General features: G+C 72.2%; 51 protein-coding genes and 2 tRNA genes (1 of these 53 running past the window's edge). 29 read left to right on the forward strand and 24 right to left on the reverse strand.

The window, feature by feature from the left end; translation table 11 throughout:
- Nucleotides 1-157 precede the first annotated feature (157 nt).
- The gene (locus ACFXDJ_RS01880; protein WP_384663673.1) at nt 158-1,567 is read right to left on the reverse strand and encodes a DUF1996 domain-containing protein; all 1,410 of its coding nucleotides are present in this window, start codon (nt 1,565-1,567) and stop codon (nt 158-160) included.
- A gap of 45 nt (nt 1,568-1,612) precedes the next feature.
- Nucleotides 1,613-2,350: a DUF4142 domain-containing protein gene (locus ACFXDJ_RS01885; RefSeq protein ID WP_384663675.1), complete on the reverse strand. Its 738-nt coding sequence runs from the start codon at nt 2,348-2,350 to the stop codon at nt 1,613-1,615.
- A gap of 296 nt (nt 2,351-2,646) precedes the next feature.
- On the opposite strand from ACFXDJ_RS01885, the gene ACFXDJ_RS01890 reads away from it, so the two are divergent.
- On the forward strand, nt 2,647-4,338 hold the full coding sequence (locus ACFXDJ_RS01890; RefSeq protein WP_384663677.1) for an alpha/beta hydrolase: 1,692 nt from the start codon (nt 2,647-2,649) through the stop codon (nt 4,336-4,338).
- Between the two features lie 64 nt (nt 4,339-4,402).
- On the opposite strand, the gene ACFXDJ_RS01895 is transcribed toward ACFXDJ_RS01890, so the two are convergent.
- From ACFXDJ_RS01895 to ACFXDJ_RS01925, 7 genes are all read right to left on the reverse strand, one after another.
- Complete coding sequence (locus ACFXDJ_RS01895; RefSeq protein ID WP_384847494.1) at nt 4,403-5,692, reverse strand: MFS transporter; 1,290 nt, start codon at nt 5,690-5,692, stop codon at nt 4,403-4,405.
- A 14-nt stretch (nt 5,693-5,706) separates the two neighbouring features.
- Nucleotides 5,707-6,120, reverse strand: a complete 414-nt coding sequence (locus ACFXDJ_RS01900) for a PaaI family thioesterase (protein WP_384654192.1) — start codon at nt 6,118-6,120, stop codon at nt 5,707-5,709.
- A gap of 75 nt (nt 6,121-6,195) precedes the next feature.
- The gene (locus ACFXDJ_RS01905; RefSeq protein ID WP_384654194.1) at nt 6,196-8,220 is read right to left on the reverse strand and encodes an FAD-dependent oxidoreductase; all 2,025 of its coding nucleotides are present in this window, start codon (nt 8,218-8,220) and stop codon (nt 6,196-6,198) included.
- 234 nt (nt 8,221-8,454) lie between these two features.
- Complete coding sequence (locus ACFXDJ_RS01910) at nt 8,455-11,508, reverse strand: alpha-mannosidase (RefSeq protein ID WP_384654196.1); 3,054 nt, start codon at nt 11,506-11,508, stop codon at nt 8,455-8,457.
- Nucleotides 11,509-11,555: 47 nt separating this feature from the next.
- On the reverse strand, nt 11,556-12,431 hold the full coding sequence (locus ACFXDJ_RS01915; protein WP_384654198.1) for a carbohydrate ABC transporter permease: 876 nt from the start codon (nt 12,429-12,431) through the stop codon (nt 11,556-11,558).
- On the reverse strand, nt 12,428-13,321 hold the full coding sequence (locus ACFXDJ_RS01920) for a carbohydrate ABC transporter permease (RefSeq protein WP_384654228.1): 894 nt from the start codon (nt 13,319-13,321) through the stop codon (nt 12,428-12,430). The genes ACFXDJ_RS01915 and ACFXDJ_RS01920 overlap by 4 nt, the downstream gene beginning before the upstream one ends.
- Nucleotides 13,322-13,353: 32 nt before the next feature.
- The gene (locus ACFXDJ_RS01925) at nt 13,354-14,691 is read right to left on the reverse strand and encodes an ABC transporter substrate-binding protein (RefSeq protein WP_384654200.1); all 1,338 of its coding nucleotides are present in this window, start codon (nt 14,689-14,691) and stop codon (nt 13,354-13,356) included.
- A 388-nt stretch (nt 14,692-15,079) separates the two neighbouring features.
- On the opposite strand from ACFXDJ_RS01925, the gene ACFXDJ_RS01930 reads away from it, so the two are divergent.
- The 3 genes from ACFXDJ_RS01930 (at nt 15,080) to ACFXDJ_RS01940 (ending at nt 17,249) form a co-directional block, all read left to right on the forward strand.
- Nucleotides 15,080-15,153, forward strand: a tRNA-Trp gene (locus ACFXDJ_RS01930).
- 86 nt (nt 15,154-15,239) lie between these two features.
- A tRNA-Cys gene (locus ACFXDJ_RS01935) sits at nt 15,240-15,312 on the forward strand.
- 2 nt (nt 15,313-15,314) lie between these two features.
- Nucleotides 15,315-17,249 (forward strand): hypothetical protein, encoded by a 1,935-nt coding sequence (locus ACFXDJ_RS01940; RefSeq protein ID WP_384654202.1) that lies wholly within the window; start codon nt 15,315-15,317, stop codon nt 17,247-17,249.
- Nucleotides 17,250-17,258: 9 nt separating this feature from the next.
- Here ACFXDJ_RS01940 and ACFXDJ_RS01945 read toward each other — a convergent pair whose 3' ends face one another.
- Both ACFXDJ_RS01945 and ACFXDJ_RS01950 read right to left on the reverse strand, forming a co-directional pair.
- On the reverse strand, nt 17,259-17,561 hold the full coding sequence (locus ACFXDJ_RS01945) for a putative quinol monooxygenase (protein WP_384654204.1): 303 nt from the start codon (nt 17,559-17,561) through the stop codon (nt 17,259-17,261).
- Between the two features lie 66 nt (nt 17,562-17,627).
- Complete coding sequence (locus ACFXDJ_RS01950; protein WP_384654206.1) at nt 17,628-17,984, reverse strand: hypothetical protein; 357 nt, start codon at nt 17,982-17,984, stop codon at nt 17,628-17,630.
- A 201-nt stretch (nt 17,985-18,185) separates the two neighbouring features.
- Here ACFXDJ_RS01950 and ACFXDJ_RS01955 point away from each other — a divergent pair, with 201 nt between their 5' ends.
- A complete protein-coding gene (locus tag ACFXDJ_RS01955; RefSeq protein ID WP_384654208.1) occupies nt 18,186-18,635 on the forward strand; it encodes a universal stress protein in 450 nt (149 codons plus the stop codon).
- Nucleotides 18,636-18,746: 111 nt separating this feature from the next.
- Here ACFXDJ_RS01955 and ACFXDJ_RS01960 read toward each other — a convergent pair whose 3' ends face one another.
- Both ACFXDJ_RS01960 and ACFXDJ_RS01965 read right to left on the reverse strand, forming a co-directional pair.
- Nucleotides 18,747-19,697, reverse strand: a complete 951-nt coding sequence (locus tag ACFXDJ_RS01960; RefSeq protein WP_384847497.1) for a serine/threonine dehydratase — start codon at nt 19,695-19,697, stop codon at nt 18,747-18,749.
- Nucleotides 19,698-19,759: 62 nt separating this feature from the next.
- Nucleotides 19,760-20,404 (reverse strand): TetR/AcrR family transcriptional regulator C-terminal domain-containing protein, encoded by a 645-nt coding sequence (locus ACFXDJ_RS01965; protein WP_384654212.1) that lies wholly within the window; start codon nt 20,402-20,404, stop codon nt 19,760-19,762.
- Between the two features lie 237 nt (nt 20,405-20,641).
- On the opposite strand from ACFXDJ_RS01965, the gene ACFXDJ_RS01970 reads away from it, so the two are divergent.
- From ACFXDJ_RS01970 to ACFXDJ_RS02005, 8 genes are all read left to right on the forward strand, one after another.
- Nucleotides 20,642-22,357 carry a ricin-type beta-trefoil lectin domain protein gene (locus tag ACFXDJ_RS01970; protein ID WP_384654214.1) on the forward strand — a complete coding sequence of 572 codons (1,716 nt, stop codon included), beginning with the start codon at nt 20,642-20,644 and terminating at the stop codon, nt 22,355-22,357.
- Between the two features lie 74 nt (nt 22,358-22,431).
- A complete protein-coding gene (locus ACFXDJ_RS01975) occupies nt 22,432-24,771 on the forward strand; it encodes an alpha-N-acetylglucosaminidase (RefSeq protein ID WP_384654216.1) in 2,340 nt (779 codons plus the stop codon).
- Between the two features lie 272 nt (nt 24,772-25,043).
- Nucleotides 25,044-25,328 carry a hypothetical protein gene (locus ACFXDJ_RS01980; protein ID WP_384654218.1) on the forward strand — a complete coding sequence of 95 codons (285 nt, stop codon included), beginning with the start codon at nt 25,044-25,046 and terminating at the stop codon, nt 25,326-25,328.
- The gene (locus ACFXDJ_RS01985; protein ID WP_384654220.1) at nt 25,321-26,385 is read left to right on the forward strand and encodes a polyprenyl synthetase family protein; all 1,065 of its coding nucleotides are present in this window, start codon (nt 25,321-25,323) and stop codon (nt 26,383-26,385) included. Before ACFXDJ_RS01980 ends, ACFXDJ_RS01985 begins: the two co-directional genes overlap by 8 nt.
- Nucleotides 26,386-26,462: 77 nt before the next feature.
- Nucleotides 26,463-27,644, forward strand: a complete 1,182-nt coding sequence (locus ACFXDJ_RS01990; protein ID WP_384654222.1) for an oxygenase MpaB family protein — start codon at nt 26,463-26,465, stop codon at nt 27,642-27,644.
- Nucleotides 27,645-27,748: 104 nt separating this feature from the next.
- Complete coding sequence (sigK, locus tag ACFXDJ_RS01995) at nt 27,749-28,324, forward strand: ECF RNA polymerase sigma factor SigK (protein WP_384654224.1); 576 nt, start codon at nt 27,749-27,751, stop codon at nt 28,322-28,324.
- A gap of 82 nt (nt 28,325-28,406) precedes the next feature.
- The gene (locus tag ACFXDJ_RS02000) at nt 28,407-29,171 is read left to right on the forward strand and encodes an anti-sigma factor domain-containing protein (protein ID WP_384654226.1); all 765 of its coding nucleotides are present in this window, start codon (nt 28,407-28,409) and stop codon (nt 29,169-29,171) included.
- An 82-nt stretch (nt 29,172-29,253) separates the two neighbouring features.
- Nucleotides 29,254-30,831, forward strand: a complete 1,578-nt coding sequence (locus ACFXDJ_RS02005) for a molybdopterin-dependent oxidoreductase (RefSeq protein WP_384847501.1) — start codon at nt 29,254-29,256, stop codon at nt 30,829-30,831.
- 26 nt (nt 30,832-30,857) lie between these two features.
- Here ACFXDJ_RS02005 and ACFXDJ_RS02010 read toward each other — a convergent pair whose 3' ends face one another.
- Together ACFXDJ_RS02010 and ACFXDJ_RS02015 are read right to left on the reverse strand one after the other, a co-directional pair.
- Entirely contained in the window at nt 30,858-31,919 is a 1,062-nt protein-coding gene (locus tag ACFXDJ_RS02010; RefSeq protein WP_384847504.1) for an exonuclease SbcCD subunit D, read from the reverse strand.
- A complete protein-coding gene (locus ACFXDJ_RS02015) occupies nt 31,916-32,707 on the reverse strand; it encodes a hypothetical protein (RefSeq protein ID WP_384649742.1) in 792 nt (263 codons plus the stop codon). The genes ACFXDJ_RS02010 and ACFXDJ_RS02015 overlap by 4 nt, the downstream gene beginning before the upstream one ends.
- Before the next feature lie 273 nt (nt 32,708-32,980).
- Here ACFXDJ_RS02015 and ACFXDJ_RS02020 point away from each other — a divergent pair, with 273 nt between their 5' ends.
- Nucleotides 32,981-34,054 carry an alpha/beta hydrolase gene (locus ACFXDJ_RS02020; RefSeq protein WP_384847507.1) on the forward strand — a complete coding sequence of 358 codons (1,074 nt, stop codon included), beginning with the start codon at nt 32,981-32,983 and terminating at the stop codon, nt 34,052-34,054.
- A 92-nt stretch (nt 34,055-34,146) separates the two neighbouring features.
- On the opposite strand, the gene ACFXDJ_RS02025 is transcribed toward ACFXDJ_RS02020, so the two are convergent.
- On the reverse strand, nt 34,147-35,391 hold the full coding sequence (locus tag ACFXDJ_RS02025) for a cytochrome P450 (protein ID WP_384649746.1): 1,245 nt from the start codon (nt 35,389-35,391) through the stop codon (nt 34,147-34,149).
- 182 nt (nt 35,392-35,573) lie between these two features.
- On the opposite strand from ACFXDJ_RS02025, the gene ACFXDJ_RS02030 reads away from it, so the two are divergent.
- Nucleotides 35,574-36,497, forward strand: coding sequence for an SDR family oxidoreductase (locus tag ACFXDJ_RS02030; RefSeq protein ID WP_384649748.1), 924 nt, complete (start codon nt 35,574-35,576; stop codon nt 36,495-36,497).
- A gap of 19 nt (nt 36,498-36,516) precedes the next feature.
- Here the strand turns inward: ACFXDJ_RS02030 and ACFXDJ_RS02035 are convergent, their stop codons facing one another.
- The 3 genes from ACFXDJ_RS02035 to ACFXDJ_RS02045 are packed head-to-tail and all read right to left on the reverse strand — an operon-like array spanning nt 36,517 to nt 40,156.
- Entirely contained in the window at nt 36,517-37,587 is a 1,071-nt protein-coding gene (locus tag ACFXDJ_RS02035) for an enoyl-CoA hydratase/isomerase family protein (protein WP_384649750.1), read from the reverse strand.
- A 48-nt stretch (nt 37,588-37,635) separates the two neighbouring features.
- Nucleotides 37,636-39,312 carry an FAD-dependent monooxygenase gene (locus tag ACFXDJ_RS02040; RefSeq protein ID WP_384649752.1) on the reverse strand — a complete coding sequence of 559 codons (1,677 nt, stop codon included), beginning with the start codon at nt 39,310-39,312 and terminating at the stop codon, nt 37,636-37,638.
- Nucleotides 39,313-39,358: 46 nt separating this feature from the next.
- Complete coding sequence (locus ACFXDJ_RS02045) at nt 39,359-40,156, reverse strand: AraC family transcriptional regulator (protein WP_384649754.1); 798 nt, start codon at nt 40,154-40,156, stop codon at nt 39,359-39,361.
- Nucleotides 40,157-40,309: 153 nt separating this feature from the next.
- Between ACFXDJ_RS02045 and ACFXDJ_RS02050 the strand changes: the two genes are divergently transcribed.
- From ACFXDJ_RS02050 to ACFXDJ_RS02065, 4 genes are all read left to right on the forward strand, one after another.
- Complete coding sequence (locus tag ACFXDJ_RS02050) at nt 40,310-41,449, forward strand: MFS transporter (protein WP_384649839.1); 1,140 nt, start codon at nt 40,310-40,312, stop codon at nt 41,447-41,449.
- A gap of 169 nt (nt 41,450-41,618) precedes the next feature.
- Nucleotides 41,619-44,423 (forward strand): exo-beta-D-glucosaminidase, encoded by a 2,805-nt coding sequence (locus ACFXDJ_RS02055; protein WP_384649756.1) that lies wholly within the window; start codon nt 41,619-41,621, stop codon nt 44,421-44,423.
- Nucleotides 44,424-44,466: 43 nt separating this feature from the next.
- Nucleotides 44,467-44,886: a MarR family winged helix-turn-helix transcriptional regulator gene (locus ACFXDJ_RS02060; protein WP_384649758.1), complete on the forward strand. Its 420-nt coding sequence runs from the start codon at nt 44,467-44,469 to the stop codon at nt 44,884-44,886.
- 22 nt (nt 44,887-44,908) lie between these two features.
- Nucleotides 44,909-45,481, forward strand: a complete 573-nt coding sequence (locus ACFXDJ_RS02065) for a hydrolase (protein ID WP_384649760.1) — start codon at nt 44,909-44,911, stop codon at nt 45,479-45,481.
- A 49-nt stretch (nt 45,482-45,530) separates the two neighbouring features.
- Here ACFXDJ_RS02065 and ACFXDJ_RS02070 read toward each other — a convergent pair whose 3' ends face one another.
- Nucleotides 45,531-46,514, reverse strand: a complete 984-nt coding sequence (locus ACFXDJ_RS02070; RefSeq protein WP_384649762.1) for a LuxR C-terminal-related transcriptional regulator — start codon at nt 46,512-46,514, stop codon at nt 45,531-45,533.
- Nucleotides 46,515-46,656: 142 nt separating this feature from the next.
- Complete coding sequence (locus ACFXDJ_RS02075) at nt 46,657-47,199, reverse strand: hypothetical protein (RefSeq protein ID WP_384649764.1); 543 nt, start codon at nt 47,197-47,199, stop codon at nt 46,657-46,659.
- Nucleotides 47,200-47,309: 110 nt separating this feature from the next.
- Between ACFXDJ_RS02075 and ACFXDJ_RS02080 the strand changes: the two genes are divergently transcribed.
- From ACFXDJ_RS02080 to ACFXDJ_RS02115, 8 genes are all read left to right on the forward strand, one after another.
- Nucleotides 47,310-47,498: a hypothetical protein gene (locus ACFXDJ_RS02080; RefSeq protein WP_384649766.1), complete on the forward strand. Its 189-nt coding sequence runs from the start codon at nt 47,310-47,312 to the stop codon at nt 47,496-47,498.
- A gap of 26 nt (nt 47,499-47,524) precedes the next feature.
- The gene (locus tag ACFXDJ_RS02085; RefSeq protein WP_384649768.1) at nt 47,525-48,313 is read left to right on the forward strand and encodes a YqcI/YcgG family protein; all 789 of its coding nucleotides are present in this window, start codon (nt 47,525-47,527) and stop codon (nt 48,311-48,313) included.
- A gap of 13 nt (nt 48,314-48,326) precedes the next feature.
- Nucleotides 48,327-49,175 (forward strand): arginase family protein, encoded by an 849-nt coding sequence (locus tag ACFXDJ_RS02090; RefSeq protein ID WP_384847510.1) that lies wholly within the window; start codon nt 48,327-48,329, stop codon nt 49,173-49,175.
- 56 nt (nt 49,176-49,231) lie between these two features.
- The gene (cysK, locus tag ACFXDJ_RS02095) at nt 49,232-50,197 is read left to right on the forward strand and encodes a cysteine synthase A (RefSeq protein ID WP_384649772.1); all 966 of its coding nucleotides are present in this window, start codon (nt 49,232-49,234) and stop codon (nt 50,195-50,197) included.
- Nucleotides 50,194-51,312, forward strand: a complete 1,119-nt coding sequence (locus ACFXDJ_RS02100; protein ID WP_384649774.1) for a homoserine O-acetyltransferase — start codon at nt 50,194-50,196, stop codon at nt 51,310-51,312. The genes cysK and ACFXDJ_RS02100 overlap by 4 nt, the downstream gene beginning before the upstream one ends.
- Nucleotides 51,313-51,405: 93 nt before the next feature.
- Entirely contained in the window at nt 51,406-52,152 is a 747-nt protein-coding gene (locus ACFXDJ_RS02105; RefSeq protein WP_384847513.1) for an SDR family oxidoreductase, read from the forward strand.
- A gap of 101 nt (nt 52,153-52,253) precedes the next feature.
- Nucleotides 52,254-53,150: a RimK family alpha-L-glutamate ligase gene (locus ACFXDJ_RS02110; protein WP_384649778.1), complete on the forward strand. Its 897-nt coding sequence runs from the start codon at nt 52,254-52,256 to the stop codon at nt 53,148-53,150.
- Between the two features lie 57 nt (nt 53,151-53,207).
- On the forward strand, nt 53,208-54,128 hold the full coding sequence (locus ACFXDJ_RS02115; protein ID WP_384649780.1) for a DMT family transporter: 921 nt from the start codon (nt 53,208-53,210) through the stop codon (nt 54,126-54,128).
- A gap of 27 nt (nt 54,129-54,155) precedes the next feature.
- On the opposite strand, the gene ACFXDJ_RS02120 is transcribed toward ACFXDJ_RS02115, so the two are convergent.
- Nucleotides 54,156-54,887, reverse strand: coding sequence for an SDR family oxidoreductase (locus ACFXDJ_RS02120; RefSeq protein WP_384649782.1), 732 nt, complete (start codon nt 54,885-54,887; stop codon nt 54,156-54,158).
- A 95-nt stretch (nt 54,888-54,982) separates the two neighbouring features.
- On the opposite strand from ACFXDJ_RS02120, the gene ACFXDJ_RS02125 reads away from it, so the two are divergent.
- Nucleotides 54,983-55,834 (forward strand): LysR family transcriptional regulator, encoded by an 852-nt coding sequence (locus ACFXDJ_RS02125; RefSeq protein WP_384649784.1) that lies wholly within the window; start codon nt 54,983-54,985, stop codon nt 55,832-55,834.
- Nucleotides 55,835-55,917: 83 nt separating this feature from the next.
- On the forward strand, nt 55,918-56,076 hold the full coding sequence (locus ACFXDJ_RS02130; protein WP_384649786.1) for a DUF6126 family protein: 159 nt from the start codon (nt 55,918-55,920) through the stop codon (nt 56,074-56,076).
- A 152-nt stretch (nt 56,077-56,228) separates the two neighbouring features.
- Here the strand turns inward: ACFXDJ_RS02130 and ACFXDJ_RS02135 are convergent, their stop codons facing one another.
- Together ACFXDJ_RS02135 and ACFXDJ_RS02140 are read right to left on the reverse strand one after the other, a co-directional pair.
- Nucleotides 56,229-56,564 (reverse strand): ArsR/SmtB family transcription factor, encoded by a 336-nt coding sequence (locus ACFXDJ_RS02135; RefSeq protein WP_384649788.1) that lies wholly within the window; start codon nt 56,562-56,564, stop codon nt 56,229-56,231.
- A 115-nt stretch (nt 56,565-56,679) separates the two neighbouring features.
- Nucleotides 56,680-56,945: the 3' portion of an ATP-binding protein gene (locus ACFXDJ_RS02140; RefSeq protein ID WP_384649790.1), read on the reverse strand. Its footprint extends 160 nt past the window's final position; only the last 266 of its 426 coding nucleotides appear in the window; the start codon falls outside the window, past its right edge; its stop codon occupies nt 56,680-56,682.

Below are 56,945 nucleotides of genomic sequence, written 5' to 3' on the forward strand. Positions count from 1 at the left end.
TACCGCCCTGGTGCTCGCCCGCGGCGTCGGCGGGTTCAACTCCGCCGTCGTCGTCCCCGCGGTCGACTGACCGCCTTGCCGGCCGGCGGGGGGGGCGCCCCCGCCACCTTTCCCGGGGCGGCCGGGGGCCTGGGGGAAGGCCGCCGCCCCGGGAGCTTCAGCGGCAGGCGCTCCCGCCGTTGATGCAGCGCACCGCGTTCGCCATCAGTGCGTCCGGCATCACGTTGATGAAGTCCCCGTGGTCGGTCACCGGCTTGTGCAGCTGCTCGGGGAAGCTGTCCACCGCGAAGCGCGTGCCCGGGGGCACCGCGTAGACGATGCGCTGCACCAGCTGCGGGACCGCCTTGAAGCCGGATCCACAGGAGCCGTCACGGCCCGCGAAGGCCACGTGGGTGCGGTGGTTGGCGCTGTCGGTGTTCTTGCCGTCCCAGCAGCTCTGGAAGGCGAACGTGCGCACCACGTCGGTGCCCTTGGGGCAGATCGGGTACTTGTCCTTCAGCTGCCGGTCCTCGAAGCCGGTGCAGCTCCACGAGGCGTTGGCGTTGGCCGGGCCGTTGGTGAACGCCTTCGCGTCACCCGTGATGATCCGCAGGAACCGGGGCATGGCGGTGACGCGGGAGACGGGACTCCCCTTGAACTCGATCGTCACCTGCTTCGGCTGCAGGATCGTGCCCACATTGGCGTCCTGACCGCCGCCGGGGGCACCCGCGTCCTGTTCCGCCTTGCCGTCGCGCAGCCGTAGCACGGGCCAGTAGTACGTGGACTGGTCGCCGTTGGTGCACGTGGTCCCTGAAGCGGCCAGGCTGTTGTTCGTGGAGAAGGCGTCGGTGGTCTTGTTGCCGACGTAATCGTGCATGTGGTGGGCGCCGTTGCTCACCCCGGGGGCGACGATCACGTTGTCCGGGTTGAGGTGCCGGTTCTCGTTGCGGCCGCACTGGACCGCGAACGACCCCGTGGAAGCCGTGGACTTGGGCTTCGGGGCGCGCACGTTCGGCTTCACCGACCCGATGGCGACGAAGTCGCCGCGCGCCGGACCGCCCTTCGCGGCGGCGCCCGCGCCCGAGCGGGCGGCCGGACCCGCGAGCGTGCTCGTACCGTCCAGAGCCTCGCCGTCGGTCCCGGTCGGCGCCTCCCGCATCGCGCAGGCGCTCAGTTCCGCCAGCCCGTCGGGGCGGGCGGTGGTCCGTCCGATGGCGTCGGACATCCGGCCGATCGTCGCGTCCCGCTTGCCCTTCAACTCCCCCAGCAGCGCGTCGCCCTGCGCCTTGCCGGTGGCGAGCCGCTGGTAGGCGTCGGCGATCTGGGTGTCGAGCCCCGCGAGCTCCCGGTCCACCTCGGACCGGGCCTGATCGGGCACCTCGCTCAGCTTCTCGCCCACGTCGGGGCAGTCGATGGTGGCCGTGACCGGCGCCGTGCGCGCCGAGTCCTGGCCGGCGGAGGCGCCTTGGGCGGCGATCACCACCCCGCCGCCGCCCAGGGCGAGGGCGGAGACCAGGGCGAGCGCCTTGTACGACGGCCGCAGGCGGCGTTTGTGCCCGGTGCGGCCCGCTCCGTTCATTCGGTTCATGCGGTTCATTCGGCTCATCCTGTTCATTGGACTCATGCGATCACTTCACTTCCTCGAACGGGAGTCGGCGGAGGAGGCCGGAGCGGGGGCGGAGGTGGGGCTGGGGGCGGCGGGCACGGCGTCGGCGAGGCCGTCGAAGTCGACCAGCCCACTGGCCTCCAGGACCGAGATGTGGTCCAGGACCGTGGTGTTGGCGTCCGTGGCCAGCTCACGGACCATGGAGTTCCGCGTCTGTGCCCGCACTTGGGCGACGAGCGTGAACACCTTGCCGTGGGCCCGGCGCAGCAGCTGGACGAACAGCCGCTCGTACGCGGACCCCTGCGCGCGGTTCAACTGGTCGAGCCAGGCCTGCTGCTGGTCGGACGGACGGTCGGGCAGATCGAGGCCGAGCGCCTGGCCGACCTCCCGGACCCGCCGGTCCAGCTCGGTGTGCCCCTCCACGAGGTGTTCCCCGGCCATGCGCACCCCTGGGCTCGTGCCGCGCTGTTGGGCCTGGCGCCCCGCGGGTAGCTCCCACAGCCCGGCGAGCCGGACCTTGCGGACGAAGTCTCGGTCCTGGGGGGTGAGCGGACCGAAGGCCGTGCTCGTGATTCCGGCGCCGTCGTCGTCGGGGGCGGCGACGGGAGCCGCCGCGGCCTCGGCGGTCCTGCCGCCGAAGCTCCGCACCGGGATCAACAGCGCGATCAGGGTGAGGGCCAGGGCGCCGATGACGATGCCCGTGCCCATCACGTGTCGCGAAGCGACGGACATGCTGCCGACGGCCGACCGGCGGATAGACGGCACTGTGCCTCCTTGCTGCGCGGACCGGGAGCGGTCTCGGCCCCCTGGTTCCCGGGACGCTAGCGCCCCTTGAGGCACCCCTTTCGAAGCCCCATCACGAATGGACAAACATCCGGGCAACGCCCCGAAGGGCTGCTATGGGGCCGACCGGTCCAGCGGAGCCCGCGTGTCGGCCAGTTGTCCGGATATCAGCTCGTTCGTGAGGCCCATGGAGTGTGGCACCTCGGGATGATTCGGACGGGCGACGGGTGCAGGAGGGTGGGCCGTGGGACCAACCTCCTTGAAGGGAAAGGCTCTTCGTGCGAAAGAAACGACTGGCATCCTTACTGGCCGCCGCCGGACTCCTCGCGGGTTCCGTGCCCCTGATGGCCGCCGCCCGGGCATCCGCCGCTCCCCTTGCCGACGAGACTTCCGTTGTCGGCGAATACCTCCGGCAGAAGCCCGCGTGGCACCAGTGCAGCCCCGATCAGCCGGCCTCGTACGAGTGCGCCACCATCAAGGTGCCGCTCGACTACCAGCGGCCCCGGGGGAAGATGCTCGACCTGGCCATATCCCGGGTCAGGAGCGAGACCCCCGCGAAGCGGCACGGGGTCATGCTGCTCAACCCGGGCGGGCCGGGCGGCAGCGGGCTCGATCTCCCCCTGCAAATCGGGGAGTCGATGCCCAAGGAGGTCCGCGAGCAGTACGACATGATCGGTTTCGATCCGCGCGGGGTCGGCGCCAGCAGTCCGGTGAGCTGCGGACTGACCGACGCCGAGCAGAACTTCGACCGGGCCTACCGGCCCGAGACCTTCCCCTCCGATGTCGCGTGGGCCCGTACGGTCGCCGACAAGTGCCGGGAGAAGGCCGGGTCCGTGCTCCCGTACATCACCACCCGCAACACCGCGCGCGACATGGACACGATCCGTACGGTGCTGGGCGAGCGGAAGATCTCCTACCTGGGGTACTCGTACGGGACGTACCTCGGCGCGGTGTACACGCAGATGTTCCCGAACCGCACCGACCGCTTCGTGCTCGACAGCGGGGTCGACCCGGACCGGGTCTGGCGGGGCATGATCCAGGTCTGGGCGTCGGAGGCCGAGCCCGCCTTCGCGCGCTGGACGCGGTGGGCGGCGGAGCGCGGGGGCGAGTACCACCTCGGCGACAGCCCGGCCGCGGTGTCCGGGACCTTCTGGCAGCTGGTGGCGAGGGCCGACCGGGATCCGATCGTCTTCCAGGGGCAGAAGATCAGCGGCGACGACATCCGTCGCGCGCGCGGGCTGTTCTTCTACCCGGCGCAGGTCACTCCGCTGGTGGTGGCGCTGAAGGACGCCGCCGACGGGAAGCCGGGCGGGCCCGCGGCGTTCGACATGAAGAAGGCCCTCGCGGGCGGATCCGGGAACGGCACGGGGATCAAGGCCGGGACCGGGATCAAGGCCGGGACCGGGGCCACGGCTTGGACCGGGGCCACGGCCGGGAGGTCCGCCGCCGAGCCGGCCCCGGACAACGGGGCCGCCGTCTTCTTCGGCGTGCTGTGCGGGGACACGGCCGACTGGCCGCGCGATCCCGAGCGGTACCGGCGCGACGCGGTCAGGGACAAGGCCGCGTACCCGCTCTACGGGGACTTCGCCTCGAACATCAAGCCGTGCGCCTTCTGGCAGCGGCCCCTTGAGGCTGCGACCCCGATGAAGACGCGGGCCGCGGTGTTGACCGTGCAGAACGAGTGGGATTCGCAGACCCCGCTGGCCAGCGGCCGGGGCATGCACCAGGCGCTGAAGGGCTCGCGGATGATCCTGGCCCTGGGTGGCGAGGGCCACGGCGTCTACCTGGCCGATCCGGCCTCGTGCGTCAACGCCCCGGTCGGCGAGTACCTCCTGACGGGCCGGCTCCCGGCCAAGGACCTGACCTGCCGGGCCACTTCGGGCCGGGCGGAACTCGGGGCCGGATCGGGTTCCGGGTCGGCGCCCGCGAAGCCGCTGCCGTTCCCGTCCGGTGGGCCGGGTCGCTTCTGAGCCCGGGCGGCCGCTGACGGCGCCCTCGTGCCGCCGGCGGTCGCCGTGCCGGATCCGCGCGGCTTCAGGACGCGCGCGGGGACGCCTCCGCCGCCGACCCCGATCCCGAACCCGAACCCGATCCGGCCACCGACCCCCGCGTCCGCCCCGGTCCGCTCCCCCGCAGCGGGGTCAGCAGCCCGGAGCCGGCGATCAGCAGGCACAGCGTCCCGGCGGCCAGGCTCACCGCCGGGACCCCGTGCCGGCCGACCAGCCACATGAGCAGCGCGGCCCCCACCGGCCCCGAGGCGTTGTGCACCGTCCAGAACGCGGAGGTGACCCGGCCGAGCAGGTGGTCGGGGGTCACCTCCTGGCGCAGGGTCATGGAGCAGACGCCGCCCACGGTCAGCCCGAACATGAAGAGGACGGCCGCCACCGCGATCACCGGCACGCTGCGGCTGGCCCCCATCACCACGACGGCCACGCCGATCAGCGCGGTCGAGCCCAGCCAGCACGTGCCGAAGCCGAGCGCCCGGCGCAGCGGCCCGGCGGCGGAGGCGGCCGCGACGACGCCGATCCCGCTCACGGCGATCACGTAGCCGACTGTCTCCGTGCTGCCCCCGAGTTCCACCGTGATCCGGAAGATCAGCAGGTCGGTGGCGCCGAGGGTGACGAAGGTGAGCAGGGTGAGCAGGACGGTCAGCGGTCGCAGCAGGGCGTGCGCCCACAGGAAGCGGAACCCGACGACGAACACCTCGCGCAGCTTCGTGCTCTTCGGCTCCTCCACGGGCACCGCCCCGCGCACGGCGAACCGGACCCGCACCAGGCTGGCCGCGGAGACCAGGAAGGTGGCTCCGTCCAGGGCCAGCGCCCAGTCGGCGCCCACCCCGGCGACGAGGAGTCCGCCCACCACCGGCCCGACGATGGTCCCGACGGCGAAGGTGCCCATCAGCCGCCCGTTGGCGGTGACCAGGTCGGCGGGGTCCACCAGGGAGGGCACGGCGGTCACGTACGCCACGTCGAAGAGCGTCTTCAGTACGGCGACCAGCGCGGTCAGCCCGTACAGCAGCCAGATCCGCGAGCCGCCGAGCGCCCACAGGAGCGGTACGGAGCCCAGCAGCACCGCGCGCGCGAGATCGCAGCCGATCATCAGCCGGCGGCGGTCCACCCGGTCCACCACATGGCCCGCGAAGGTGCCCGCCGCGATGGCGACGGCTCCGCCGAGGCCGGTGACCAGGCCCATCTGGAAGCCGGACTCGGTGATCTGGAAGACGAGCAGCGGCAGCGCGAGCAGCGAGACGGAGCCGCCGATCACCGACAGGGCCTGGCCGAGCCAGAAGACGGTGAAGGAGTTGTTGCCCCGTAATCCGCTCACCCTCGGCCTCGCCCTCACCCGAGCAGGGCGTAGACGGTGGAGGCCTTCGCGGCCGGCTCCGGCGCGCCGTCGGGGGTCATGGTGATGTCGGCGAAGGCCATCCGCTTGCCGAGTTTGGTGATCCGTACGTCGATCAGCACGTCGGCGCCGACCACCGGCCGCTGGAAGCTGGTGGACTGCTGGACGGTGGTCATCGGGCCGTACGCCCCGCGCGCGGCGGAGATCGCGATGACGGTGGCGGTGTCGGCGGCGGCCATCAGGGCCTGCCCGGAGAGGCCGCCGCCGTCCCGGGCGAGGGTGTCGGACCAGGGCAGCCGCAGCACGGCGTGCCGGTCGCCCGTCTCCTGGACGGTGAGTCCGAGGGCGAGCACCCAGGGGGCGAAGTTGTCGTTGAGGATCTTGTCCGCGTCTGCCGGTGTCAGCGTCACCCGGTGATTGTGGCGGCCCTCCCCGGCCGCCACAACACCCTTTCCTTCAGAGCGGGCCCTCAAAGGGGCCGGCCCTCAGAGGGAGGCGGCCAGTTCCGTGCCCTGCTTGATGGCCCGCTTGGCATCGAGTTCGGCGGCCACGTCGGCGCCGCCGATCAGGTGCGCCTCGACTCCGGCCGCGCGCAGGGCCTCGTACAGGTCGCGGCGCGGCTCCTGGCCGGTGCAGAGGACCACCGTGTCGGCGGGTACGAGGCGCTGCTCGCCGTCGACCGTGATGTGCAGGCCCTCGGCGTCGATGCGGTCGTACGTGGCCCCCGCGACCGAGACGACCCCGCGGTGCTTGAGCTCCGCACGGTGGATCCAGCCGGTGGTGGTGCCGAGGCCCGCGCCGACCTTGGTGGTCTTGCGCTGGAGCAGGTGGACCTGGCGCGGCGGGGTGGGCCGGGCGGGGGCGGTGAGGCCGCCGGGGCCGGTGTACGCGGTGTCCACGCCCCAGTGGCGGAAGTAGACCTCGGGGTCCTGGGAGGCGCCTTCGCCGCTGTCGGTGAGGTACTCGGCCACGTCGAAGCCGATGCCGCCGGCGCCGAGGACGGCGACGCGCTCGCCGACGGGGGCTCCGTCGCGCAGGACGTCGAGGTAGCTGACGACGTTGGGGCCGTCCACGCCCTCGATCTCGGGGATGCGCGGGGTGACTCCGGTGGCGACGACGACCTCGTCGTAGCCGCGCAGGGTCTCCACGTCGGCGCGGGTGTTCAGCCTGACCTCGACCGCGCGCTCGGCGAGCTGGGTGCCGAAGTAGCGGATGGTCTCCTCGAACTCCTCCTTGCCCGGGACGCGTCGGGCGATGTCGAGCTGGCCGCCGATGTGGCCGGAGGCCTCGTAGAGGGTGACGGCGTGGCCGCGCTCGGCGGCGGAGACGGCGCAGGCCAGACCGGCCGGGCCGGCTCCGACGACGGCGACGCGCTTCTTCAACTGGGTCGCGGAGAGGATGAGTTCGGTCTCGTTGCAGGCGCGCGGGTTGACCAGGCAGCTGGTGATCTTGCCGCTGAAGGTGTGGTCGAGGCAGGCCTGGTTGCAGCCGATGCAGGTGTTGATGGTCTCGGAGCGGCCGGCGGCGGCCTTGGCGACGAAATCGGCGTCGGCGAGGAAGGGGCGGGCCAGCGAGACCAGGTCCGCGCGCCCGTCGGCGAGCAACTCCTCGGCGATCTCCGGGGTGTTGATGCGGTTGCTCGTGACGAGGGGGACGGAGACCGCGCCCATCAGCCGCTTGGTGACCCAGGTGTAGGCGCCGCGCGGGACGGAGGTGGCGATGGTGGGGATGCGGGCCTCGTGCCAGCCGATGCCGGTGTTGATGATGGTGGCGCCGGCCGCCTCGATCTCCTTGGCGAGGTGGACGACCTCGTCGAGGGTGGAGCCGCCGGGGATCAGGTCCAGCATGGAGAGCCGGTAGATGAGGATGAAGTCCTCGCCGACGGCGGCGCGGGTGCGCCGGACGATCTCCAGGGGGAAGCGGACCCGGTTCTCGTACGCGCCGCCCCAGCGGTCGGTTCGCTTGTTGGTGGCGGCGGCGATGAACTCGTTGACCAGGTAGCCCTCGGAGCCCATGATCTCGACGCCGTCGTAGCCGGCCAACTTGGCGAGGCGGGCGGCGCGGACGAAGTCCTCGACGGTGCGCTCGACTTCGGCGTCGGTGAGGGCGTTCGGGACGAAGGGGCTGATCGGGGCCTGGAGCGCGCTGGGGGCGACCAGGTCCTTGTGGTAGGCGTAGCGGCCGAAGTGCAGGATCTGCATCGCGATCTTGCCGCCCTCGGCGTGCACGGCCTCGGTGATCACCCGGTGCTCGGCGGCCTCGTCCTCGGTGGTGAGGCGGGCACCGCCCTCGAAGGGGCGGCCGGCGTCGTTCGGGGCTATGCCGCCGGTGACGATCAGGCCGGCTCCGCCGCGGGCGCGCTCGGCGTAGAAGGCGGCGAGGCGCTCGAAGCCGCGCTCGTGCTCTTCGAGGCCGGTGTGCATGGAGCCCATGATCACGCGGTTCGGCAGGGTGGTGAAGCCGAGGTCCAGGGGGCTCAGCAGGTGCGGGTACCGGCTCTGGGAACTCATGAGGGGGCGCCTCCTCGCGCGGGGGTGATGAGGCTGTTCTAGCTGAGCGGGCGCTTATTTTGCAACTAGGTGCAAAAGGAGGCCGGGGGCTCCGGCGGCCCAATCCGCCCGCCGTTCCCGGGACCGGAGGCCCTGCCCGCCGGGACCTGTGGCAGAGCTCACCACCGAGGAGACGGCAAAGGACCGACTGCGCCCCGGTCCGGAGAGCCGGGCCGGGGCGCAGCGCGGGGCGGGTCAGGAGCGGTGGAGGCGGACCGTGACGATCTGGAACGGGCGCAGGGTCAGGGCCGTCGTCCCGTCCGGGGACGGGGCGCCGACGGCGGTGGCTTCCAGAGCCTCCAGGGGTTCCAGGGATTCCAGGGGGCGCTCCAGCAGGTCGCTCTCGACCGCCGCCGCCAGGGGGAAGCCCGCGGTCAGGGTGGCGTGCGCGCGGCCGCCGCGGGATTCGTAGAGGCGGACGATGACGTCGCCGCTGCGGTCCTCGGCGAGTTTGACCGACTCGACCACCACGGCGTCCTCGTCCACCGAGACGAGCGGAGCCACCGGACCGGCGGCGCCGGTCAGCACCCGCTCGGGCAGGTTCAGCCCGTGGCCCTCGCGGACCGCGTCGCCGATGGCCGCGCCCGGGGCGAGCGAGAAGCGCAGGGAGTGCGCGCCCTGGTCGGTCTCCGGGTCGGGGTAGCGCGGGGCCCGCAGGAGCGAGAGGCGGACGGTGGTGGTCTGGCCGCCGTCGGGGCGGATGTCACGGGTCACGTCGTGCCCGTAGGTGGAGTCGTTGAGGACGGCGACGCCCCAGCCCGGCTCCTCGGCGTGGATCCAGCGGTGGGCGCAGATCTCGAACTTGGCGGCCTCCCAAGAAGTGTTGGTGTGGGTGGCCCGGTAGACGTGCCCGAACTGCGTTTCGGAGGCGGAGCGTTCGGCCTTGACGTCGAGGGGGAAGGCCGCCTTGAGGAACTTCTCCGTCTCGTGCCAGTCCACGTCCGTGACGATGTCCACCGTCTTGGCTCCCGCCCGGAGGGTGATCGACTGGACGACCGAAGAGGAGCCGAACGAACGGGCGACCCGCACGGTCGCGGAGTCGGAGGTCCGTTCGGCGGCCTCCAGCGCGTCCACGTCCACCAGGTCGGTGACCTTGTTGCGGTAGAACTCGTCGATGTCCCACGCGTCCCACATGTTCGGGAAGTCCGGGTGGATCTGGAGCAGGTTCGCGGCGGCCCCCGGCGCGACCGACTCCCGGCCGGCCTCCAGGTCGTACGCGGACACGATCAGGCCGCGGCCGTCGATCTCCACGCGCAGCCGCCCGTTGGCGAGGACGTGTCCGCCGCCGGACCGCTCCTCGATCGTGACCGGCTGCCCGGTGGCTGCCGACCGGCCCGCCCCGCCGGCCGGGATCCCGCGCCGGGTGTGCGGGGCGCAGTTGAAGACCAGCTCCTCCTCGCCCTGCCCCGCCAGCGCGGTCTGCGCCGCCAGGGTGATCCCGAGCAGCTCCTCGCGCACCTCGGCGTAGGTTTCGCGGGCCTCCCGGTGCACCCAGGCGATGGAGGAGCCGGGGAGGATGTCGTGGAACTGGTGGAGCAGCACGGTCTTCCAGATCCGCTCCAGGTCCTCGTACGGGTACGCGTACCCGGGAACCCTCACCGCGGCCGTGGACGCCCACAACTCGGCCTCGCGCAGAAGTGATTCGCTGTGCCTGTTGCCCTGCTTGGTCTTGGCCTGGGAGGTGTAGGTGCCGCGGTGCAGCTCCAGGTAGAGCTCGCCGGCCCAGACGGGCGCGTCCTCGTACTCGGCGTGCGCCTTCTCGAAGAACGCGTCGGGCCGCTCGATCTCCACGCGCGGGGAGCCTTCGAGGTCCCGCTGGCGCTTGGCGCGGGCCAGCTGCTCGCGCGTGGGGCCGCCACCGCCGTCGCCCCAGCCGAAGGGGGCCAGGGAGCGTGAACCACGGCCCTTCTCCTGGTAGTTGCGGGCGGCGTGCGCCAGCTGGGCGCCGCCGAGGTCGGAGTTGTACGTGTCCACGGGCGGGAAGTGCGTGAAGACGCGGGTGCCGTCGATGCCCTCCCACCAGAACGTGTGGTGGGGGAACTTGTTGACCTGGGACCAGGAGATCTTCTGGGTGAGGAACCACTTGGAGCCGGAGAGTTTGACGATCTGCGGCATCGCGGCGGTGTAGCCGAAGGAGTCGGGCAGCCAGACGTTCTTCGTCTCGATGCCGAACTCGTCCAGGAAGAACTTCTTGCCGTAGAGGAACTGACGGACCATGGCCTCGCCGCCGACCATGTTGGTGTCGGACTCCACCCACATGCCGCCGACCGGAACGAACTGCCCGTCGGCGATCTTCTTCTTGACCCGCTCGAAGAGCTCGGGCCGGTAGGTCTTGATCCAGTCGAGCTGCTGCGCCTGCGACATGGCGAAGACGAACTCGGGGTGCTCGTCCATCAGTCCCAGCATGTTGGACGCGGTGCGCGAGACCTTGCGGACGGTCTCCCGCAGCGGCCACAGCCACGCGGAGTCGATGTGGGCGTGGCCGATCGCACTGATCCTGTGCGCGGAGGCGTTGGCGGGGGCGGCGAGCGCCCCGGCGAGTTCGGCGCGGGCGGCGGCGGCCGTGCCAAGGACGTCGCCCAGGTCCACCGCGTCGAGGGCGGAGCCGATGGCGCGCAGGATCCCGTACCGCCGGGCGTTGCCCTCGTCGAGTTGCGTCATCAGGTCGTAGAGGACTTCGAGGTCCTGTACGAGTTCCCAGACCTCGGTCTCGAAGACGGTGAGGTCCATCCGGGCGAGCCGGTAGAGGGGCTGGTCGCCGCTGGTCCGGCGGTCGCCCTCGTAGGTGACCGAGTGGTCGACCAGGACCGGGTTGGACGCGGCCTCGACGTACCACTCGACGCGTTCGCCGCCGGCCGCGGAGTCGGCGACGCGCACCCAGTCGTTGTACGGGTTGAGCGCCTTGATCTCCCCGCCGTCGGCGCGGTGGACCAGGCCCTCGCACTGGAACCCGGGCATCATCCGGTCGAAGCCGAGGTCGAGGACGGCCTCGACGGTGCGCCCGGCCCAGTCGGCGGGCACGGTGCCGGTGAGCTTGAACCAGGTGGTGCCCCAGGCCGGGCCCCACGGGTCGCCGATGGCGCAGGGTTCGTACGAGGCCGCCAGGCCTTCGGCCACCGGCACCGGTTCGCCGGGGGCCTCCCAGCGTTCGATGGTCAGCGGGACCGAGCGGGAGTGGACGGCGGGTTTGATGCGCTCCTTGAGGACACGGCGGAGGCGGTGTTCGGTGATGCTGCGGTCGTCGTGCATGACGGCTGCTCCAGGAGAGGTGGTGGTGGCGGCTGTGGGCGTGCGGCTCAGGTCTTGACGGCTCCCTCGCCGACGCCCTTGAAGAAGAAACGCTGGAGGGCGAAGAAGAGGAGCATCATCGGGATCAGTGCCGCCATCGCGCCGGCCGCGATGATCCGCTGGTCACTGACTGTGGATGCACCGGCCAGGGTCTTCAGGCCGAGCTGGAGGGTGTAGTTGTCGCTGTTGGTCAGGACCAGCAGGGGCCAGAGGAAGTCGTCCCAGGCGCCCATGAAGCTGGTGATGCAGACGACGGCCAGGGCGCCCTTGGCGGCGGGGAGGAAGACCCGGGTGAAGCGGGTCCACTCGTTCGCGCCGTCGAGGACCGCGGCCTCCTCGACCTCGTCGGGTACGGCGAGGAAGGCCGAGCGCATGATCATGATGTTGAGGACGGAGACCGCTCCGGGCAGCCAGACGCCGATGAGGGTGTCGACCAGGCCCATCTCGCGGACCGTGAGGAACATCGAGATCATCACGGACTCGAAGGGGAACATCAGCGTCGCCACCAGCACGGTGAAGACGGCCTTGCGGCCCTTCCAGGCCGCCCGGGAGAGGGCGTACCCGCCCATGGCCGCGAACAGCATGTTCGAGGTGATGGCGAGGAGGGCCACCGTCAGCGTGTTGCCGACGTACTGGAGGAGCGGGAACGATTCCGCGACCCGGAAGTAGTTGTCGAGGGTGGGCCGCGAGGGCAGCACCCCGTCGTACACGTTCTCGGTGCGGCCGCGGATCGAGGTCAGGAACTGCCAGACGATCGGTCCGAGCATGATCACGAGCATCAGGAGGAGCGTGGCGTACCGGCCGGCGAGGCCGGTCCAGTACCGCCGGGCGTCGGCCCCGACCCGCTTGCCCGCCTTGTTCCCGGGGGAAGACAGGGTGCTCAACTCTCGTCTCCCTTCGACAGACGGCGGCCCAGCAGGCTGAAGACCAGCGTCAGGAGGAACAACAGGATGGAGATGGCGGCCGCGTAACCCGTCTCGCCGGAGAATCCGAGGCCGACCTGCCGGATGAGGAAGGGCAGCGTGCGGGCGCCGCCGCCGGGACCGCCGCTCTCGCCGCCGAGGATGTAGATCTCGGTGAAGACCCGGAGCGCGGAGATGGCGGAAAGGGTGCCGACCAGCAGCATCATCGGCTTCACCTGGGGGACGGTGATGCTGAAGAAGCGCCGCACCGGGCCCGCGCCGTCGAGGGCCGCGGCCTCGTAGAGCGAGGTGGAGACGTTCCCGAGGGCCGCCAGGTAGAAGACCATGTAGTAGCCGAGGCCCTTCCACACGGTCACGATCATCGCGGAGACCAGCAGCATGGCGCTGTCGGTCAGGAAGGGGATCGGCTCGGAGATGATGCTGAGCTTCCGGAACAGCGTGTTGACCAGGCCGTCGCTGCGCAGCACCCACTGCCAGATGAGGCCGACGACCACGGCCGAGGCGATGACCGGGGTGTAGAACGCCGAGCGGAAGAAACCGATCCCGGGGACCTCTCTCCGTACGAGGACGGCGAGGGACAGCGGCAGGAAGACCAGGCAGGGCACGACGACGACGAGGTACAGCACGCTGTTGCCGGTGGCGACCCAGAAGTCGGGATCGGCGAACGCGCGGGTGTAGTTGTCGAAGCCGACGAACCCGCCGCCACGCAGGATCTGCGCGTCGGTGAGGGACAGGATCACGGTGTTGACGAACGGCCAGAGGCTGAACACCGCCACCATCACCAGGCCCGGGGCGAGGAAGAGGTACGGGGTCCACCACTTGCGGTGGCGCGGTCCGGTCTCGGCTTCCATGGCCGTCTTGGCCCGCCTGGCCGGGGCCGCGGTCACTTCCGCGCCGACTTCGCGAGCAGCTTGTTGGCCTCCTCCCGGGCCTTCCTCACCGCCGTCTTGGCGTCCTGCTCGCCCTTGATGGCCTTCTGCATCTCGCGCACGACCGCGTCACCGACCTGATTGGTCCACTGGACGGGAGTGTTGGCGTCGAGCCCGGCGCTCTTCAGCTGCTCGGCACCGACCGCACGGGCCAGGGTCTCCGCGTCCTTGCCGTCGCCCTTGTCGGCGAAGTACGGGTCGGCCAGGCCGATGGCGTTCGACGGGTAGATGGTGGCCTTCTTCGAGAACGCCACCTGGTTGGGGCCGTTGGTGACCCACTTGGCGAACTCGGTCGCCGCGTCCAGGTGCTTGCCGTCCTTCTTGATGCCGAGCGACTGGGCGTAGATGCCGATGTGGCCGAGCTTCCCGGTGACGGCGTTCGCGACCTGCGTGTTCCCGTAGATCTGCGGGGCGTTCTGCTTGATGTCCCTGACGAAGCCCGGGGATCCGGGGCCGAAGACGATCTTGCCGCCACCGTAGAGCTGGTTGATGTCGTCGGACTTGAGCAGGGACTCCTTGGGCATGGCGCCCTTGTCGTACAGGTCCTTCATCCGCTCGGCCCAGGCGACGGCCTTGTCGGTGTCGAAGACGAACTCGTCCTGTTTCTCGTTCAGGATCGGCACACCCATCTTCTGCCAGTCTCCGGGCAGCCGGCCCTTGGGGTCGGCCATGAAGGCGGAGTACCGGCCGCCGGACTTGGCGGCGATCTGCTCGGCGTAGTCGAAGAACTGCTCGACGCTGGTCGGCGGCTTCGCCGGGTCGAGGCCGGACTTCTCGAAGAGCTCCTTGTTGTACGTGAGGATCTCCGGCGTCACGTACCAGGGGTAGGCGTACACGCCGTCGCCGTTGCCGGGCAGCTTGAACTGCTCCCAGGCGCCCGGGACGTACTCCTTGGCGATCTCGGGGTCGAGTCTGGCGACGTCGGCCAGCATGCCGCGGTCACCGAGGAGCTGGAAGGAGTCGGTGGAGAGGTTGACCACGTCGGGCAGGGCCCCGGCCTGCGCGTCGGCGACGAGCTTCTCGTTGTAGCCGTCCCCCGGCACGTCCTCCCACTTGACCTTCGCGTCCGGGTACCGCTCCTCGAACGCGTCGATGACGCCCTGGACGTACGAGGTGAACACGGGCTTCAGCTGGAGGGTGCGGAACGTGATCTGACCGGCCACTTTGCCGGTCTTCTCCCCCTCCTTCACATCCCCGGCGCCGCCACCGCTCACGCCGCATGCGGAGGTCGCCAGGAAAGTGCCGGCCACGAGCGTGGTGATGGCCATGCGCGTCACGTTCCTACGGGTCATCGTCGCCGCCTTCAGGGGGAGTTCCGGCCTCGTCGCCGGAGCGCTGCGCTCAAACTCACCCGAAATGAGGATTCCGTCAATGTGGCCGAAGTCCCGGGAGGCGGGTATCCGTACGTACTGAAATTACGACGGGCGCGCGGCTAACAGCCTGAAAGTCGCTCCGTCAAGACGGCGCTGAACTGCACTGATGCGCTTTAGTCCCAAGCGCCTCACATGCGATATCGATTCGATAACAAACTTGTCGTGCCGTCGGAGTTTGACTTCTTATCGACGATCCACGGAAACGTGCACTAATGCGGTTTACCCAGCAGCCCGCACGCGCCCCGCCGTGAGCGAAAGCGCATTACCCCCTGGTGCACCCACCCCGGCCGGGATAGGTTCGGCGGCACGGCGTGTAGCTCAACCAGCCAGAGCACCGGTCTCCAGAACCGGAAGACGCAGGGGCAGCACCTGCCACGCCGTCACCTGACGAGGCGACGCGCAGCGGGCCGGGCCGCCACCCCGAAAGGCCTTGGTGGCGCCGGCCCGGCCCGGTTAGGGTCCTCGCACGGCGTGTAGCTCAGCAGCCAGAGCACCGACTTGCACAGTCGGAGGGCGCAGGGGCAGGACCTGCCGCGCCGGCGATGAACGAGGACACGACACAGCGACCCGACTGGGTCACCCACGGTCTGTACGGCACCCTGCTCCAGCCCCACGAGCGCGAGGCCGCCCGGCTGGCCGGCGTACCGGAGACCCGGCGCGCCCTCTTCGAGCACAGCCTCACCGGACCCGGCCTCGCCCGGTTCTGGTCGCTCCTGGAGAGCGGGCGGTACGAGCTCCACGCGCCCGAGGAGGCCGCGTTGCTGTGCGTGGCGTGGCTCGTGTGGACCGAGGACCTCGACGCGGCCGCCGAACTGGTCGCCGTCCTGGAGCCGTTCGCCGACCGCATGCCCTTCACCCCGCACCCCACCGACCGCCCTGGCGCCGGAGCCGGCTCAGCGCACGTCCGGACCGCCGGCGAGGCGTCCCGGCTGCTCGCCGGCCGCCGGCCGAACGCCGCCGTCGCGGCGCAGCACGAGGCGCTGACCGTGTGGCGGCCCTTCGAGGACGAACTCCTCGCGTACTGGCTGCGCGAAGCGGACGCCACACCTGCGGACGACACCCCCGCCCGTCTCACGCACACGCAAGACGGCGTGGCCCTGCTGGAGCGGTACGAGGCTCTCGCGGCGGCCCACCCCCTGACGGGACGGCACCGCGACCCCAAGTCCAACACCGCCGTCATGCTCCGCGCACTGACGGAAACCGTCGCGGGTCGCGAACTGTCGCCCCGCCTGGGCGGGTTGCTACGTCACTGCGTGGCCTCGATGGTCGCCAAGCGCGGCCGCCCCGGCTCCCCCGAGCACACCCGGCTGCGGCTGGCCCAGGCCCGGCAGGCGGCGCGGCCCGCGCACCACGGACTGGCGGCGCTGGTACGGGACCGGCTCGCCCCGCTGGCCCCGGACTCCGGGCTGCCCGACCCGGACGCGGTACTCGGCCCGGTGACCGCCGAGGAGGCGCGAACGACCGGGCTCACGACCGGAACCGCGGTGCCGCCCGCCGTACGTGCGGTCGTCGCCGCCACGCTCAGCGCTCCCCCGGAGACGCTCCTGGCGCGCGGTGTGGTCACCTCGGCCGAGCCGCTCGCCGAGCTGGCACCGCACCACCTCGGCGCCGACCTCGCCCTCGCCTGGCACCCCGAGGTTCCCGGGGGACCGCTGCGCACGCTGCTGGCGGAGCTGTACCGGGGCGGCCGCCGGTTCAACCCGTACCTGCGGCAGTTCGCCCGGCTCCCGGAGCTGCCCTGGATCCGTGCCGTCTCGCCGACGCCCGTACGGGAACCGGCGCACGCGGCGCTGCGACGGCTCGCCTTCCTCGCGCTGGAGGCCTTCCCGGGCTCCGACCCGAGTGCGCGACTGGTCCGGGAGCTGGCCGAGCTGGCCCAACAGGCCGGGATCCAGGCCTCGTTCGTCCTGGAGCCCTTCGCTCACAACCGCACCCGGACCCTGACCGGGGAGTTGATGCCCGCCGCGCGGGCGGCCGCCGAGCTGCTGCACGGGACCCCGTACGAGCGCTACTACCGGATCGACTACGCGGCCGTACGGGACATGGCCGAGGCCGACGACCGGGAGGGCTTCGGGCGGCTGTGCGTCGAGCGGGCGGGGCCCCCGGGGCCGGGACGGCCGCCGGCCCTCGGGCCGACCGCCATGCCGCTGGTCTCGGACCCGTTCGTGATCGAGCAGGCCATGACCCTGACCACCTTCAACCTCGCCCCCCTCGTCCACGAGGTCGGCGTCACCCCGCGGACGGGGTGGGACACCCTCGCCCGGGGCGCGTTCGAGGCCGCGCGCCGCCGGTCGGCCACCCCGAAGAAGACCGACCGTGCCTGGCGGCACCTGATGTTCCACCTGTCACTGTGCGACGCGGCACGGCAGGCGGCCGTACTCGACTGGATGGATGCCGAATCCGCCCGCCTCCCGGCCGGCACCGCCGCCCGGCTCGCGCCGATGGTGGCGGGAGCCCGGCGGGCCGTACGGGGCTGAGGGACTCGGTCAGGCCAGCGGGTCGGCCGCGAGCTCGATGACCTCGGCGGGGCCGGCCCGGAAGGCCGGGCTCGCCGCGTCGGCCTCGATCATGTGCGGGGTGGCGTCGTGCGCGGCGAGCGCCTCCTTCGAGGACCAGCGCTCGATGAGGACGAACCGGTCGGGCTCACCGCTCACTTGGTGCATGTCGTACTGCAAGCACCCCTCTTCGGCCCGCACGACCGGCGCGAGCCGCTCGAAAGCGGCGACTTGTTCCCGGCCCCGGCCCGGAAGAGTGCTGATCAGGATGACGAGTTGTATGGGCTGCGACATGCGGCCGAGGCTATCCGGCGCCCTGACCGCACTTGCTCCCGGGGGCCCGGGCAGGGACCAAAGGCCCTACTTGAGGCGGTAGTCAGCCTTCTCGGCGAGCTTGCCGTCCTTGAAGCAGAAGCGGAAGACGGTGTCGCTGTCACCGGAAGTCGACAGGTACCAGGAGCACTCGGCGCCCGCGGGCACGGCGGGGCCGCCCTCCTTGAGGGCCTCCTTGACGAAGGTCTCGCCCGAGGGCAGCTTCGCCCGGACCTCGCTCGCGGGGTCCCCGGCCTTCACGGCCTCGTACACCTTGGGGTCCACCATGGTCTTGTCCGCCACGTCGACGATCTTGCCGATGCCGAAGAGCAGCAGGACGAGCAGGCCTATCCCCAGGACCACCGCCACCAAGCACCCGATCAGGCATCCATTGCGTCGCGCCACGTCCTGGTCCTCCGTACATCCGTGCGTCCATACGTCCACCGCAACTGCTGCGGGCTGTCCCCACGACTCTCGCAAGACGGGGCGGCGAACGCTGTTCTCCAAAGTCGCGGTTGCGCGCAACGATCGTCGTTCGAGGTCAGCTGGGGTGAGGCGTGTATACAGGATGAGAACGATCATTCGGACGAACTGTGAGGAACCACCGTGAGCCAGACCACCGAGCCTCTGATCGTCGTCGGCGTGGACGGTTCGAACCACTCCAAGCAGGCCCTGCGCTGGGGGGTCGCCCAGGCCAAGGCCATCGGCGGCCGGGTGCACGCCGTCATGAGCTGGGAGTGGAACACCAATCCCTTCGGCATCAGTGCCACCGAGCAGGACGAGCTCGTCACCGCCGAGGAGGCGGCCCGGCAGAAGCTCGCCGACACCGTGGCCGAGGCGGTCGGCACCTCCCCGGGCGTTCCGGTCTTCCGCCGGGTGGAGCAGGGCTCGCCCGCGCAGGTGCTGGTCGACGCCTCGAAGGAGGCGGAGCTGATGGTCGTCGGCACCCGCGGCTACGGCGGCATCAAGGGCGCGCTGCTGGGTTCGGTGAGCCAGCAGGTGGTCCAGTACGCGGCGAGCACGGTCGTGGTGGTCCGCGAGGACGGCTCCGCCTGAGCGGCCCAACTCCCCCTCGCCGCAGGCTCAGAACGCAGAACCCCGGCCCGCCCCGTCTGTCGGGGCCGGGCCGGGCCTGTCGGGCCTGTCGCGCCTGTCGCGCCCGTCGGCTCAGGAAGCCGCGCGCCCCAGATCGCCCGGATCGGTGTTCGCGCCGCACAGCACCACCGCGACGCGTTCCCCCGGCCGCCGCGGAGCGACCCGCAGCGCCGCCAGCGCGGTGGCGGCGCCCGCCTCGACCACGATGCGGTGCTCCTCCCACAGCGCGCGCCGGGCTTCGGTGATCGCCGGGTCCGGGACCAGGACCGACTCGGCGTTCTCCTCCCGTACGGCGGCGAGCGCGTCGGCGGAGACCCTGGTCGCCCCGAGCGAGTCCGCGGCCACCGAGTCGACGGAGACGTCGACGAGCCGGCCCGCTTCGAGCGCCGCGTTCAGGGCCCGGCAGTTCTCCGGCTCGGCCGCGATCACCCGTACGCCGTGTTCCCGCGCGGCGGTGGCGACCCCGGCGAACAGCCCGCCGCCGCCGACCGCGACGACCACCGTGTCCAGGCCGGGCAGGGCGGTGCGGATCTCGTCGAGCAGGGTTCCGGCGCCCGCAGCGATGAGCGGGTGGTCGTACGCGTGGCTGCTCAGCGCCCCGCTCCCGGCGGCGAACTCCCGGCAGGCGTCGAGCGCTTCGGTGTACCGGTCGCCGACGAGCCGTACGTCGGCCCCGTAGCCCCGTAGCCGCTCCACCTTCACGCGCGGGGCGGTGGCCGGCAGGAAGACGGTCGCGGGCACGGACTCGGCGCGGGCCGCCCAGGCGCAGGCGAGGCCGGCGTTGCCGCCCGAGGCGATGGTGACCCCGGCGTCGGGGAGGGTCCCGGCGGCGCGGTGGGCGGCGAGGAAGTTCCTGGCGCCGCGAGCCTTGAAGGAGCCGGTGTGCTGGAGGTACTCCAGGGCGTACGAGATCCCGTCGCCCGCCGGTATCACCGCGACGGGCCGTACCGCCCCGGCGATCCGCTCGGCGGCCGCGCGTACGGCGCCGTAGTCGAGCGGCACCGCGTCGAGCTGCTGTTCCATGAACTCACTCCTCCATCGGGCGGACCGGGTGGATCGGGCGGACGGGGTGGACCCGTCGATCCTCAGGCGGTGGCGGGCCGGGCCGCCTCGATCAGCTGGCGCAGGGCGCCGTAGTACACCTCGTGGTCGGTCAGGGCGGGCAGTACGTCGGCCAGCCCGCCCGAGAGCACGGGGAACTCCGCGGGGTCCAGGGCGGCCAGCGCCCCGCGCGAGGCGGCGGTGGCTCCGGCCGGATCCCGGTGGTCGACGAAGGCGGCGCTGCCGAGGGTCAGCAGGTACATCCGGCGGTAGACGGTCATCGCTTCGCCGGGGCTCATCCCGGCGGCGACGCTGTCGGCGAGCGCGGGCTCGACCAGCCGCGCCAGCAGCTGCCGCCCGAGCCAGGGCCGCCCGCCGCGCAGGATCAGCAGCCCGGGGTGGGCCGCGAGCAGCCGGTAGAGGGCGCCGAACCGCTGCTCGGTGGCCTCGGCCCAGCCGGTGCCCGGGGGGATCTCGGGCAGCTGGGCGGCCAGGTGCTCGGTACAGAGGTCGAGCAGCCCGGCGAGGTCGGCGCAGCGGCGCTGGACGGTGGCGTGCGAGACGTCCAGCCGGTCGGCGAGGGCGCGGAAGCTGAGGGCGGCGGGGCCCTGCTCGTCGAGGATCCGCAGGGCGGCGGCGGCGATCGCCTCGGGAGTCGCGCGGTCCAGGGCGGCTGATCTTCTCGGCATGGGATACACCGTATCAGCCATCGGAACATACAGCGTCACGTACGACGGCACGTACGACGTCACGTATGACGTCACATACGCCGTCACATACGGCGCGTCAACCCCTTCGTGTGACGTCGACTACACCCATATTGCTGGTCATCGCGCGATAACCCTCGACTTATGTTGACAGCGGGTAGTCACACCGCTGCACTGAGCGCGCCACAGCCCCACCGTCCCCCACGTCAAGGAGACTCCGTGCCGCCTCGCCTGCGTGCGTCGCTCCCCTGCCTGACCGCGGCCGCCCTGCTCGCCCTCGCGCTCTCCCCCGCACCGGCGACGGCGGAGCCGACCGCGACCTCGGACACCCCGCTCGCGCTCACCCCGCCCATGGGGTGGAACAACTGGGCGCACTACATGTGCGACATCAACGAGGCCAAGGTCGTGGCGAACGCGAACGCGCTCGTCTCCACCGGCCTCGCCGCCAAGGGCTACGACACGGTCACCGTCGACGACTGCTGGATGGCCAGGAGCCGCGACGCGAAGGGCGATCTCGCCGTGGACAGGGTGAAGTTCCCGCACGGCATGGCCTGGCTGGGCGACTACCTGCACGCCAGGAAGCTGAAGTTCGGCATCTACGAGGACGTCGGCCACCTCACCTGCGAGCGCTACCCCGGCAGCGGCTCCCCCGAGGGCGGCGGGCCGGACCACTACGCCCGCGACGTCCGGCAGTTCGCCTCCTGGGGGGTCGACTACGTCAAGATGGACGGCTGCAACCTGTGGGTGCCCGAGGGCAGGACCAAGGAGCAGGCCTACCGGGACGCCTACAACTCCGTCGCCGGGGCGCTGCGCGACAGCGGCCGGAGCATGGTGCTGTCCGCCTCCGCGCCCGCGTACTTCCAGCAGGGCGAATGGGGCGGCTCCGACTGGCACAAGGTGATCGACTGGGTCGGCGAGACCGGTCAGCTGTGGCGCGAGGGCCGCGACATCAAGGTGTACAAGCCCTCCGCGCCGGACACCTCCCGGTGGAGCTCGGTCTTGGGCAACTACGGGTACAACCGCTGGCTCGGCCGGTACGCGGGCCCCGGCAACTGGAACGACCCCGACTTCCTGATCGCCGGCGCCCCCGGGCTCACCGCGGCGGAGAGCCGCAGCCAGGTCGGCCTGTGGGCCATGATGGCCGCGCCGTTCATCCTCTCCTCCCAGGTCTCCGAGATCGGCGCGGACGGGCTCGCCGCCCTCGGCAACACCGACCTGATCGCGCTGGACCAGGACCCGATGGGCCGTCAGGCCTCGGTGGTCTCCTCCAACGCCACCTTCGACATCCTCGTGCGCCCGCTCGCCGGCGGGGACCGCGCCGTGGCCGTCCTCAACCGGTCCGGCGGCGTCCGCGACATCCGCGTCCCGCTCGACGAGATCGGGCTGGCCTCCTGCACCGCCACCGCGAAGAACCTGTGGAACGGGGAACTCCGCAAGGTCTCGGACGCGTTGACCGGGAAGCTGGCCGCACACGACACGGCCGTCTGGCGGCTGACCCCGCAGGGCGGCTGCGCCCCGGCCGTGCCCACCGGGCAGATCGCCGGCCAGGGTTCCGGCCAGGGAGCCGCCTGCGCCGACGGGGCGAACACCACCGGTGTCGGCGCCGTGGTGATGGGTGCCTGCACGGGCGCTCCCGACCAGCGCTGGACCGTGGGCCGGGACGGCAGCCTGCGCCTGGCGGCCGACTGCCTGTCCGCGGGCGAGGACGGCCTCGTGGAGCTGGCCCGCTGCGCCTCCACCGACCGCCGGCGCGAGCCGGGGCAGAGCTGGACGCCCCGCCGCGACGGAACCCTGGTCGAGGACGCGAGCGGGCTCTGCCTGACGGCCCCCGCCCCCGCGGCCGCCCCGGCCGATCCCGGCACCCCCGCCGAGCGGCTGCGGCTGGCCGCCTGCGGCGACCACCGGGTCGACCAGGCCTGGGCCCTGCCGGTCTGAGGGCCGCGCGCATGAGCGAGCAGACCGCGGATCCCGAACCTCCCGAAGCAACCACCCAGACGAGGACGTCGCGCATGTCCGTCCCGATCCCCCGGCCCGGCCTGCCCGGGCGGGCACGCCGCCGGGTCACCCTGGCCGCGCTGCCCGCAGCCCTGCTCACCCTGGCGGTCGCCGGTGCCGCCCCCGGAGCCACCGCCCCGGCGGCCCCGGCACCGGCGCTGGCACCGGCGCTGGCACCGGCGTCCGCGCCGTATGCCGTACGGGGCCACGCGCCGGCGGCGTCCCGGCCGCGGGCCTTCGACGCCGCCCCGGCACGGGCCGCCCTGGAGCGGCTGCTGCCGCGGCACGCCCGGCAGTTCACTCTGGTGCCCGACCCCACTGCGTCCACCGGGAATGGCCGCGCCGGGGCCGACACCTTCACCGTGTCCGGGACCGCCGGCGCGATCACCGTCCGGGGTTCCACCGGAGCCACGCTGCTGACCGGGGTCGGCTGGTACCTCCAGCACGTCGCCGGAGCGGACATCGGCTGGCCCGGCGACAGCATCGGCATGCTGCCGGACGAACTGCCCGCGGTGCCCGCCCCCGTTACCCGGAGCGCGCAGGTACCGCACCGGTACGCGCTCAACGACACCGACGACGGGTACTCGGGCCCGTACCGCACCTTCGAGCAGCACCAGCGCCAGATCGACCTGCTCGCCCTGCACGGCGTCAACGAGGTGTTCGTCCAGGCCGGCGCCGAATACCCGTACTACCGGGCGCTCCAGCGCTTCGGCTACACGGCCGAGGAGCTGCGGGAGTGGATCCCGGGCCCCGGCCACCAGAGCTGGTGGCTGCTGCAGAACCTGAGCGGCTTCGGCGGCCCGGTCACCGAGCAGCTGATGCGGGGGCGGGCCGAGCTGGGGGGCCGGATCGCCGAGCAGCTGCGCGGTCTCGGTATGACCCCGGTGCTGCCGGGCTACTTCGGAACGGTGCCGCCGGGCTTCGCCGCGCGCAACGCGGGCGCGGTGACGGTGCCGCAGGGCGACTGGGCGGGCTTCGACCGGCCGGACTGGCTGGACCCGTCCTCCCCGGTCTTCGCGAAGCTGGCCGCCGACTACTACGCCGAGCAGCGGGCGGTGTTCGGGGACAGCGCGATGTACCGGATGAGCCCGCTGCACGAGGGCGGGCAGACCGGACCGGTCGACGTGAAGGCGGCCGCCGGGGCAGTGCAGCAGGCCCTGTGGGCGGCCCATCCGGGAGCGCTATGGGCGGTGCTGGGCTGGCAGGACGATCCGACCAAGGAACTCCTCGCCGGGGTGGACACCTCGAAGCTGCTGATCCTGGACGGGCTGTCCGACCGGTACAACCGCCTCGACCGGGAGGCCCGTTGGGGCGGCGCCCCGTACGCGATGGGCACGATCTACAACTTCGGCGGGCATACGACGACCGGCGCGAACACCTCGGTCTGGATCGACCGGTTCAAGGCCTGGCGCGCGAAGAGCGACAGCGCGCTGACCGGCACCGCCTACCTCCCGGAGGCCACCGGAACCAACCCGGCGGCCTTCGACCTCTTCACGGACCTGGCGTGGGAGCCGGGCCCGGTGGACCAGCGGAAGTGGTTCGCCGAGTTCGCGGACCGGCGCTACGGCCACCCGGACGCGGAGGCCGCGGCGGCGTGGGAGGAGCTGCGGAAGGGCCCGTACAGCACCTCTTCGGGGCTGTGGTCGGAGTCCCAGGACAGCCTGTTCTCGGCCCGGCCGAGCCTGACGGCAGTGGGGGCGGCCTACTGGAGTCCCAAGTCCATGCGCTATCCGGCCGGTTCGGTGCGCCGGGCCCTGGACCACCTGCTCAAGGTGGCTCCGCGACTGCGCGGCTCCAGCGCCTACCGCTTCGACCTGGTCGACACCGCACGGCAGGCCCTGGCCAACCACTCAAGGGTCCTGCTGCCGCGCATCAAGGCGGCCTACGAGGCCAAGGACCTGGCCCTGTTCCGCGAGCTGACCGCCGAATGGGCGCACCGGGAGAAGCAGTTGGACGAACTGGTCGGCTCCGATCCGAACTTCCTGCTCGGCCCCTGGCTGTCGGCGGCCCGCGCGCACGGGACGGACCGCGCCGAGCAGGACCGGTACGAATACGACGCCCGCTCGATCCTGAGCGTGTGGGGCCGGCGGAGCACCAGCGAAGGCGGCTTCCTGCACGACTACGCGAACCGCGAATGGAGCGGCCTGGTATCGGAGTTGTACGCGCGCCGGTGGTCCTCCTACTTCGCATCGCTGGAGGACGCCCTGGTACGGCGGGCGGCGCCGAGTGCGATCAACTGGCACTCCTTCGAAGAGCGGTGGGCGCGGCTCACCACCCGCCACGCGGACCGGCCCAGCGGCGATCCGTACGCGCTGGCCGCCGCGATCGCGGCCAGCCTGCCCGCCGTCAAATGACCCACGGCAAGGCGGCTCACGCCGCGGCGCCCCACCCGTCGGCGGCCCACCCCACGGCGGCTTAGCGCACCGCGCCCGGCGGCGAGCCGTGAAACCGTGACCCTCACCCTCCCGTGGGAACCTTCCCACCCTCGCGAGGGAAAACCGCCCCGCCGGCTCGCCGGGCGGGCCGGGTACTGGGTTGACTGGCACGGAAGTTGATCAGGGGCGGCCGCCGGAGCGATCCGGTGGCCGCCCCTTCCGATGCCGCCCCCGCCGGAAGGACGCCAGCCATGTCCGAGACCGACCCGGACCGGCCCTCCGCGACGCTGGAGCTGCTGACGCTCCTCGCCGCCGGAGCCGCCGATCTCGCCATCGACCAGTTACGCCAGTCCGCGGACCGGGCGCAGGACGTACTGCGCCGCTCCGACCTGCGGGAGCTGATCACCGACGGGGTGGTGGAGCTGCGCAAGCGCGGGGAGATCGCCACCCGCCGGGCGGGCGCGCCGGGCATGGACAACTACCTCGAAACCATGGCCCGCCGGGCCGCCGAGAGGGCCGGCCATCCCCGTGCCTGACCACGCCGCCCCGGGCGGCACCAAGGGCCACGATCACGCGGGCTTCAAGGCCCGCGTGGACGAGGTGCTGACCGGCCTGGTGGACGAGGAGGAGCGGGCCCTGCTCGGTCTCCACGCCGAACTGTCGCCGCTCTCCGAGCAGTTGCGCCGTTCGCTGGCACGCGGGAAGCGGCTGCGCGCCGCGTTCCTGTACTGGGGCTGGCGGGCGGCGGGTCAGCCCGACTGCGAGGGGGTGGTGCGGGCCGCCGCCGCGATGGAGCTGGTGCACGCGGCTGCCTGCACCCACGACGACATCATCGACGACAGCCGGATGCGGCACGGGCAGCTCACCGCGCACGCCGCGTTCGCCGCCGCCGGGCAGCGCCCCACCGCGCTCGCGCTGATCCTGGGCGACCTGCTGATGGGCTACGCCGGACACGTCTTCGCCTCCTGCGGCCTCCCCGGGGCCTACCTCGCACGCACCGCCCCGCTCTGGACCACCCTGCTGCGCGAGACGATGGCGGGCGAGTTCCTGGAGGTGCTGCGCACCGCCGGTCCCGCGAGGGAGCCACGGGTCGCCGAATCCCTGGAGATCTGCCGCTTCAAGACGGCCAAGTACACGGTGGAACGGCCGCTCCAGCTCGGCGCCACCCTCGCAGGCGCGCCCCGCGCGCTCTTCGAGGCCTTCTCCTCCTACGGGCTCCCGCTCGGCGAGGCCTTCCAGCTCCGCGACGACCTGCTCGGGACCTTCGGCGACCCGGCCAGGACGGGCAAGTCCAACTCCGACGACCTGCGCGACGGCAAACCCACCGCGCTGCTCGCGCTGACCCTGGAAGCCGCCGGACCGGATGACCGGGCACTGCTCGCGAAGCTGGTCGGCAACCCGGACCTGCGACCGGACGAGGCCGACTCGGTAAGGGAGTTGATGGATTCCTCCGGGGCGCGGGAACGGGTCGAGTCCATGATCCGGGGGCGGATCGACCATGCCTGCGCCGCGCTGGACACCGTACCGATGCCCGCCGAGGCGCGCTCCGCGCTGCGCGAGCTGGCGGGCACGGCCGCCGACCGGTCGCACTAGAGGCACCCGTTGCCGTAGCCGATGCCGTAGCCCACGACCGCCACCGCCACCGCGACACGAAGAGGGACGACCCAGACGTGAACACGGCCGACACCACCACTTCGCGCGCCCGTTACGACGAGGCCGCGCTCGACGCCCTGAGCACCCAGGGCGACCCGCTCGCCGACGAGACCGTCGCGACCCTGCTGCGCCGGGGCGAGGTGGGTGACCTGAACACCCTGATGCGGTTCTTCGGTACCGCCGGGGACGAACTCCCCGACCGGCTCCCGGCCAGCGCCCGCGCGTACTTCGAGGCCACGGCCATGCCGCCGGGCTGGGTCGACTGGGGTGTCATGGAGCAGGCCCGGCTGTTCTTCATGGACAACGCGGCCCACATCAACACCGGCCTGTCCTTCGCGGCGATGCCCGTGACGTACGCCGTGCCGCGCATGGCACGGCTGCTCTCCTCGACGCACTCGCTCGCGTACCCCTCGCGCCGGATGGCCAACACCGGCCAGTTCGTCACGTACTTGATGCAGAGCGACTCCTTCGCACAGGGCAGCAAGTTCCTCCCGGCCGCCCAGAAGGTGCGCCTGCTGCACGCGGCGGTCCGCCACCACCTGCGCGAGGGCGGCCACTGGGACGTGGAGCGCGACGGACTGCCCATCTGCCAGGAGGACATGATCGCCGGATTCGGCATGTTCTCCCTCCTGGTGCTGGACGCCATGCACCGGCTCGGCGTGCACATGAGCGAGGAGGGCGCCGAAGCGTACTTCTACGCGTGGCGGGTCGTGGCCGCCATCCTGGGCTGCGACATGTCCTCGGTCCCCGGGACCCTCACCGAATGCCGCGCCTACCTCGACCTCTACCTCGCGCGCCACCTCGGCCCCTCCCCCGAGGGCGTCCACCTCAACGCCCAGCTGATGCGGCTCTACGAGGACGTGGTCCCCGGCACCCTCTTCGACCCGATGGTGCCCGCGACGATCCGCTACCTCGTCGGCGACACCCTCGCCGGCTGGCTGGAGATCCCGCGCGGCCCCTGGGACACGGCGGCGCGGGCGGTCCCGGTGTTCATCGGGTTGCTGGAGACCATCGAGGACAGCGGTCCGCTCGCCGAGTGGGCCCTGGACAAGGCGGGCTCGCTGCTCGCCGGGTTCGAACTGTCCGCGCTGACCCGGGGCCGGGTGATGCACCACGCGATCCCTGAGGAGCTCAAGCCCGACTACGGGGTGAAGCCGCCGCGGCCGGGCCGGTGGGTGCCCCCGGCGCCCGTCCATTGAACTCTGATAGGAATTTCGGCCAATCCGGTGGCGCGACGGCTACGAATCGCTGACAAGGCGTGCGGCTACGGAGGAATGCCGGTGGATCGCGGAGGATCGGTGCCGTGGATGAGCTGACACGGGCCGAGGAGAGCGAGCGCCTGTCCGTCCTGCTCGGCCGGGTCGCCGAGGGGGACGAGGCGGCGTTCGTCTCCGTGTACGAGGCGGTGAGCGGGTCCGTACTGGGGGTGGCGCACGCCGTATTGCGCGACCGCGCCCAGGCGGAGGAGGTGGCCCAGGAGGTGCTGGTCGAGGTGTGGCGCACCGCCGGGCGCTACCGCGCCGATCGGGGCACGGTGCGCGCCTGGGTGCTGACGATGGCCCACCGCCGTGCGGTGGACCGGGTCCGGTCCGTGCAGGCCTCGGTCGACCGGGAACGCCGGGCGGCCCGGCTGGACGCGGCGCTGCCGGAGTTCGACGAGGTGAGCGAGGCGGCGATGGACCACGAGGAGCGGGAACGGGTCCGGCGCTGCCTGTCCTCGCTGACCGAGATCCAGCGCCAGTCGGTGAGCCTGGCCTACTACCGGGGACTGACGTGCAGCGAGGTGGCGCAGACGTTGTCGGTGCCGCTCGGTACCGTGAAGACACGGCTCCGGGACGGCCTGCTGCGCCTGCGCACTTGTCTCGGCGTGTCGGCATGAGGGCGCGGTACGAGGATCGGGGACCGGAGAGCGGACCGGAGAGCGGATCGACGAGCGGACCGGAGAGCGGGGTGAGCGGCGGATGAGCGTGCACGAGGAGACCGGGGCGTACGTTCTGGACGCGCTGACCCCGGCCGAGCGGGCCGCCTTCGAGGCACATCTGGGGTCCTGTCCGGATTGCGCCCGGGAGGTACGGGACTTCGCGGCCACGGCGGCCCTGCTGGCCCGGGCCGTCGCCGTGGAGCCGCCGCCGGAGCTCCGCGAGGCGGTGCTGCACCGCATCCGCGCGGAGGGGACCCCCGAGCCCGGGACGGCGGAGCACCCGACCCCCGCCGCGACGGTGAGGCCCCCCGCACACCGCCCCTGGCTGCGCTGGGCCCTGGCGGCCTGCCTCGCGGCTGCGGCCGGGCTCGGCGGGGTCGCGGCCTGGCAGTACCAGCGGGCCGACGACGCCCGGCAGTCCGCACACCGGGCGGAGGCCGGCGCCGCGGCGCTGGCCGAGGTGCTGACGGCCCCCGACGCCCGGCTGGTCAGCGGCCGCGCGGCCGATGGCGCGACGGCCACGGTGGTCCTCTCCCGGGGCCGGGACCGGGCGGTGTTCGTGGCCTCCGGGATGCCGGCGCCACCGACCGGGCGGGTCTACCAGATGTGGTTCGCCGACCCGGCGGGCTCCATGCGCCCGGCGGGGCTGCTGGATCCGGCCCGGCCGGGCGCTCCGGCGCTGCTGGCCGGCGCGGTCGGCGCGGCCACCGGGGTCGGGGTCACCCTGGAACCGGCGGGCGGATCGGCGGCTCCGACGACGCGGCCGCTGATGCTGCTGGCGCTCCCGGCGCGCGGAGCGGCGTAGAAGGAACAGCGGCATACAAGGAACAGCGACATAGAAGCAACGCAGAAGGAATCAGACCAAACCGGTCAGGCGGTGGTTCCGAATGATCCACGTGAAGACAGACCCGGGACGTCCGAGGCGGTACTGGCTCGGCGCCCTCAGCGGACTGGTCGCCGCATTCGCCGGACTGGCCCTGGCGGAGCTGGCCGCAGCAGCCGTCCGGCCCGAGGCTTCCCCGGTCACCGCCGTCGGCGGGGCCGTGGTGGACCGGACCCCCGTCGCCCTCAAGGAGTGGGCGGTCCGCCAGTTCGGGACCAACGACAAGCTGGTCCTCGCTCTCGGGATCATCGCTGCGCTGGCCGCGATCGCGATGGCGGCCGGGCTGCTCGCCGTACGGCACCTGCCCGCGGGCATCGCGCTCGCGGCCGCCTTCGGGGCGGTCGGGGCGGCGGCCGCGCTCAGCCGCCCGGAGGCGACCTGGAAGGACGTGCTGCCCTCCCTGGCGGGCGGGACCGCCGCCGCGGCAGCGCTGTACCTGCTGGTCACCGCCTTGCGGCGGCCGGCTCCCGGATCCGCTTCGGGCGGCCTGGACCGGCGGGGCTTCGGCCGCCTCGTCATCGCCACCGTGGCCCTCTCGGCCGGAGTCGGCTACGCCGGCCGCCGGCTCGGCGCCTACGGCTCGGCGGGGGCCACGGCCTCCCGGGCCGACTTCGTCCTGCCCGCACCCACCGTACCGGCGCCGCCGGTACCCGCCGGGGCGGATCTGCGGATCCCCGGGATCTCCCGCTTCGTCACCCCGGACAAGGACTTCTACCGCGTGGACACCGCCCTGGTCGTCCCGCGCGTGGACGCGGACACCTGGCGGCTCCGCATCCATGGGGACGGAGTCGCCAGGCCCCTCACCCTCGGTCTTCGGGAGCTGCTCGCCCGTCCGCTGGTCGAGCACGACATCACCCTCACGTGCGTGTCCAACGAGGTCGGCGGCCCGTACGCGGGCAACGCCCGCTGGCTCGGCGTGCGCCTCGCCGATCTGTTGCGCGAGGCCGGGGTCCGGCCGCCCTCTCAGGGCGGTCCGGCCGACCAGCTCGTGGCGCGTTCGGTGGACGGGATGACTCTCGGCACCCCTGTCGAGGCCGTGATGGACGGCCGGGACGCGCTGCTGGCCGTCGGGATGAACGGCGAGCCGCTCCCCTTCCAGCACGGTTTCCCCGTACGCATGGTCGTGCCGGGCCTGTACGGGTACGTCTCGGCGTGCAAGTGGCTGCGGGAGCTGCGGCTGACCACCTTCGCCGCGTACGACGCGTACTGGGTGCGCCGCTCGTGGGCCGCCCGGGCCCCGGTCAAGACCCAGTCGCGCATCGACACCCCGCGCCCCTTCGCCGAGCTCTCCGCGGGCCGCGTCGCGGTGGCCGGGGTGGCGTGGGCGCAGCACCGGGGCATCGCGCGGGTCGAGGTACGGGTGGACGCGGGCCCCTGGCACGAGGCCCGGCTCGGGGACCCGGACGGGGACGACACGTGGCGTCAGTGGGTGTGGCCGTGGGATGCGGCTCCCGGCCCGCACACCCTGGAGGTCCGGGCCACGGACCGCACGGGCGCCGTACAGACGGGGGAACGCGTGGGACCCGTCCCCGACGGGGCGACCGGGTGGCACTCGGTGTCCGTGTCGGTGTCGAGGCGGTAGGCGGTATAGGCGGTAGGCGGTAACCGCTACAGCGCTTGCTCCTGCGCGGGGCAGACCATGGCGGCCGGGCCCGCCAGTGCGCGGGCGGTCCGGAGCAGGCCCGGAGGCGTGGCGGCGCTGAGCGTCCAGACGACGGCGCCGCCGGCGGGCGGCTCCGGGACTGCAGCGAACCGGGCCCGCAGGCCGGCCTCGACGGCCTCCGTGTCCGGATCCGCGTCCGGGAGGTGCAGGGTCTCGTAGCGCACCGGCGCGGTGTCCACCTGCCGGATCTCGATGCGGCGGGTGCCCGCGGTGTCCCCCGCGTCGCCGCCGTCGCCCCCGATCAGCAGCTCGGTGAACCCGCGGCCGCCCGGCTCGCCGGGGCCCCGGGCGTGGGAGTTGCCCGGGTAGACCGCGAACACGCCCGTGTCCGGGATCACCCGGTGGTGGACGTGGCCGAGCGCCCAGTAGTCGTAGCCGGCCCGCTCCAGGGTCTCCGGCGCGGTCGGCGCGCAGATCCGGCGGCTCCAGGCCCCGTTCAGGCTGGTGTGCAGCAGGCCTATGTTCACGGTGCCCGGGACCCGGCGCGGATATCCGGCGGCGAGGTCGCGCCGCTCGTCGGGGTCCGCCACCGACTGGCCGTGGACGGTGATGCCGAGGCCGGTCCAGGACACGGACTCGGGGGCGTCGGAGCCGAGCCAGCGCACGGACGGCGGGAGGTGCAGCTTGTGCGGCAGCGGGGTCTCCGCGTCGTGGTTGCCCGAGACCACCACCGTGCGCAGGCCCGCGTCGTGGAAGGCGCCGAGCGCGTCCTGGCAGGCGGCCAGCGCCCGGGCGTCGGTGTGGCGCCGGTCGAAGACGTCTCCGGCGATGAGCACCCCGTGGTAGCCACCCCCGGTGATCCGGAGCACGGCCGCGCGCAGGGCCTCGTACGGGGCCTCGTGCGGGTCTATCGCGGGCGCCCCGGGGTAGTCCGCCAGCCCGCGCAGGGCGGACCCTATGTGCAGGTCGGCCAGGTGGGCCACGCGTATCGGGCCGGGCGCGGGTATCGGACCAGGCGCGGGTATCGGGCCGGGCGCGGGTATCGGGCCGGGCGCGGACACCTTCACCGGCCCAGGATGAGGTCGGTCTTGAAGGCGTCCCGCTCCAGGAGCCAGCCCTCGGCCCGGAGCTTGCCCATCAGGTCGGAGCGCAGCTCGGCGGCTTCCCGCAGGGTGCGCGCCTTGGCCGTGATCTCGGTGAACCAGGTCAGCTCCCCGGACGCGGACCGCAGTCGGCTGACTTGTGTCTCCATCGCGTGATCGAGCATGCGGCCAGGATAGTTGGCCTGCCTTACCGGACCGTGGAGACGGGATGAAGCGGTGACGGACTCCGCCCAACCGACCGGTTTCGCACCCCACTTGGCGAGTTTTCCGGGGAGCCGGTCCAGAACGAGGGCGCGGGAGGCGTCGAGGCCGGGGAGCTCGCCGGGGGCCAGACCCGGCACCGGACGGCACTTCTTGTTGGTGAAGTCGAGGGTGGCGCGGGTGTGGCTCAGATTCACCTGAACGCTGTAATTGCAGTCGCCGACGCCGAAGTTGTGACCGTTCGCCCGGTCCATCACCCGTCGCACGGCCGCCGGCTCGGCGCCGTCGCCGTCGATCTCGAAGCGGGCCTTGTAGGCGAGCCGGATCCGGTTCTCGTCGTCGTGGCGGCGGATGCGGACGATCCAGCCCTGACCGTTCAGGCTCTGCCCGGCGTCGTCCACGTACTGGGCCACCTCGACCCGGCCGGGCGCGCCGAGGGAGAGCGCGGCGGCCGCGGCCTCCGTGGGCCGACCGTCGGCGTCCAGTACCCGGTCGGGGTCGAGCAGGAGCTTGACCTGGTAGACCGCGCGCGCCGAGGAGGCGGGCGACATCCTGGCCCGCGGTCCGGTGCGAATCCGGCGTTTCGTTGCTTTCGGAGTGTTCCGCATATCCCCGTCGATCATGCCTCATACGACACCGGCGCGGACGAAACCTCCGGAACCGCGACGGTAAACAGGCGGTGAATCTACCGCAGGCCCGAGGTCCCGGCCTCCAGGGTCGCTCGACACGGTGTGCGCGACCCGTCACCCGGCGACACGCACCGTGCATTTGAGTATTATCTGGGATTCTCGGTCAAGTCGTCCCGTATGTCAGGAGCCGGCTCAGTGGAGCTGACCAGCACGTCGTTCCTCGTCACGCTGATCATCGTCACCGTGCTCGCCATGCTCGCCGCGCTGCTCCTGTGGAACCGGATCCCGGGGCCGGGGTTCGTGCGCTGGGCGGCCCGGCTGGTGATGATCGGCGTGTGCCAGCTCACGGCCATCTGCGTCGTGGCCACCTGGATCAACGGCAGCTACGGCCTCTACTCCTCCTGGGACGACCTGCTGGGCACCGAGGGCGGGCAGAACCCCTCCGCCATGACCGGCCCTCCGCTGGGCCGGGCCAAGTTCACCGTGGGCAGCGACGGCACGCGCACCACCTACTTCCGCGGTTCCCACTCGAAGCTCGCCGGCCAGGTGCTCGTGTCGACTCCCCCGGGGTACGACGCGCCGGGCGCCAAGAAGACCCGCTACCCCGTACTGGTGCTGCTGCACGGCTACCCCGGCTCGCCGCGCAGCTGGATGGACCTCGGCAACATGCCCGGCGCGCTGGAGCAGCTCGTCCAGCTGGGCGCGGCGCACCCCTTCATCCTGGTGATCCCCGAGCTGTACCCCGGCGGGGTGAACACCGACTGCACCGACACCCCGCAGCGCAAGGTGGCCAGCTGGCTCGCGGAGGACGTGCCGGACCTCGTCTCCAAGAACTTCCGCACCCTTCCCGAACCCAAGGGATGGGCGCTGATGGGCATCTCGACGGGGGCCTTCTGCGCGGCCAAGCTGCCGTTGCAGTACCCGAAGGTGTTCCGGGCGGGCGCGGCCCTGGACCCGGATCCGCTGACCGGGGACCCGGACGTACTGGCCGATCCGCTGCTGCGGGAGCGCAACAGTCCGATGTGGCTCGTCGAGCACACGAAGAACGCGGACGTCGGCCTGTTCCTGGCCACCTCCGCGCAGGACAAGGACAGCCCGGTACGCCAGCTGACCGACTTCGCCAAGGCCGCCGAGGGCTCCGGGGTCCGGGTCAAGACCCTGATCCGACCCCAGGGCGGGCACAACTTCCAGACCTGGACCGCGATGTACCCGGACGCGCTGGGCTGGCTGAGCACGGAGATCTCCCCGCCCTCGCCGCCGGCCGCATGAGGGCCGGCGGCTGAACGGGCCCTAGGCCGTCTCTTCCGGATCTTGCCGGGCCCGCGCCGCCCGGCAACATCCGAAAGAGACGACCTACCCGCTCACTCCCGTACCAGGCGGACCGGCAGCTTCTCGACGCTGTTGCCGATGAAGCTGTGCTGGTGCGGGAGCTCGGCTTCGGGGACGGCCAGGTCGAGGTCCGGGAAGCGGGTGAAGAGGGCTTCCAGGGCGATCGTGGCCTCCAGCCGGGCGAGCGGGGCGCCGACGCAGTAGTGGGCGCCGTGGCCGAAGGAGAGGCTGCGGGCCGCGGTGGGGCGGGTGACGTCGAAGCGGTCGGCGTCCGGGCCGTGGAAGGCCTCGTCGCGGCCGGCCGCCGTGTACCCGGCGAGCACCGGGGTGCCCTGCGGGATCACGGTCCCGCCCACGGTCAGGTCGCGGGTCGGGTAGCGGAACGGGAACCAGCTGACCGGGCCGTCGAAGCGCATGGTCTCGTCGACCACGTCCGACCAGCTCGCCTTGCCCGCCAGGACCAGCGCGAGCTGGTCTCGGTGGGTGCACAGGGCGCGGACCGCGTTGCTGATCAGGTTGAGCGTGGTCTCGTGGCCCGCGACGAGCATCAGCCGCATGGTGCCGATGAGTTCGGCCTCGCTGAGCCGGTCGCCGTCCCCCTCGCGGGCGGCTATCAGCGCGCTCGTCAGGTCCTCGCCGGGATCCGCCCGGCGGGCGGCGGCGATCGCGCCGAGCAGCTCGACGAGTTCCCGAACGGCCGCCATGACCTCGGCCGGGGTGGTGTCGGTGGCGATGATGACGGTGTTGGACAGCGTGTGCAGCCGCCCCCGGTGCTCGGGGTCAACTCCGAGGAGCTCGCAGATCACGCTCATCGGGAGCGGCAGCGCGAAGTGCGTGCGCAAGTCGGCCACCCCGTCCGGGGATTCGGCCGCCGCCCGGTGCAGATCGTCCAGCAGCCCGGCCGTCAGCTCCTCGACGCGGGGGCGCAGCCGCTCCACCTGGCGGACGGTGAAGGCATTGCCCACGAGGGAGCGCAGCCGGCGGTGGTCGGCGTCGTCGGCGGTGTGCATGCCCTGGGCCTGGGCGAAGACGCGCAGCGGCCAGTCCTTGGCGATGGTGCCGTCGTGCAGGGCGGGGAAGTGCCGGGCGTCCTTGGCCACATCGGGGTGGGCGAGGAACTCCCTGAGCGCCTCGTGGCCGAGGACGACGGCCGCGGGCACCCCGCCGGGCAGGACCACTTCGGCTACGGCGCCCTGGGCGCGCAGCCGGGCGTTGAGGGCGTGCGGGCAGCCGCCGGCGGGGTCGATGACGTACGCGCTTGCGTGATCGGGGGACAAGCCTGATCTCCTGACGATATGGACGGATCTCGGCCAACAGTGCGGGGTGGGAGGCTGGTTGTTCAAGCCCGGTCCCGTCCCATCTCGAAAACCGGGTCCGCCCGGCCCGGCCGCCCCGGCCGCCCCGACACGGGCCGCGCCGTGCCTCCGCCGCCGCGCGTGCGCGTCGTAGGGTCGCGGTCATGACGCAAGCACAGCACACCCTCGAAGGCAGGGTCGCCCTGGTGGCCGGAGCCACCCGGGGCGCGGGCCGGGGCATCGCGGTGGAACTGGGGGCCCGGGGCGCGACCGTGTACGTGAGCGGGCGCAGCACCCGGGGCCGACGGTCCGAGTACGACCGGCCCGAGACGATCGAGGAGACGGCCGAGCTGGTCACGGCGGCGGGCGGACACGGAATCCCGGTGGTCGCGGACCATCTGGTGCCCGCGCAGGTGGAGGCTCTGGTCGGGCGGATCGATGCGGAGCGGGGCCGCCTCGACGTACTGGTCAACGACATCTGGGGCGGCGAGCTGCTCTTCGAGTGGGAGAGCCCGGTCTGGGAACACGATCTGGACAAGGGGCTGCGGCTGTTGCGGCTCGCGGTGGAGACCCATGCCATCACCAGCCACTACGCGTTGCCGCTCCTGCTGCGCGAACCGGGCGGACTGGTGGTGGAGATGACGGACGGCACGGCGGAGTACAACGCGAGCCGCTACCGGGTCTCCTTCTTCTACGACATCGCCAAGTCAGCCGTGCTGCGCATGGCGTTCGCCCTCGGCCACGAGGTGGGCCCGCGCGGGGCGACGGCGGTGGCCCTGACCCCGGGCTGGATGCGCTCGGAGATCATGCTCGACACCTTCGGCGTCTCCGAGGCCAACTGGCGGGACGCTCTGGAGAAGGTCCCGCACTTCTGCATCTCGGAGACCCCGTCCTACGTCGGCCGCGCGGTCGCGGCGCTGGCCGCCGACCCGGAGGTGTCCCGCTGGAACGGACAGTCGCTCTCCAGCGGACAGCTCGCCGGGGTCTACGGCTTCACGGACCTCGACGGCAGCCGGCCGGACGCCTGGCGCTACATGGTCGAAGTCCAGGACCCGGACCGCCCGGCGGACCCCACGGGCTACCGCTGAGCAGCGTGCTGACCGCCCGTCACCTGCGGGAGTACGCGGCCTCGTAGAAGAACGGGGCCACATCCGCCTCGGTGACCTCGCCGAGGGTGGAAGGGGACCAGCGCGGAGTGCGGTCCTTGTCCACGACCTGCGCCCGGATGCCCTCCACCAGGTCGGGGGAGGCCAGCGCATGGCAGGACACGCGGAACTCCTGGTCCAGCACCGCCTCCAGCTCCCCGAGGGCGGCGGCCCTGCGGACCGCCTCCAGGGTCACCTTGAGGGCGGTCGGGGACTTGGCGAGGATCGTCTCGGCGGCCTCCTTGGCCGCCGGGTCGCCCTGCGCGTGCAGCCGGTCCACGATCTCCTCGACGCCGCCGGCCGCGTAGCAGTGGTCGATCCAGCCCCGCCATTCGGCGAGCGGGCCCGGCTCGGGGGTGGCGGCGTGGCGTGCCAGCACCTCGTGGGCGGGGGCCTCCGCGAGCTCGGCGGTGAGCGCGGGCAGCCGGTCGGCCGGTACGAAGTGGTCGGCGAGCCCGCACAGCAGCGCGTCGGCGGCGCCCACGGCGGAGCCGGTGAGGGCGAGGTGGGTGCCGAGGAGGCCGGGAGCACGGGCGAGCAGGTGGGTGCCGCCCACGTCCGGGACGAAACCGATGCCGGTTTCGGGCATGGCCACGCGGGAGCGTTCGGTGACGACGCGGACGCTGCCGTGGGCCGAGACCCCGACCCCGCCGCCCATCACGATGCCGTCCATGAGGGCGACGTAGGGCTTGGGGTAGCGGGCGATGTACGCGTTGAGCCGGTACTCGTCGCGCCAGAACTCCACCGAGGCCCGCGTCCCGGCCTTGGCGTCGTCGTGGATGGCCCGGATGTCCCCTCCGGCGCACAGCCCGCGCTCCCCGGCGCCCCGGATGAGCACCTGGTCGACGCCCCGGTCCCGCTCCCAGCCGGTCAGGGCCCCGGCGATGCGCAGCACCATGGGGTGGGTGAGGGCGTTGAGGGCCTTGGGGCGGTTGAGGGTGATCACCCCGGTCCGGCCGTGGACGTCACACAGGACGGTGTCGTCGCGGGCGTCGTCGCGGGCGTCGTCACGGGCGTCGTCTTCGTTGTTCACACCGGCCAGTATGGAGGGAGGGCGCGTGGCGTGACCGGCAGGATGGGTTCACCGGGTCGGGCCGTCCGGCCCCGACAGGGCCCGGAGGTAGCCGGACAGGGCCGCCGCCGTGTCGGCGAGCAGGAAGCGGGCCCCGAGGTACCCGTCCGGGCGTACGAGGAATCCGGTCGGGCCGTCGGGGCGGTAGAGCCGGGCGAACTCTCCGGCGGCGTCCCGGTATCCGGGGACGGCCGCGGTGTCGGCCACGGAGTCGGCCGCGCCCTCCGGGGCCTCGCGGGCGAGGACGCCGACGGTCTCCAGCCCGAGCCCGGCGGACGCCCGGTCCGCCGCCCGGGACGCCTCCGCCGCCGCGGCCAGGGTGGTGGCGTCGGCCCCGTACAGGAGCACCACGTGCGCGGTGCGGTCGCGCAGGACGTCGAGCAGGCGCATGGGGTAGGCGGCGAGCGGCAGGGTCAGCCCGGCGCAGTCCGGGGCCCGGTCGCCGGGCTGAGGCGCGTCGGCCGGGCCGGACGGGGTGCCGGCGAGCGGGCCGTCCCGGTAGGAGATCAGGAGCTGCGCCTCGCGGAGCATCACCGTCCGGGGGTCGTCCGGGTCGCTGTCGATGCCCTGCGTGCTGTGCCGCAGGGTCCGGCCGACGACCTCTTCCCCGACCGGGCGGCGTTCGGCGTCGTAGCCGGCGAGCAGGACGGGCCCGGCGGCGCCCCGCAGGACGATCGCGAGCTTCCAGGCCAGGTTGCAGGCGTCCTGGATCCCGGTGTTCATGCCCTGGGCGCCGGTGGGCGGGTGGATGTGGGCGGCGTCTCCCGCCACGAAGACCCGGCCGTCTCCGTAGCGGTCGACGATGCGGTGGCTGATGCGGAAGACCGACGACCAGCGCATCTTGGAGAGGGTGGCCGGGCGCGGGGAGAGCCGGTCCACGACGGCCTGGATGTCGGACAGTTCGGGAACGCGTCCGCCGTCCCCTTGCAGGCCGTGCGCCACACCGTCGTCCGGGGCCGCCTCGGCCGAGAACTCGGGCGGGACCATCATCGACATGCGGTATCGGCCCTCGCCGGGCAACGGGACGCAGATCAGCACGTCGTCGGTGGACCCGTCGGCGGCGAAGTGCGTGGACCGCACGCTGTACTCGTGGGGCAGGTCCCAGTCGGCCACCACGTCGGCCAGCATGTACTCCTCCTGGAAGGCCCCGCCCTCGAAGCTCAGACCCAGCCCCTTGCGCACGGTGCTGTGCGCTCCGTCGCAGCCGATGAGGTAGGGGGTGCGCACCTCCTCCTCGGCGCCGGAGGCCGTACGCAGCCGGGCGGTGACACCGTGCTCGTCCTGGGTGAACGACAGCAGTTCCGTGCCGCGTTCGATGACCGTGCCCAGGCCCGCCACGTACTCCTCGATGAGCCGCTCGGTCTCGTACTGCGGCAACGCAGCGAATCCGTACGGCACTTCGGGCGGCAGCTCCAGCTCGATCCGCGCCACTTGCCGGCCGTTGGCGTAGAGCAGCTGACCGAACAGCGGAACCGAGGCCTCTACGACCGTGCGCGCCAGGCCCATCCGGTCCCAGATCTCCAGGGTGCGCGGCTGGATGCCGATGGCCTTCGCGTACGGGAGCCTGGCCGGCAGGCGGTCGATGAGGCGGCAGCTCACACCGTTGCGGCGGAGCTCCGCGGCCGCGGACAGCCCGACCGGGCCTGCGCCCGCGATCAGTACTTCCGGTGTACGGGTGTGAGCCACGGGTGCCTCCCAGCGCCTGGCCCCGGAACGGTCTCCTCCACCATCGTCACCCCGCGGCGGGCGGCAGGCGAGCCGGGCGGCCGGCTCCCGCGCCGACCCCCTTGGCGTGGGTCCCCGGCGTATGCCCGAAGGCCCGGCGGAAGACGTCGATGAACGCGCTCGCCGAGGACCAGCCGCAGCGGTGCGCGACCGCCGTGACCGGGGTGTCGACGGCCAGCAGCCGCAGCGCGTGGTGCAGCCGCAGCTGGGTCCGCCACTGGGGGAAGGTCATGCCCAGCTCGGCGCGGAACAGCCGGCTCAGCGTCCGCTCCCCCGCCCCGGCCCCCGCGTGCGCGGCGAGCTCCGCCAGCCCGCGCGGATCCGCCGGATCGGCGTGCAGCAGCGCGCACACGGCGGCGAGCCGGGGATCGGCGGGGGCGGGCAGGTGCAGCGGCTGGAGCGGCGAGGCCTTCAGCTGGTCGAGCAGCACCCCGAGCATCCGGCGCCGCTCCGCGCTGCCGTCCTCGGGGGCCCGGGTGTACGCCAGGATCAGCTCGCGCAGCAGCGGGCCCACGGCGAGCACCGCGGGGGCGGAGAGGGAGAGCGGGTTGAGGTGGGTCGGAAGGCCCACGCAGTGCAAGTCGGCGCGGCCGAAGGCCCGGTGCTCGTGCACCGTCCCGGCCGGGATCCACAGCGCGCGGGTGGTCGGGGCCACCCAGGTGCCGGCGTCGGTGGTGATGGACAGCACCCCGGAACCGGCGTAGCAGATCTGGTGGTCGTCGTGGCGGTGCGGATCGATGCCCTGGTGGGTGTCGAGTTCGCGGATGCTCGTCGCGGCGCGGGGTGTGTGGCGGATTTTCTGCATCACCCGGCAATTTATCGGAAGCGGGCCGCCCCGGGCGAGAGCGATTCTCAGTCGGTGACCTCGACGACATCGCCGCCCCCGCCCCCGGCCCAGCCCCGCATCCAGTCCCCCACCCAGCCCTCCGACCGGCACGCGCCCCGTTCCCCCGCCCGGCTGCGCACGGCCGCCTTCTCCGCGGGCCACTCCTGCGTGGACGTCTACCAGGGCGCCGTGGCCGCCCTCGTCCCCTTCCTCGTCTCCGAGCGCTCGTACGGATACGCCGCCGCCTCCGGCATCGTGCTGGCCGCCTCCCTGCTCTCCTCGGTGGTCCAGCCGCTGTTCGGGGCACTGACCGACCGGTGGCCGATGCCCTGGCTGATCCCGCTGGCCACCGCGGCCGCCGGGCTGGGCGTGGCCCTGGTCGGGCTCGACGCTGGGTACGCGGCCACCCTGGCCGCCGTCGCCCTGTCGGGGCTGGGCGTCGCCGCCTACCACCCGGCGGCGGCCCGGCTGGTCCGCGTGGTGGGCGGCTCCGGGCACGGTGCGATGAGCTGGTTCGCGCTCGGCGGCAACATCGGCTTCGCCTGCGCGCCCCTGCTGGTGGTCGGCGCCCTGGCCCTGCCCGGACCGGCGGGGTGGTGGCTGCTCGCGATCCCGGCGGCGCTCGGCGTGTTCCTCAACTGGCCGCCCGCGTCGGCCCGTTCACAGTCCGCCCGAAAGCCGGGGCCGGCTCCTGCCGGCCATCCGGCCGACGACTGGCGGGCGTTCCTGCGACTCTCGCTGGTCGTCGTCGTCCGCTCGGTGGTCTTCATGGGCCTGAGCACCTTCATCGCCCTCTACGTCCGCGAGCGCGGCGGAAGCGAAACCGCGGGCGCCGTGGCCCTGTTCGCGCTCTTCGCGGGGAGCGCCGGCGGCACCCTGCTCGGCGGCCGGCTGGCCGCCCGCTGGGGCCGGGTCACCACCGTCCACCGCGCCTACGCGGCCTCGGTGCCCGCCATCGCGGGCATCCTCTTCCTCCCGCTGCCCCTGGTGTACGTGTGCTCCGCGCTGGCCGCCGCCGCGCTGTACGTGCCCTTCTCCCTCCAGGTCACCCTGGGCCAGGACTACCTCCCGACGCGGATGGGCACGGCGAGCGGGGTCACCCTGGGCCTGACCGTCAGCGTCGGCGGTCTCGCGAGCCCCCTCATCGGCGCCGCGGCCGACGCCACCTCCGTGGGCACCGCGCTCCTCCCGCTGGCCGCCCTCCCCCTCCTGGCCTGGCTCCTGGCCCGCCGCCTCCCGGAGCCGGCCGCCCCGGAGGAGATCCCGGCCTAGAGCAGCCATGACCCCCCAGAGCCACCGGTCACCGGCCACGGACTCCCGGCCACCGGATGGGCGACCTGGCCTAAGACCCCGCCCGCGCGTGCGCGCCGAGGGGCTGCGGCTCGCGGGGCGGGGCTAACGTCGGGGCGTTCCGTGCCGACCAGCCTCCTCGGAGGGCGCCGTGCCCCACCGCCCCGTCCGCGCCCGCGTTCGCACCCGTGTCCGTACCCGCATCCGCGCCCTGGCCGTGACCGGCCTGCTGTGCGCGCTGACCGCCGCCGCCCCGGCCCCGGCCCCGGGATCCGCTCCGGACCCCCCGCCGGGGCCGCCGCCGGTCACGGCCGTCGCCGCGACCCCCGGGAGCACGACCGCGCTGGCGGGCTACGCCGTCCAGTCGACGGCCCGGGTCACCGAGCCGGCGGCGGCGGTCTCCGCCCCCGGCTACCGGGCGAGCGGCTGGTACCGGGCCGGGCCGCGTTCGACCGTGCTCGCGGCCCTGCTCGCGCACGGCACGTACCCCGATCCCTTCTACTCCACCAACCAACAGCGCATCCCCTCCGCCGACTTCACCGTCCCGTGGTGGTTCCGGTCCGATTTCACCGTGGCCGACACCACCGCCCGGACCTACCTGGACTTCAGCGGGGTGATCTCGGCCGCCGACGTGTTCGTCAACGGCCGGCAGGTCGCCGCCGCTTCCACGGTGACCGGCGCGTACACCCACCACGAGCTCGACGTCACCGCCCTCGTCCGGGCGGGCACCAACACCGTCGCCTTCCGGATCCGGCCCAACGACCCCCACAAGCACCTCACCACGGGCTGGCTCGACTGGCTACAGCCCCCGGCCGACGCGAACATGGGCATCGTCCGCGACGTACTCGTACGCCGGGGCGGCCCGGTCGCCCTGCGCGACACCCACCTCGTGACCAGCCTGGCCCTGCCGTCCCTCGATTCCGCCGACCTGACCGTCAAGACGAAGCTGCGCAACGACTCGGCCGCCGAGGTCACCGCGACGGTGACCGGCACGCTGACCGGGACGGCGACCCGGACGGCGACCGGCACCCCGGACCCGGCGTACGCCCCCTTCCGCCAGGACGTCGCGCTGCGCGCGCACGAGACGAAGACGGTCACCTTCACCCCGGCCCGGTACCCCCAACTCCACCTGGCCTCGCCCCGCGTGTGGTGGCCGGCCGGCATGGGTGCGCAGGAGCTGTACGGACTCCACCTGACGGCGACGGCGTCCGGCACGCTCTCCGACGCGGCCGACGAGACCTTCGGCGTGCGCGAGGTACGGGCCCCGCTCAACTCCGACGGCGCCCGCCAGTACCAGGTCAACGGCCGCCCCTTGCTGATCAGGGGCGGGGGCTGGTCGCCGGACGAGTTCCTGCGCTGGGACCGCACGTACGTGGAGGACCGGCTGAAGTACGCCCTGGACCTGGGACTGAACGCGCTGCGCCTGGAAGGGCACCTGGAGCCGGACGAGTTCTTCGACCTGACCGACCGCTACGGGATCCTCACGCTGCCGGGCTGGCAGTGCTGCGGGAAGTGGGAGGGGCAGGTCAACGGCACGGAAGCCGGGGAGTTGTGGGAGGAGGAGGACTACCGCGTCGCCGCGGCGTCCATGGCCACCGAGGCCGCCCGCCTGCGCGGCCATCCCAGCGTCGCCTCCTTCCTCATCGGCAGCGACTTCGCGCCGGACGCGGAGATCGAGCGGGGGTACGTGGACGCGCTGCGGGCCGCCGACTGGCACACGCCGGTGGTGTCGGCGGCCACCGCCGCTTCGGCGCCCCTGAGCGGCAGTTCGGGGATGCGGATGACCGGACCCTACGACTGGGTGCCGCCCGGCTACTGGTACGACAAGCGCGAGGGCGGGGCCACCGGCTTCAACTCCGAGACCAGCGCGGGGCCTTCTGTACCCACCCTCGACACCCTGAGGCGCATGATGTCCCCCGCCGAGCTGGAAACGCTCTGGCGCGACCCCTCGGCACGGCAGTACCACCGCTCCCCGTCGAAGACCTTCGCCACGCTGAAGCTGTACGACGAGGCACTGACCGCGCGTTACGGGGCCGCGAGCTCACTGGAGGACTACGTCCGCAAGGCGCAGCTCGCCCAGTACGAGAACGTACGGGCCCAGTTCGAGGCGTACGCCCGTAACTCCAAGGATCCCGAGGCACCGTCGACCGGGGTGGTCTACTGGATGTTCAACAGTGGCTGGACCTCCCTCCACTGGCAGCTGTTGGACCGCCATCTCGATCAGGGCGGCGCCTACTTCGGTGCGAAGAAGGCCAACGAGCCGCTGCACGTCCAGTACTCCTACGACGACCGCACGGTGGCCGTGATCAACCGCCGCCACGAGCCCGCATCCCAACTGAGCACCCGGGTAACCCTGTTCACCCCCGACGGGATCCCTAAGTACGACCGCAGCGTGCGCGGCCTCGCGGTCGGCGGCGACGGCGCGAAGACGACGGCGCTGACCCTGCCCGCCTCGGTGGCCGGGCTGCCCACGACCTACCTGGCGCGGCTGATCCTGACCGACGCCGAGGGCAGGGAGCTGAGCCGCAACGCGTACTGGCTCTCGACCCGGCCGGACGTCCTCAACTACGCGGCCACCGACTGGTACTACACCCCGACCACCTCCTACGCGGACCTCAAGGGCCTGCGTTCGATGCCCGCGACCCAGGTCTCGGCGACGGCATCCACAACGCTCCAGGAAACCTCGACCGCCACGTCCACGACCACGGTCACCCTGCGCCACGCGGGCACGGGCAGCACACCGGCCCTCCTCACCGACGTCCACCTGGTCGACGACGGGGGCCGACCCGTCCTGCCCGTCCGCTGGTCCGACAACCAAGTCAGCCTCTGGCCGGGCGAGTCGCTCACCCTGACCGCCACCTACCGCACCGCCGACCTGCACGGATCCACCCCGCACCTGAGGATCTCGGGCTGGAACACCCCCACGGCCACCATCCCGGCACCACAAAACAAGTAAGCCAACCTTGCAAGTTTGCCTGGCTTTCCCCTAGGGTCGGAGCATGCCAGCAGAACAGACCGCCGAGGAACTCCAGCTCGTCCTCGGCATGCTGCTCCGGCAGGTACGCAGCGCCGCCGGTGGCGGGGTGAGCCTGTCGCAGATGTCCGTACTGAAACGACTCGACCGGCTCGGCCCGTCCACGGCCTCCGATCTGGCCCGTGCCGAGAAGATCCGCCCGCAGTCGGTGATCGCCACCGTCAACGCCCTCCAGGCCGAGGGCCTCGTAGCCCGCACCCCGCACCCCACCGACGGCCGGCAGTTGCTCATCGCGCTGACCCCCCAGGGGCAGAGCCTCGTACACGAGCGCCGCAAGGCCGGCCACGACCTCATCGCGGAGCTCATATCCGAGCGGCTGACGCCCATCGAGCAGGAACTGCTGGCCTCGGCCATCCCGTTGCTGCGTCGCCTTGCCGAGGACTGACCACCCCACCGAAGGAGCCCTCATGACCACCAACCTGAACCTCGACGGCGGCACCGCCCTGGTCCTCATCGACCTCCAGAAGGGGATCCTGGGCCTCCCGACCACCAGGCCGGCCCCCGAGATCCTGAAGAACGCCCTCGCGCTCGCGGAAGCCTTCCGGGCCCGCAAGCTGCCCGTGGTCCTGGTCAAGGTCGCCTGGTCCCCCGACGGCGGCGACCTGCCCACCACCGACGTCGACCGCCCCGGTCCCGCCGCCGCGCCCCCGGCCGCGTTCTCCGAGATCCCCCAGGAGCTGGCCGAGCTCGGCGACGTGGTCGTCACCAAGCGCCACTGGGGCGCCTTCACCGGTACGGAACTCGACCTCCAGCTCCGCCGCCGGGGCATTCACCGGATCGTCCTGGCCGGCATCTCCACGAGCGTCGGCGTCGAATCCACCGCCCGCACCGCCTGGGAGAACAGCTACGACCTGGTCTTCGCCGAGGACGCCACCGCCGACACGGACACCGACTCCCACGCCCACACCTTCACCAAGATCTTCCCCCGCATCGGCAAGGTCTCCACGACCGCGGACATCCTCACCGCCCTGGACTCCTGACCCCCGTCGCCGGTGAGCCGTCCAAAGTCCGACGGGCGCTCCGGGGCGGTCAGAGGAGGCCGAGCTCTCCTACGCGCAGGCCTGCCTGGAAGCGGCTCTTCGCACCCAGCCGCTCCATCAGCTTGGCGGTGATCCGGCGCGTGGTCCGAAGCGAGACCCCCAGGCGCAGGGCCACCGCCTCGTCGGTCAGCCCCTGCGCGAGGAGCTTGAGGACCTCCCGCTCCTGGCGGCCGAGTTCCTCGCCGTCCACCGGGACCGACTCCATCAGGGGGGTTCCGGTGACCCACAGATGATCGAAGAGCGCGCACAACGCGGCGACCGTCCCGGGACCGCGGAGCAGGACCGCGCCCTCCTCGCTCCGTTCGGGGTTGGCCGGCACCAGGGCCGAGGTCCGATCGGTGATGATCATGCGCAGCGGGAGCGCGGCCACGGTCCGGGTCTGCCCGCCCCTCGCGTTGAGCCAGCGGGCGTACTCGACGCTCGGCGGATGGCTGCGGACGCTGTCGACGTAGAGCGTCCGCAGCCGCACGCCGCGTTCGAGCAGCCGCCCGTCCAGCGGTTTGGCCGCTTCCAGGTTCTCCTCCGTCTGCGCCCCGCCGGGAGAGAGCGCCGAGAGCTCCTCGCGGACGTCCTCGACGAGCTCGGCCAGCCGCGTCCGTACCGCTTCGACGCCGATCAGGTGCTCCACGTGGGGGTGTTCGCGCGTGCCGTGGAGATGGGCGAACCGGGCGATCAGCGTGGCCGCCGCGGCCCGGCTGCGCTCGATCTGGTGCTGACGCTCCAACAATTCGGCCTGCTGTCGCGCCAGTAGGGCCTCCAGGCCGTACTCGGGGCTGATCACCTGCGCCGGACTTCCCCCGTCGACGGGCGGGCGCAGCAAGGAGAGCGAGGCGAGCCGGTCCATGGCGGCACGCACTTCGGTGGGGTCGGTTCCCGTCTGGGCGGCGATCTTGTCCAGGGTCATGTCGGGACTGGACAGCATCAGCTGATAGGTGCGCTCGGCCAGTTCGTCGAGCCCAAGTGATTCGAGCATGCTGCCTGTTCCCCTTCGACGGTGGAACCGATGATGCTCGAATCGGCCGTGAATGGATCGCGCCGTCCTGTCGAGGGCGGCTGTTTCGATGCGCCACAGTGGACAGGACGGCGTGCAGGATTCCGGGGCGGTTGGATCCGGTTCAGGGGAGGTCCGGGGCGCGCCGCCCCGTGTAGTACTCCCCCACCAGCCCGGGCCAGACCGCGGACACCGTCCACTCGGCCGTGAGGATGTCCCAACAGGCTTCGCGGGCCTGGGATTCGGCCTCGGCCAGGGTCCGGGCCCGGACGAACGCGGTCAGGACCGCCGTCCCGGGCGCCGGTCCGCCGTGCGTCGTCAGGTGCTCGATCCCGGCCGCCGCCAGGGCGGTCGCGTGGCGGGAGGGATCGACCGGCGGCGGATCGCGGAGCGGCCCCTGGGCCGCTCGCAACAGCAGGTGGATCAGGTACACGGCGATCGGCCCGTCTGCGGGATCAAGGCGGAACAGCTCCAAAGCGGGTGGGGGTTGGGGGTCGGGGGCGGCGAGGGAGCGCGCCCCTTCGAAGGCTGCCGTCCCGGCGGCCGGTCTGTACACCGTCCGGCGGTTCAGGTTGGTGACAGTGGCACTGCCCTGCCAGCGGCCCGTGCGGTGGCAGGCTGCGGCCCAGTCACCAGGCTGCCGCTCGAATCCATGGCCGGCACGCATTCGTGTCCGCCACGATGGGACCACCGGCCGACAAGGCCCCTCGGCAAAGAGCGGGGAGAGGCCGGGTTCTCGACTCATTCCCTGCCATTCTCTTGCCCCTTGGAGTTTTCATGAACCGCTTCGCCATGCTCGCTTGCGGACTCATCGCCGTCATGGGATTCGCCGCCACCACCCAGATTCCCGCGACCACCCAGATTCCCGCGACCACCCAATTCTCCGACACCGCGACCCGGATCACGGCCGAGGCCCCGGCGGCCGCCGATCCCGCGGCCTCGGGCGATTCGGCCGGCTGGCAGTGATCGGGACCGGGGATCTGAATTCCGTCATGGTGAACACGTCGACGACGAGCCGCGCCCTGATCTCACAGGAATGCATCGCGGAAGGCGGTACCGACTGGCATCGGGACGCTCTGCGCGAAGTCGCGTCCCGGCTCGAAGACCCGGGCTTCCCCTGCGTCTTCTCAAGGAACGCGCTGCGCAAGCGGCTGCTGAGGTTCGTCTTCGTGGAGAACGGCGACGACAGCGGCATCCGGCACCTGGCGCAGGGCCTCAAGGAGTACGTCGAGCTCTCCAGGGAGTGGGACGGCAGGCTGGACACCGCCTATCCGCTGGTCATCGCGTTCTCGGCCGGGGCGGTCGAGGCGGTCGAGGTGGTCGAGGCGGTTGAGGGCCGTCGCACGGAGGACTACCACGCCTTCGGCTGGAAGGTCCTCCAGCGACTGCACGAGATCGACCCGGCGCCCTGGCCCTCGGACGTGGACCCGGATCCGAGTTCCCCGGGCTGGTCCATGTGCTTCGACGGCATGCCGCTGTTCTGCAACATGAGCAGCCCCGCGCACCACAAACGCCGCAGCCGGAATCTCGGAAAGCACTTCGTCATGGTGGTCAATCCGCGTGAGCGCTTCGACGTGTTCGCCGGTGACACACCGAGCGGCCGCAAGGTCCGCGCCAACATACGCGGCCGGATCGAACAGTACGACGAAATCCCGCACGCCCCACAACTCGGCTCTTACGGAGCCGGCGCACTCGAATGGTTCCAGTACGGCCTCACCGACGAGAACGCCGAGCGGACGGACACCTGCCCGTTCGAGTTCCGTCAGCACCGGGCCGGCTGAGGAAAGGAATTCCATGAAGATCGACCTCATCGTCTCCCAGGGCCGGGTGGCCGACCGCGTGCCGCGGATGATCGAGGGCGCGGCCCTGGTCGCGCGGGCCCTGGAGGAGCGGTACGGACTCCAGGGCCGGGCGATCGGCACCTTCGCGCCACCCGCCGACGACGACTGGAGCGTGAGCCTGCCCCAGGCGGAGGAGACCCTGCTCGGACTGGGCGCGGCGGTCACCGAGAGCCTGCGGGCCGGCCGGCTCCCCGTGCTGGTCTCCAACACCTGCTCGGCGAGCATCGCCACCCTGCCCGCCGTGGCACGCGAACACCCGGACGCCGTCGTGCTGTACATCGACGCCCACGGGGACTTCAACACACCGGAGACGACCGGCACCGGCTACCTCGGGGGCATGGTCCTCGCCGCCGCGTGCGGGCTCTGGAACAGCGGCCACGGCTCCGGTCTGCGGCCCGGGCAGGCCGTCCTGGTCGGCGCCCGGGACATCGACGAGGCCGAGCACGACCTGCTCGCACAGACCGGCGTCCGCGTCATACCCCCGCAGGAGGTGACCGGGGAGAACATCCTGCGCGCGGTCGGCGGGGCTCCGGTGTGGATCCACATCGACTGGGACGTGCTCGACCCGGACACCGCCGTGCCGGCCGAATACGTCGTACCGGACGGCCTGTTGGAGTCCCAGATCCGGGCGGTCTTCGAGGCGATCCCCCGGGAGCGGCTGGTCGGGGTCGAACTGGCCGAGTTCAACGCCCCGACGGACGAGGCCGTCGCCGGGGCCGCGGTCGCCGCCATCCTCGACATGGTCGCCCCCGCGTTCGAGGACGCACCGGCCCGACAGCCGGTCCGACAGCCGGTCCGATAGCCGGTCCGACAGCCGCCCCGCCCTGATACGCCACCACCGAAAGCGACGACACCCCCATGCCTCTCCACGACAGCATCCTCGACACCATCGGGCGCACGCCCATCGTCAGGCTGCACCGTCTCGCACCCGAGCACGTCTCGGTCTACGTGAAGGTGGAGTCCTTCAACCCCGGCGGCTCGGTCAAGGACCGCCTCGCCCTCTCCGTGATCCTCGACGCCGAGGCGAAGGGGCTGCTCAAACCCGGCGACACGATCGCCGAGTGCACTTCGGGCAATGTCGGCATCGCCCTGGCCATGGTGGCCGCGGCGCGCGGCTACAAGTTCGTGGCGGTGATGTCCGACACCTACTCGGTGGAGCGCCGCAAGCTCATCCGCGCGTACGGCGGCAAGGTCATCCTCTTCCCCGGCGCCCTGGGCAGCAGCGGCGGCAACCGGCTGGCGGACGAACTGGCAGCCCGGCACGGCTGGTTCCGCGCCAGACAGTTCGACAACCCGGCGAACCCCGCCTACCACCGCGAGACCACGGCCTCGGAGATCCTCGGCGACTTCGCCGGGAAGCGGCTGGACTACTTCGTCACCGGATTCGGCACCAGCGGCACCCTGACCGGTGTCGGACAGATGCTGAAGCGGGCCCGTCCGGAGGTCCGGATCATCGCCGCCGAGCCGGACAACGCCGCCGTCCTGTCCGGCCGGGCGTGGAACGTCCACCGGATCCAGGGCTGGGCACCCGACTTCGTACCGGGCGTGCTCGACCGGAGCGTCATCGACGAACTCCTCACCGTGGACGAGGTGGACGGCCGCGACACCGCGCGCCGGCTCGCCGCCGAGGAAGGCATCTTCACCGGGCTCTCGGCGGGCGCCACCCTGGCGACCGCGCTGCGCGTCGCGCGGACCGCGCCGGCCGGGTCCGTACTGCTGGCGATGCTGCCGGACACCGGGGAGCGCTATCTGTCCACGTTCCTGTTCGAAGGGGTGAGCGAGGGCTCGGACGACGAGTGGCTGGCCTCGCTGGACGCCGCATGACGGAGTTCATCCCCCGCGCGAGCCGCTTCGTCGCCCTGCCCGACGGCTTCCCGATGAGGGCCGGCGGCACCCTCCACGGCGCGCGGATCGCCTACGAGTCCTTCGGACGGCCGAGTTCGTCCGGCGACAACGTCATCCTGATCCTCACCGGCCTCTCTCCCGACGCGCACGCCGCCTCCCATCCGCAGGACCCCAGCCCCGGCTGGTGGGAGGCGATGCTCGGCCCGGGCAGGCCCATCGACACCGACCGCTGGCACGTCATCTGCGTGAATTCGCTCGGTAGTTGCAAGGGTTCCACCGGGCCCGCCTCGACCGATCCGCGTACCGGTGAGCCCTACCGGCTGGACTTCCCGGAGCTCTCCATCGAGGACATCGCCGACGCCGCGGCGCACACCGTCCGTGCGCTCGGCTTCGAACGCCTGGCCTGTGTGATCGGCGCCTCGATGGGCGGAATGGGCGCCCTGGCCCTGCTCGCCCGCCATCCCGGGCTCGCGCGCAGTCACATCAACATCTCCGCCGGGGTGCACTCGTTGCCGTTCTCGATCGCGGTGCGCTCCCTCCAGCGCCAGGCGATCCGCTTCGACCCCCAGTGGAACCAGGGCCGGTACGACGCGGAACGCTATCCGTGTCGCGGAATGCTGACGGCACGCAAGCTCGGCATGATGACGTACCGCTCGGCCCGGGAGTGGGACAGCCGCTTCGGCCGGGCCCGCCTGAGCCCCGAACACGGCTGCGACGAGGGCCCGTTCGGGCCGGAGTTCCAGGTCGAGGGCTATCTGGACTTCCATGCCCGGCGGTTCCTGCACCGGTTCGATCCCAACAGCTACCTCTACCTCAGCCGCAGCATGGACCGCTTCGACCTCGGCGAGTCCTGCGGCACCACCGTCGAGGACGCGCTGGCCCGGCTGCGCCTGGAGAAGGCCCTGGTGATCGGGGTGGAGAGCGACATCCTCTTCCCCCTGTCACAGCAGCGGCAGCTCGCCGAGGCCCTGGGGGCGGTCGGGCCGGGCGTCGAGTTCCTCGCGCTGGAGTCCGTGCAGGGCCACGACGCCTTCCTGGTCGACTTCGCCCGCTTCGGGCCGCCGGTGGCGAAGTTCCTGTCGGTCGGCTGGTAGTGCCCCCGCCCCTCCTCCCCCAGGCCGTATCCGACTCTGGAGCCAAACGTGCCAAACATGCCAGTCGTGCCAGACGTGCCAGACGTGCCAGACGTGCCAGACCACCGTTCCCCCACCGCCCTCGTCACGGGCGCCAACCGCGGCATCGGCCTCGAAATCGCCCGCCGGCTCGGCGAGCGCGGCGTCCGGGTCCTGCTCGGAGGCCGCGACCCCGGGGCGACCGCCGCGGCGGCGGCCGGCCTACGCGGCTGCGGGCTCGACGCCGAACCCCTCGTCCTCGACGTGACCAAGCCGGACACGATCACCGCCGCCGCGGCGGAGGTCGCCCGTACCCGCGGCAGCCTCGACATCCTGGTCAACAACGCCGGGATCCGCGTCGAGGAGTACGGCCGCCAACCGTCGGAACAGCCTCTGGCCCAGTGGCGGGAGACCTTCGACACCAACCTGTTCGGCGTCGTCGCGGTGACCACGGCCTTCCTGCCGCTGATCCGGCGGGCGGAGGCGGGACGCATCGTGAACGTCTCCAGCCTGCTCGCCTCGCTGACCCTGCACAGCGACCCGGACTCCTACACCTACAGCCCGGCGTTCAAGTCCCTGCCGGCGTACAGCGCTTCCAAGAGCGCGGTGAACTCCTGGACCGTGCACCTCGCCTACGAACTGCGCGACACACCGGTCAAGGTGAACGCCGTCCACCCGGGCTACACCAGGACCGCCATGAACGACGGCGCGGGCGAACTCGACCCCCCGCAGGGCGCCGAGACCGCCGTCCGGATGGCCCTCCTCGGCAGCGACGGGCCCAGCGGCGGCTACCTGCACCTGGGGGAGACCCTGCCGTGGTGACCCTCGCCGACACCCATACCCATACCCATACCCATACCCATACCGATACCCGCACCGATACCGGGACCGGCACGTCCGGCCCCACCGAAAGGAAGCCCGCCATGGGCACCGTTGCCCTGGTCACGGATGCTGCCAGCCTCCCCATCGACCACGACATGCCGCTGCTGCTCGAAGCCTGCGCGGAGATCGGACTCGCCGTCGAAGTGTGCGACTGGCAGGACCCGGCCGTCGACTGGCCGCGCTTCGACGCCGTACTGCTGCGCTCGCCGTGGACGTACGTGGACCGGCTGCCGGCCTTCGTCGCCTGGTGCGAGCGGGTCTCGGCCGCGACACACCTGTTCAACCCGCTGTCGGCGGTGCGCTGGAGCCTCGACAAGTACTACCTGGCCGATCTCGCCGCGTACGGGGTGCCGGTCGTACCGAGCAGGTTCGTCGAACCCGGTACGGACCCGCTGTCGGCGGTACGGGAGTTCCTCGCCGCCCATCCGCAGGTCGAGGAGATCGTGGTCAAGCCGACCGTCGGCGCCTACTCCAAGGGCGTCCAGCGCTACGCCCGGCCGATGGCGGAGGCGGCGGCCCGGTACGTCGCCGACATGCTCGACGAGGGGTGCCACCTCATCCTGCAGCCCTACCTGGAGGCCGTGGACCGGGACGGCGAGACCGACCTGATCTACTTCGACGGCGTGTACAGCCACGCCATCCGCAAGAGCGCGCTGCTCATGCCCGACGGGACGGTGAACGTCCCGACGCTCGACAGCCGCACCGCGCGCTCCGCGGACGCCGACGAACGCGCCGTCGCCTCGGCCGTCCTCGAAGCGGCGGCCGCGCGACTCGGCCTGGACCGGCCGCTGCTCTACGGCCGCGTCGACCTGATCCGCGGCAGCGACGGCCGGCCCGTGGTGCTGGAGATGGAGCTCTGCGAGCCCTCGCTGAGCCTGCCGTTCAGCGAGGACGGCGCCCTGCGGCTCGCCCGGGCCGTCGCCGCCCGGCTGCGCTGACCCCGCTGCGCCAATCACCCGATCACTCTTCCGACCGACCAAAGAAGGTTGTCAGCCATGGACGTCAAAGCCCCCACTGCCGCCCCCGTGCGCACACCGTCACCGTCACCGTCACCGAAACGCACCAACGGCACCGTCTTCGCCGCGCTCGGCATACTGGGCTTCTCCTTCAGCTTCCCCGGAACCGCCTGGGCGCTGGACGGGTTCGGCCCCTGGTCCGCTGTCGGGGTCCGCGGCGTACTGGCCGCCGTCATCGCGCTCGCGGCGCTGCTGCTCACCCGCGTGCCGATACCGGCCCGCAAGGACTGGCCCGCCCTCGCCGTGGTCGCCGTCGGATGCGCGATCGGCTTCCCGCTCCTGACCACGCTCGCCCTCCAAACCTCCTCCACGGCGCACTCCGCGGTCGTCATCGGGGCACTGCCCATGGCCACGGCGACCATCTCCGCCCTGCGCACCCGGCGCCACCCCTCGAAGGTGTTCTGGGCCGCGGCCGCCACCGGGGCCGCCGCCGTCATCACCTTCACCCTGGCGCAGAACCACGGCGCGCCGACCGTCGCCGACCTGTACCTCTTCGCCGCCCTGCTGGTCTGCGCGGCCGGCTACGCCGAGGGCGGGCGGCTGTCGGCGCGGATGCCCGGCTGGCACGTCATCGCCTGGGGCGTGGTGCTCGCGGCCCCCGTCAACCTGGCCGTGGCCGCGGTGGCGCTCCCGCACGAGCCCGTACACCTCACCGCGAAGGCCGTCATCGGCATGGCCTACATCACCGCCATCTCCCAGTTCGGCGGATTCGTCGTCTGGTACAAGGGCATGGGCCTGATCGGTGTGGCCAGGGCGAGCCAGTTGCAACTCGCCCAGCCGCTCCTGACGCTGCTGTGGGCCGTGCTCCTGCTCGGCGAACACCTCAGCCCCGCCGTCCCGCTCACCGCCGCGATCGTGCTCGGCTGCATCGTCGTCACCCAACGCGCCCGAACCTCCTGACCCTGCGGGTGATGACCGCCGCGCACATCACCAGGGCACTACGCCGGCGTCGTCGAAGAACTGGCCGGTCGGGCCGTCGTCGGGCAGGGTCGCGAGTTGGACGGCGATCGCCGCGCCCTGTTCGGGGGTGCGCACGCCGCGGAAGCCGTTGAGGTCGGTCGCGACGTAGCCGGGGCAGCCGGCGTTGATCAGGATGTTCGTGCCGCTCAGCTCCCGGGCGTACTGGAGGGTGACGGCGTTCAGGAACGTCTTCGACGGCGAGTACGCCACAGCCACCGGACCCGCCGTCTGCTCAGCGGCGGTTCCCGACTGCCGCGTGAGGGAGCCGACACTGCTGGACATGTTCACGATCCGCGGTGAAGCAGAGCGGCGCAGCAGCGGCATCATCGCGTTGGTGACGCGGATGACGCCGATCACGTTGGTCTCCACGACCGTCCGGATGGTGGCGGGATCGACCCGGGTGGGCTCCTGCGGCATGCCGCCGGCGATGCCGGCGTTGTTGACGAGCACGTCGAGGCGTCCGGCCTGTTCCTCGATCAACCGTGCGGCGGCGGTCGCGCTCGCGTCGTCGGTCACGTCCAGCGGTACGCCGAACGCATCGACGCCGGCCGCGCGCAGTCTCTCCACCGCGGCCTTGCGGCGCTGATCGTCGCGTGCGCCGACGCCGACGCTCCAGCCGAGGGCGCCCAGGCCCGCGGCGATCTCGTAGCCGATGCCCTTGTTCGCGCCGGTGACCAGCGCAATCGTTCGTTCACTCATGGGGACCATGCTGCCCTCGGACCCCAGCGGGGGTCCAAGACCGATCGGGTGGGCAACGATACCGTCCGGGTATTGATCCGGGGTAGCGTGGCCGCATGGAGACCCGGGAACTGCGCTACTTCGTCGCCGTCGCTGAAGAGCTGCACTTCGGGCGGGCTGCGCAGCGGCTCGGGATCGCGCAGCCGCCCCTGTCACGGGCGATCCAGCAGCTCGAACGCCGGCTCGGCGCAACGCTGCTGGATCGGACCAGCCGCACCGTCACGCTGACCGAGGCCGGCTCGGTACTGCTGGCCGAGGGCCGGGCCGCCCTCGACGCGGTCGACGCCGCCGAGCGCCGGACCCGCCGCACGGCCCTTTCCGCGACCGGCCGTCCCGGCCTGGTCCTGGTGACGAAAGCCAGCGCGTCCCGCGAACTGCTCGCGAAACTGCTCGACGCGTACGCCGCCGAAACCGGCGCGGTCGCCGTCGACGTCATCCTGTGCGGCCCGGCCGAGCAGGAACGACTTCTGCGCGAGGGCCGGGCCGACGTGGCGCTGCTGCACCGGCCGTTCGACTCGACGGCCGGGTTCCACACCGAAGAACTCAGCACGGAGGGCCAGGTCGTGGTCCTGCCGGCCGGGCATCCGCTCACCGTCCGGGCCCACGTGCACATGGCCGACATCACCGGGCTGCCGGGCCTGCCCCTGCCGCGTTGGCCCGCCCCCGACGGCACCTACCCGCCCGGCCCCGGCCCGCGGGTCCGCGACCACGCGCAGTTGTTGCAGCTCGTCGCGCTCGGCCGGGCTTGCGCGGTCTCACCGGAGTCGTGCCGAGCCCAACTGTCCGATGACCTCGCCGCCGTGCCCGTGCTGGACGCGCCGAAAGTCACCACCGTGATCGCCTGGCCACCGCACAGTCGGTCCACGGCCGTCGCCGACCTCGTCCACACTGCGACACGTCTCCGGTAGTTCCCCCCGCACTGATCGGCCCCTCGGGCCGGACCCACACCGGCTAGACTTGCAGAGTTATGCAATTCAAAGGAAGACACATCGTGACGGACGACCCGCCCGAGAAGAGCACCGCGGCGGACCGGGAGAAGTGGAAGGAGAAGGGCGTCGCCCTGCGGGCCTTCTTCTACATCTTCGGCACGCACGTCTTCGCCGGGTTCATCTGGCTGCTGTTCTACCTGGGCCGCCACGCCCAGAAGTGAAACTACTGCGGCGGTGTCGCGAACACTGGTCAGATGGATCAGGGAGCGGCCGCCTTCCGGTGTCAGAAGCGCAGGTGAACCCGCACTAACGGAAGGCGGCCGCCGTATGTGGGGCGCGGACCGGGTCGGGCCTGCGCCGCTGAAGAGACGGCCTAGGTGTTGCTGGTGGCGCGGAGGTCGGCCAGCAGTTCCGCCTGACCTTCCAGAACGCCGGAGAGGATGCCGCGGGCGACCCGCAGGAGCTCGGCGATCTGGGGGTGGGTGAGGCTGTAGTAGACGTTGGAGCCCTCGCGGCGGGTGACGACCAGGTTGGCCTTGCGCAGGACGGCCAGTTGCTGGGACAGGCTCGCGGCCTCCACCCCGACCTCGGGGAGCATCTCGGCGACCGCGTGCTCGCGTACGGACAGGAGTTCCAGGACGCGGATGCGTACCGGGTGCCCCAGCGTTTTGAAGAACTCCGCCTTCAGCTGGTACAGCGGCGCGCTCACCTGGGTACCCCTGCCTTGACTGCCCATCTCATCCACCCGGAACCGTTCCTTCGGAGGGGCATCCGTTCGCCCTCTTCACACCTTGTGACCTCCACAATTGCAGATCCCTGCAACATCACAGGGGAAGGGTGATCCAGACGGCCTTGCCGCGGCCGTCCGCGGCCTGCCGCACGACGGCGGTCCCGCCCAGCTCCATCGTCATCGCCATCACCATGGCCAGACCGCTGCCCGGGGCGGTGGCGAGCGCAGCGAACAGGGCGGGCTGATAGGGGTGGCGGTCATGGACGGCGAACGCGAAGGCCCGCGGCCCGCGCGCGTAAGTCACCGTGATGATCGGAGACAGGACGGCGGCGTGACGGACGGCGTTGGTGACCAGCTCGG

This window comes from Streptomyces sp. NPDC059443 (assembly GCF_042750105.1).
In the GTDB taxonomy this organism is placed as follows: Bacteria; Actinomycetota; Actinomycetes; order Streptomycetales; family Streptomycetaceae; genus Streptomyces.

Coding starts and splice junctions, on each gene's coding strand:
- ACFXDJ_RS01880 (WP_384663673.1), bottom strand. CDS start 1,567: ATGAACCGAATGAACGGAGCGGGCCGCACCGGGCACAAACGCCGCCTG.
- ACFXDJ_RS02065 (WP_384649760.1), top strand. CDS start 44,909: ATGACCACCAACCTGAACCTCGACGGCGGCACCGCCCTGGTCCTCATC.
- ACFXDJ_RS02060 (WP_384649758.1), top strand. CDS start 44,467: ATGCCAGCAGAACAGACCGCCGAGGAACTCCAGCTCGTCCTCGGCATG.
- ACFXDJ_RS02085 (WP_384649768.1), top strand. CDS start 47,525: ATGGTGAACACGTCGACGACGAGCCGCGCCCTGATCTCACAGGAATGC.
- ACFXDJ_RS02000 (WP_384654226.1), top strand. CDS start 28,407: ATGAGCGTGCACGAGGAGACCGGGGCGTACGTTCTGGACGCGCTGACC.
- ACFXDJ_RS02120 (WP_384649782.1), bottom strand. CDS start 54,887: ATGAGTGAACGAACGATTGCGCTGGTCACCGGCGCGAACAAGGGCATC.
- ACFXDJ_RS02110 (WP_384649778.1), top strand. CDS start 52,254: ATGGGCACCGTTGCCCTGGTCACGGATGCTGCCAGCCTCCCCATCGAC.
- ACFXDJ_RS02115 (WP_384649780.1), top strand. CDS start 53,208: ATGGACGTCAAAGCCCCCACTGCCGCCCCCGTGCGCACACCGTCACCG.
- ACFXDJ_RS01905 (WP_384654194.1), bottom strand. CDS start 8,220: ATGAGTTCCCAGAGCCGGTACCCGCACCTGCTGAGCCCCCTGGACCTC.
- ACFXDJ_RS02015 (WP_384649742.1), bottom strand. CDS start 32,707: ATGTCGCCCGCCTCCTCGGCGCGCGCGGTCTACCAGGTCAAGCTCCTG.
- ACFXDJ_RS01910 (WP_384654196.1), bottom strand. CDS start 11,508: ATGCACGACGACCGCAGCATCACCGAACACCGCCTCCGCCGTGTCCTC.
- ACFXDJ_RS01980 (WP_384654218.1), top strand. CDS start 25,044: ATGTCCGAGACCGACCCGGACCGGCCCTCCGCGACGCTGGAGCTGCTG.
- ACFXDJ_RS02100 (WP_384649774.1), top strand. CDS start 50,194: ATGACGGAGTTCATCCCCCGCGCGAGCCGCTTCGTCGCCCTGCCCGAC.
- ACFXDJ_RS01940 (WP_384654202.1), top strand. CDS start 15,315: ATGAACGAGGACACGACACAGCGACCCGACTGGGTCACCCACGGTCTG.
- ACFXDJ_RS01960 (WP_384847497.1), bottom strand. CDS start 19,697: ATGGAACAGCAGCTCGACGCGGTGCCGCTCGACTACGGCGCCGTACGC.
- ACFXDJ_RS01975 (WP_384654216.1), top strand. CDS start 22,432: ATGTCCGTCCCGATCCCCCGGCCCGGCCTGCCCGGGCGGGCACGCCGC.
- ACFXDJ_RS02005 (WP_384847501.1), top strand. CDS start 29,254: ATGATCCACGTGAAGACAGACCCGGGACGTCCGAGGCGGTACTGGCTC.
- ACFXDJ_RS01925 (WP_384654200.1), bottom strand. CDS start 14,691: ATGACCCGTAGGAACGTGACGCGCATGGCCATCACCACGCTCGTGGCC.
- ACFXDJ_RS02070 (WP_384649762.1), bottom strand. CDS start 46,514: ATGCTCGAATCACTTGGGCTCGACGAACTGGCCGAGCGCACCTATCAG.
- ACFXDJ_RS02090 (WP_384847510.1), top strand. CDS start 48,327: ATGAAGATCGACCTCATCGTCTCCCAGGGCCGGGTGGCCGACCGCGTG.
- ACFXDJ_RS02125 (WP_384649784.1), top strand. CDS start 54,983: ATGGAGACCCGGGAACTGCGCTACTTCGTCGCCGTCGCTGAAGAGCTG.
- ACFXDJ_RS01945 (WP_384654204.1), bottom strand. CDS start 17,561: ATGTCGCAGCCCATACAACTCGTCATCCTGATCAGCACTCTTCCGGGC.
- ACFXDJ_RS02045 (WP_384649754.1), bottom strand. CDS start 40,156: ATGCAGAAAATCCGCCACACACCCCGCGCCGCGACGAGCATCCGCGAA.
- ACFXDJ_RS02080 (WP_384649766.1), top strand. CDS start 47,310: ATGAACCGCTTCGCCATGCTCGCTTGCGGACTCATCGCCGTCATGGGA.
- ACFXDJ_RS01965 (WP_384654212.1), bottom strand. CDS start 20,404: ATGCCGAGAAGATCAGCCGCCCTGGACCGCGCGACTCCCGAGGCGATC.
- cysK (WP_384649772.1), top strand. CDS start 49,232: ATGCCTCTCCACGACAGCATCCTCGACACCATCGGGCGCACGCCCATC.
- ACFXDJ_RS02030 (WP_384649748.1), top strand. CDS start 35,574: ATGACGCAAGCACAGCACACCCTCGAAGGCAGGGTCGCCCTGGTGGCC.
- ACFXDJ_RS01920 (WP_384654228.1), bottom strand. CDS start 13,321: ATGGAAGCCGAGACCGGACCGCGCCACCGCAAGTGGTGGACCCCGTAC.
- ACFXDJ_RS02075 (WP_384649764.1), bottom strand. CDS start 47,199: ATGCGTGCCGGCCATGGATTCGAGCGGCAGCCTGGTGACTGGGCCGCA.